The 57,671-nt window shown below is 71.4% G+C and carries 39 protein-coding genes, 1 tRNA gene and 1 pseudogene (1 of these 41 running past the window's edge); 20 read left to right on the top strand and 21 right to left on the bottom strand.

What is annotated here, in order from left to right:
• Window positions 1-790 carry the beginning of a peptidase gene (locus FJ309_07880; GenBank protein ID MBM3954518.1) on the bottom strand. The gene continues 1,625 nt to the left of window position 1, outside the view, so only the first 790 of its 2,415 coding nucleotides appear in the window; the start codon lies at window positions 788-790; its stop codon lies beyond the left edge, outside the window.
• Between the two features lie 329 nt (window positions 791-1,119).
• Between FJ309_07880 and FJ309_07875 the strand changes: the two genes are divergently transcribed.
• Together FJ309_07875 and FJ309_07870 are read left to right on the top strand one after the other, a co-directional pair.
• Window positions 1,120-1,374 carry a hypothetical protein gene (locus FJ309_07875; protein MBM3954517.1) on the top strand — a complete coding sequence of 85 codons (255 nt, stop codon included), beginning with the start codon at window positions 1,120-1,122 and terminating at the stop codon, window positions 1,372-1,374.
• A 513-nt stretch (window positions 1,375-1,887) separates the two neighbouring features.
• Entirely contained in the window at window positions 1,888-3,813 is a 1,926-nt protein-coding gene (locus FJ309_07870; GenBank protein ID MBM3954516.1) for a hypothetical protein, read from the top strand.
• 381 nt (window positions 3,814-4,194) lie between these two features.
• Here FJ309_07870 and FJ309_07865 read toward each other — a convergent pair whose 3' ends face one another.
• From FJ309_07865 to FJ309_07855, 3 genes are all read right to left on the bottom strand, one after another.
• On the bottom strand, window positions 4,195-5,307 hold the full coding sequence (locus FJ309_07865) for a DUF4912 domain-containing protein (protein MBM3954515.1): 1,113 nt from the start codon (window positions 5,305-5,307) through the stop codon (window positions 4,195-4,197).
• A gap of 220 nt (window positions 5,308-5,527) precedes the next feature.
• Window positions 5,528-6,877: a tetratricopeptide repeat protein gene (locus tag FJ309_07860; GenBank protein MBM3954514.1), complete on the bottom strand. Its 1,350-nt coding sequence runs from the start codon at window positions 6,875-6,877 to the stop codon at window positions 5,528-5,530.
• A gap of 221 nt (window positions 6,878-7,098) precedes the next feature.
• Window positions 7,099-7,172 (bottom strand) — tRNA-Thr (locus FJ309_07855).
• Window positions 7,173-7,930: 758 nt separating this feature from the next.
• Between FJ309_07855 and FJ309_07850 the strand changes: the two genes are divergently transcribed.
• The 6 genes from FJ309_07850 (at window position 7,931) to FJ309_07825 (ending at window position 15,795) form a co-directional block, all read left to right on the top strand.
• Window positions 7,931-8,782: a 3-deoxy-8-phosphooctulonate synthase gene (locus FJ309_07850; GenBank protein MBM3954513.1), complete on the top strand. Its 852-nt coding sequence runs from the start codon at window positions 7,931-7,933 to the stop codon at window positions 8,780-8,782.
• Window positions 8,783-8,814: 32 nt separating this feature from the next.
• Window positions 8,815-10,437, top strand: a complete 1,623-nt coding sequence (locus FJ309_07845) for a hypothetical protein (protein ID MBM3954512.1) — start codon at window positions 8,815-8,817, stop codon at window positions 10,435-10,437.
• Between the two features lie 89 nt (window positions 10,438-10,526).
• Window positions 10,527-10,796, top strand: a complete 270-nt coding sequence (gene rpmE, locus FJ309_07840) for a 50S ribosomal protein L31 (GenBank protein ID MBM3954511.1) — start codon at window positions 10,527-10,529, stop codon at window positions 10,794-10,796.
• A 105-nt stretch (window positions 10,797-10,901) separates the two neighbouring features.
• Window positions 10,902-11,987 (top strand): peptide chain release factor 1, encoded by a 1,086-nt coding sequence (prfA, locus tag FJ309_07835; protein ID MBM3954510.1) that lies wholly within the window; start codon window positions 10,902-10,904, stop codon window positions 11,985-11,987.
• Window positions 11,988-12,015: 28 nt separating this feature from the next.
• The gene (gene prmC / locus FJ309_07830; protein MBM3954509.1) at window positions 12,016-12,870 is read left to right on the top strand and encodes a peptide chain release factor N(5)-glutamine methyltransferase; all 855 of its coding nucleotides are present in this window, start codon (window positions 12,016-12,018) and stop codon (window positions 12,868-12,870) included.
• 111 nt (window positions 12,871-12,981) lie between these two features.
• A complete protein-coding gene (locus tag FJ309_07825; protein ID MBM3954508.1) occupies window positions 12,982-15,795 on the top strand; it encodes a DUF4131 domain-containing protein in 2,814 nt (937 codons plus the stop codon).
• On the opposite strand, the gene FJ309_07820 is transcribed toward FJ309_07825, so the two are convergent.
• The 4 genes from FJ309_07820 to FJ309_07805 all read right to left on the bottom strand — a co-directional run bounded on the left by FJ309_07820 (window position 15,704) and on the right by FJ309_07805 (window position 22,440).
• Complete coding sequence (locus FJ309_07820) at window positions 15,704-17,386, bottom strand: hypothetical protein (protein ID MBM3954507.1); 1,683 nt, start codon at window positions 17,384-17,386, stop codon at window positions 15,704-15,706. The genes FJ309_07825 and FJ309_07820 overlap by 92 nt on opposite strands.
• A 1,025-nt stretch (window positions 17,387-18,411) precedes the next feature.
• Window positions 18,412-20,478: a hypothetical protein gene (locus FJ309_07815; GenBank protein MBM3954506.1), complete on the bottom strand. Its 2,067-nt coding sequence runs from the start codon at window positions 20,476-20,478 to the stop codon at window positions 18,412-18,414.
• Between the two features lie 231 nt (window positions 20,479-20,709).
• The gene (locus tag FJ309_07810) at window positions 20,710-21,870 is read right to left on the bottom strand and encodes a helix-turn-helix domain-containing protein (GenBank protein MBM3954505.1); all 1,161 of its coding nucleotides are present in this window, start codon (window positions 21,868-21,870) and stop codon (window positions 20,710-20,712) included.
• Between the two features lie 144 nt (window positions 21,871-22,014).
• The gene (locus FJ309_07805; GenBank protein ID MBM3954504.1) at window positions 22,015-22,440 is read right to left on the bottom strand and encodes a hypothetical protein; all 426 of its coding nucleotides are present in this window, start codon (window positions 22,438-22,440) and stop codon (window positions 22,015-22,017) included.
• A 273-nt stretch (window positions 22,441-22,713) separates the two neighbouring features.
• On the opposite strand from FJ309_07805, the gene FJ309_07800 reads away from it, so the two are divergent.
• The 3 genes from FJ309_07800 to FJ309_07790 are packed head-to-tail and all read left to right on the top strand — an operon-like array spanning window position 22,714 to window position 27,059.
• Complete coding sequence (locus FJ309_07800; GenBank protein MBM3954503.1) at window positions 22,714-24,003, top strand: MotA/TolQ/ExbB proton channel family protein; 1,290 nt, start codon at window positions 22,714-22,716, stop codon at window positions 24,001-24,003.
• Window positions 24,000-26,051, top strand: a complete 2,052-nt coding sequence (locus tag FJ309_07795) for a hypothetical protein (protein ID MBM3954502.1) — start codon at window positions 24,000-24,002, stop codon at window positions 26,049-26,051. The genes FJ309_07800 and FJ309_07795 overlap by 4 nt, the downstream gene beginning before the upstream one ends.
• A 15-nt stretch (window positions 26,052-26,066) precedes the next feature.
• Window positions 26,067-27,059: a hypothetical protein gene (locus FJ309_07790; GenBank protein MBM3954501.1), complete on the top strand. Its 993-nt coding sequence runs from the start codon at window positions 26,067-26,069 to the stop codon at window positions 27,057-27,059.
• 16 nt (window positions 27,060-27,075) lie between these two features.
• Here FJ309_07790 and bioA read toward each other — a convergent pair whose 3' ends face one another.
• The 9 genes from bioA to FJ309_07745 form a co-directional block, all read right to left on the bottom strand.
• Entirely contained in the window at window positions 27,076-28,464 is a 1,389-nt protein-coding gene (gene bioA / locus FJ309_07785; protein MBM3954500.1) for an adenosylmethionine--8-amino-7-oxononanoate transaminase, read from the bottom strand.
• A gap of 172 nt (window positions 28,465-28,636) precedes the next feature.
• Window positions 28,637-29,428 carry an SAM-dependent chlorinase/fluorinase gene (locus FJ309_07780; GenBank protein MBM3954499.1) on the bottom strand — a complete coding sequence of 264 codons (792 nt, stop codon included), beginning with the start codon at window positions 29,426-29,428 and terminating at the stop codon, window positions 28,637-28,639.
• A gap of 55 nt (window positions 29,429-29,483) precedes the next feature.
• Entirely contained in the window at window positions 29,484-30,977 is a 1,494-nt protein-coding gene (gatB, locus tag FJ309_07775) for an Asp-tRNA(Asn)/Glu-tRNA(Gln) amidotransferase subunit GatB (GenBank protein ID MBM3954498.1), read from the bottom strand.
• A 49-nt stretch (window positions 30,978-31,026) separates the two neighbouring features.
• Entirely contained in the window at window positions 31,027-32,511 is a 1,485-nt protein-coding gene (gene gatA / locus FJ309_07770; protein ID MBM3954497.1) for an Asp-tRNA(Asn)/Glu-tRNA(Gln) amidotransferase subunit GatA, read from the bottom strand.
• A 92-nt stretch (window positions 32,512-32,603) separates the two neighbouring features.
• Complete coding sequence (gene gatC / locus FJ309_07765; GenBank protein ID MBM3954496.1) at window positions 32,604-32,906, bottom strand: Asp-tRNA(Asn)/Glu-tRNA(Gln) amidotransferase subunit GatC; 303 nt, start codon at window positions 32,904-32,906, stop codon at window positions 32,604-32,606.
• 178 nt (window positions 32,907-33,084) lie between these two features.
• Complete coding sequence (gene rpmB, locus FJ309_07760) at window positions 33,085-33,564, bottom strand: 50S ribosomal protein L28 (GenBank protein ID MBM3954495.1); 480 nt, start codon at window positions 33,562-33,564, stop codon at window positions 33,085-33,087.
• Window positions 33,565-33,593: 29 nt separating this feature from the next.
• The gene (locus FJ309_07755; GenBank protein MBM3954494.1) at window positions 33,594-34,472 is read right to left on the bottom strand and encodes an inositol monophosphatase; all 879 of its coding nucleotides are present in this window, start codon (window positions 34,470-34,472) and stop codon (window positions 33,594-33,596) included.
• Window positions 34,469-35,113 (bottom strand): signal peptidase II, encoded by a 645-nt coding sequence (locus FJ309_07750; protein MBM3954493.1) that lies wholly within the window; start codon window positions 35,111-35,113, stop codon window positions 34,469-34,471. Before FJ309_07750 ends, FJ309_07755 begins: the two co-directional genes overlap by 4 nt.
• 367 nt (window positions 35,114-35,480) lie before the next feature.
• Window positions 35,481-35,873: a TraR/DksA family transcriptional regulator gene (locus FJ309_07745; GenBank protein ID MBM3954492.1), complete on the bottom strand. Its 393-nt coding sequence runs from the start codon at window positions 35,871-35,873 to the stop codon at window positions 35,481-35,483.
• A 250-nt stretch (window positions 35,874-36,123) separates the two neighbouring features.
• Here FJ309_07745 and thrC point away from each other — a divergent pair, with 250 nt between their 5' ends.
• Complete coding sequence (gene thrC / locus FJ309_07740; protein MBM3954491.1) at window positions 36,124-37,533, top strand: threonine synthase; 1,410 nt, start codon at window positions 36,124-36,126, stop codon at window positions 37,531-37,533.
• Window positions 37,534-37,541: 8 nt separating this feature from the next.
• Window positions 37,542-38,387: a 4-hydroxy-tetrahydrodipicolinate reductase gene (gene dapB, locus FJ309_07735; GenBank protein MBM3954490.1), complete on the top strand. Its 846-nt coding sequence runs from the start codon at window positions 37,542-37,544 to the stop codon at window positions 38,385-38,387.
• A 63-nt stretch (window positions 38,388-38,450) separates the two neighbouring features.
• Here dapB and FJ309_07730 read toward each other — a convergent pair whose 3' ends face one another.
• The gene (locus tag FJ309_07730; protein ID MBM3954489.1) at window positions 38,451-39,386 is read right to left on the bottom strand and encodes a hypothetical protein; all 936 of its coding nucleotides are present in this window, start codon (window positions 39,384-39,386) and stop codon (window positions 38,451-38,453) included.
• Between the two features lie 113 nt (window positions 39,387-39,499).
• Here FJ309_07730 and FJ309_07725 point away from each other — a divergent pair, with 113 nt between their 5' ends.
• The 6 genes from FJ309_07725 to FJ309_07700 all read left to right on the top strand — a co-directional run bounded on the left by FJ309_07725 (window position 39,500) and on the right by FJ309_07700 (window position 53,683).
• A complete protein-coding gene (locus FJ309_07725) occupies window positions 39,500-42,664 on the top strand; it encodes a DUF1553 domain-containing protein (GenBank protein ID MBM3954488.1) in 3,165 nt (1,054 codons plus the stop codon).
• Window positions 42,665-42,686: 22 nt separating this feature from the next.
• Entirely contained in the window at window positions 42,687-44,123 is a 1,437-nt protein-coding gene (locus FJ309_07720; protein MBM3954487.1) for a DUF1501 domain-containing protein, read from the top strand.
• 102 nt (window positions 44,124-44,225) lie between these two features.
• Window positions 44,226-46,331, top strand: coding sequence for a cyanophycin synthetase (locus tag FJ309_07715; GenBank protein MBM3954486.1), 2,106 nt, complete (start codon window positions 44,226-44,228; stop codon window positions 46,329-46,331).
• Window positions 46,216-47,499: an exonuclease SbcCD subunit D gene (locus FJ309_07710; protein ID MBM3954485.1), complete on the top strand. Its 1,284-nt coding sequence runs from the start codon at window positions 46,216-46,218 to the stop codon at window positions 47,497-47,499. Before FJ309_07715 ends, FJ309_07710 begins: the two co-directional genes overlap by 116 nt.
• Entirely contained in the window at window positions 47,496-50,186 is a 2,691-nt protein-coding gene (locus tag FJ309_07705; GenBank protein MBM3954484.1) for an SMC family ATPase, read from the top strand. The genes FJ309_07710 and FJ309_07705 overlap by 4 nt, the downstream gene beginning before the upstream one ends.
• A 218-nt stretch (window positions 50,187-50,404) precedes the next feature.
• Window positions 50,405-53,683 carry a DEAD/DEAH box helicase gene (locus FJ309_07700; GenBank protein ID MBM3954483.1) on the top strand — a complete coding sequence of 1,093 codons (3,279 nt, stop codon included), beginning with the start codon at window positions 50,405-50,407 and terminating at the stop codon, window positions 53,681-53,683.
• A gap of 211 nt (window positions 53,684-53,894) precedes the next feature.
• On the opposite strand, the gene FJ309_07695 is transcribed toward FJ309_07700, so the two are convergent.
• The 3 genes and pseudogenes from FJ309_07695 to FJ309_07685 form a co-directional block, all read right to left on the bottom strand.
• A complete protein-coding gene (locus FJ309_07695) occupies window positions 53,895-54,743 on the bottom strand; it encodes a DUF3800 domain-containing protein (GenBank protein MBM3954482.1) in 849 nt (282 codons plus the stop codon).
• Between the two features lie 296 nt (window positions 54,744-55,039).
• Window positions 55,040-55,126, bottom strand: a pseudogene (locus FJ309_07690) (type II toxin-antitoxin system PemK/MazF family toxin).
• Window positions 55,113-55,310 carry a hypothetical protein gene (locus tag FJ309_07685; protein MBM3954481.1) on the bottom strand — a complete coding sequence of 66 codons (198 nt, stop codon included), beginning with the start codon at window positions 55,308-55,310 and terminating at the stop codon, window positions 55,113-55,115. The pseudogene FJ309_07690 and the gene FJ309_07685 overlap by 14 nt, the downstream one beginning before the upstream one ends.
• Before the next feature lie 83 nt (window positions 55,311-55,393).
• On the opposite strand from FJ309_07685, the gene FJ309_07680 reads away from it, so the two are divergent.
• Window positions 55,394-57,671 (top strand): class I SAM-dependent DNA methyltransferase (locus FJ309_07680; GenBank protein ID MBM3954480.1); only part of this gene is annotated, 2,278 nt, incomplete at its 3' end.

Below are 57,671 nucleotides of genomic sequence, written 5' to 3'. Positions count from 1 at the left end.
TCTCCTCGAACAGGGCCACCGCCGCCAATTCACCCAATTCGCGTCGCTCGGTGGCGAGGTCGGCGAGGGCGGGGAAGTCACGAATCACGAGGTCGAGTTCGCTGCGCGCGTCTTCGTAGCGACCGGCCTGCAGCCAGAGGCGAACGAGCTTGAGGCGCTCGTCCGGATCGGAGCCGTCGATCGCACCGTTGACCACCTGGCGGACGACGTCACGCGGCAGCGACGAGGTCGCGATACGCATGTCGAGCAGGATCGGTTTCTCCGTCTGGAGCCCTTCGATCCGGGTCCACCGGGGCGTGATCTGCGTGATCCCCTGGACCACGTCCACGCGCCCTGCTCCGGTGGCCAGGGAGAGGATCCGCCGGCCACGGTCGTCGAACGGCGTCGTGCCGACGATGCCCCCCACGGCCGCCACGCGCCGGCCGTTTTCCGGCACGCGCTGCTCGATCTCGATCCGTTCGGTCCCGACGTCGAACGGCCCCTCCTCGACCTTGGTGACACGCCGTTTCGGGACCATCGTCCGCGTCAGTTCGTCGTCGCAGGCGAGCACCGGCGTGCCTGCCCCTCCCCCCGTCTCGGTGAGTGGGTTCACCACGATCCCGGGCAGGAGGGCGAAGCGCCCCTCGAGAACACGCCCGTCGTCGAGGGCGACGACATCGGCCTCCGCCGGACCCGCCGGGGTGAGGACCACGGCCACGAGCGCCGCGATCAGCCCGACCCTCGCCCGCCAACGCCACGGCAGCGTCTGGACGAGGGGGGGCGACATCACCACTGCGTCGAATTGTTCCATGGCAGCAGTCTAGCTGTCCGTGGACAAAGCCCTCTGAGGCCAGTGTCCACTCTGGCGACCGCGGGAAACGCCGAGGGTTTCCCGGGTCGCCGTCGGCCGCATCCGGCGGCCGATCACTTTTTCCACGGTCTGCTGGCGCGCGAAGCGCGCGGCCGACCACGCCGGTTCGTCGCTTGACCCCCGCCGGATGGCGTCGGAAAATCGCGGCTCGACGGCAGGCGGCGGAGGTGACCTTCGGCTGGCCAGCCGATGGTCTGGTGGAGTGCGACGTGGGAAGACGGGTGCGACAGGGCCAGCAGCGAGGGATCCGCCGCTGGCTGGCGAGGACGGTGGCCGCCGTCGTCATCATTCCGGTAGCGCTGGTCGTGCTCGTCGGGCTCGGGGCACTTTTGCACGCGTTGGGGGATCGGGGTGGGGCGATGGCGTGTGCGCGCCTCGTGCTTGTCGGTGGCGTGGTCTGGGCGACGAGTTTGGTCGCGATGGGCCTGGTGACCGCACTGGCGGTCGCCGGCGACGGAGGACATCGCCATTCGGGGGGGCGACGGAGGCGCGACCTCCCACCCGGTGGCGGCGGCACGCCATGAGGATGTGGTCGGGTGCCGGAGCGTAAGGGGGACCGGGGCGATGGCGATCAAGTTCCGTTGTCCCGGGTGCCGTGCCAAGCTCTACGTCCCCTCGCGCTGGCAGGGGAACACGATCGCCTGCCCACGCTGCGAGGCGCCGGCCGTCGTTCCCGCTTCCGGAGCCGAGGCACCGGCTCGACCGCCAAGGCACTTCGACTCTCCAGCGGTGGAGGCATCGCTGGCAGCGCTCGACGGGAACAGCCACGAAGATCCGTTCGGCGACGCGCCTGTCACGCTGCCGCGGCCGGGGCGATCGGGCCGAGCCTCATCCCCGCCGGTTCCCGACCGAGCGGCCTCCGCCGCTCCCGTGGTGGTCGTGTCCAAGGACCACGCAGAACCCCGCCCACGTGGTTTGCGCACGCCGGTGACGTTGCCGTGGTGGGCCGTCTATGCTTATCTGGGGACGCTCACCCTGAGCATCGTGGCGGCGTTCTTCGCCGGGTTCTGGTGGGCGTCCGTCGGAGCGCCGGGCCCATGACGATGGCGTGTCGCATGCCGCGCCCGAACCGCTCGACGCGCGTCGTCGCGGCCTTGGTGATCGTCGGCGCCTGCGGTTGGATCACGCGCCCCGCCCCCCTCCGTGCGGCCGATCAGGCGCCTACTGCCGGGGCGGTGAAACGGCTCCTCGACGAAGCCGAAGTGCTCCTCGCCGACGGCAAGCCCGGGCGTGCGAAGGACCGCCTCGGTGAAGCGGCGGGGATGCTCACCGCGCTCGCCGAGGAGAGTCGCCCGCCGACCGGATTCCGCGCGCTGTGCACGCGTGCCGGTGATCTGCGTGAGCGGCTCGATCTCGAGGGGGTCGACGTGTCGGCTCTCCTCGTCCCCTCGGGCATGGCGGCCAAAGCGACCCGTCCGGCGCCGGCCGATCGGCCCGCCCCCGCAGCCCAGCCGGGGCCGAGCTTCACCAAGGAGATCGCTCCGCTGCTCGTCAGGCATTGCGGGGGGTGCCATGTCAGTGGCCGCCGCGGCGATTTCCAGATGACCAGCTACGACGGCCTGATGCGCACCGGGATGGTGCAGAAGGGCGCCGGGGCCGCCAGCCGGCTGGTGGAAGTGATTCTCTCCGGCGACATGCCGCGCGGTGGAGGGAAGGTGCCGGCGGCCGATCTGGCTACGCTGGTGTCGTGGATCGACCGCGGGGCGGCCTACGACGGCACCGACCAGGCCCTGCCGCTCACCGGTCCGCCGGCTGGCCCTCCGGCCGCGACGGCCGCTGCGCCACCGCAGCTCCGCGGTGCGGTGGCGCTCCAACCGGGGGACGTGTCGTTCGCGTTCGAGGTGGCGCCGGTCCTGCTCCAGCACTGCGCCGGCTGTCACGACGCCGACGATCCCGAAGGAGGGCTGCGGATGGTGTCGCTCGAATCCCTCGTCCGCGGCGGTCAGACGGGGCCCGCGGTCGTGCCGGGCAAATCGGCCGACAGCCTCCTGGTGAAGAAGCTCCGCGGCACGGGGATCGAGGGCCAGCAGATGCCCCTCGGCAAGCCCCCGCTGGCCACCGACACCATCGACCTCATCGCCCGGTGGATCGATCAGGGGCTGAAGCTCGACCTGCTCTCGCCGAAGGCGGCGCTGGCCGACGTCGCTGCGGCTGGTCGTGCCCGCAGCCTGTCGCACGAAAACCTCGCCCGGGCACGGTTCGCCGCCACCGACGGGCTGTGGCGGCGTGCGATCGCCGACGAGGAACCGGTGGTGATCGCGCGGGGGTCGAGCCTCTGCGTGGTTGGCAACCTGCCCGCGTCGCGCCTGGAGGAGGTGGCGGAGGCTGCCGGGCGGATCGAGGCGGAGGTGGCTGGGGCGCTGGTGGCCGATGGGCAGCCGTTGATCAAGGGGGGGATCGTGCTGATGGCGTTCGCCAAGCCGTTCGACTACTCCGATTTCTGGGTCAACGTCCTCGGCGCCGAGCGCCCCAAGGGGCTCCTCGGCGGGGCGGGGATCTCGGGCGACGTCGTCTATGGGGCGCTGGTGGTGCCGGAGGCTGGCCAGCCTGCGACCGAACTCGACTTCCGCCTCGCGGAACAGATCACGGCTGCCGCCCTGGCAGGGCGCGGTGTCCCCGCCTGGTTCGCCAACGGCGCCGCCAGGGTGACGGCCGCGAAGCTCGTGCCGAAGGCGGCGCTGGCAAAATCGTGGCGCGCCGAAGCCGCCGACCGGGTCAGCGCGGTTCGCTCGGCGGCCGACCTCGTGGCCGGCCGCGCCGATCCCGCCGACGCGACGCCTGTCGCCGCGGCATTCTTCGGTGCCAGTGGTGGAGCGGCCAAACTGCCTCTGCTCGTCGCGCAACTCGACGAGGGAAAGAGCTTCGATCTGGCGTTCCAGCAGGCCTTCCGTGGGCCGCCGGCCGCGGTCGTCGACGGCTGGCTGGCCCGCGAATCACGGAAGCCCTCACGCCGTTCGCCCTGAACCGATTCGACGGTCCCATCATCTCGGGCGCCGGCGTCTCCGTGGGGAGGGCGACCCGGCGGGAAGGATCGGCGGCGATACGTTTTCCACCGCGATGCCGTGGTGTCGCGGATGCGGAGAGCTCGTTCATACAAAAGGAGGGTGCCTCGGCCCCGGGCACGGGATCCGGCGACCGTGAGGCAGCCGGCGTGCCGCGCTGACGAGACCTGACGGCACCCGACGAGCCTCGGTAAGAGCTCACCGGCATGGTGTCGACAGCAGCACGAACATGGCAGAAAACGTATCGCCGCAGACCCGAACCACCGCGGCGATTTCACTCTACCAGATGCCGGCCACGGTCACACGGTCCGCGCTCACGGAACGCGCACGAAGCGCAGCGGCTCAGAACTCGCCGTTGTCGCGCGAGTGCGGTTCCATCGACTTCGTGTTGCGCTCCACGGCGACGACGACCGTCTGACGCTCCAGACCGTTGGGGGTGCTGGAGACGATCGGGATCACCTGCCGTTTGTTGGGGAGATCGACGCGGACGCGGAACGTGCCGTCGGGCTGAACCTTGACCGGCTCTCCCTGCAGCGTCACGTAGCAGCCGGCCTCGGTGACGCCGTAGATGATCATCTCGGCGTCGACCTCGAGCTGCAGGCCCCCGGCCTGTTCCCCCTCGCCGTCGGCGTCACCGCTCGACCGGCGGCCGACCGGCGGGCCCATCGGCCGGCGCAGCCGTTCTTCAAACAGTTCCTGCAGTTCGGTGCAGTTGTTCTCCGGCGAATAGCCGCCGCTCATCGAGTAGATCTTGTCGCAATCGGCGGCGATGTCGCCCCAATGGACGTCGAGGGTGTCGGCCTGCGAGGTCGCCGGCATCGAGACGCCGTTGCTCCGGGCCAGGACATGGAACCGGCCGGACGGCGTCGCGTAGCCGATTTCAACCCGGCAGCGGATCGGCTCGCGGATGTCGATGAACCAGTTCTTCACGCCGCCATGGACGTCGAACGTGCGGATCACCTGCTCCGAGGGGGAGCCCTGGAGGCCGTTCTCCAATTGCAGCAGGCGGAGCGTGGGCCGGGCGGCGTGCCACTCAGGACCGAGCGCGGCTTCAGCCCGGACGACGCTGGCGGGGGTGATTTCCCAGAAGGCGTGCAGCCAATGGGGGCCGCGGACCATGACCACGAGCCGATCCTTCATCGCCCGCGCGGGCCGCCCTTGTTCCGGACGGGTGGCGAGGTTTTTCGCCCGGGCAAGCCGCTCTCGCGCCTCCTGGATCCGCTGCGTGACCGCCGCGTCCCGGGTGGCGTTCTTGGAGGGCGCGACGTCGCGGGCCACCGTCACCGGACGAGGGCGGAGCGCCGCGGCCGCCACGGGGCGGGCGGCACGGGCTTTGCGGATCAGGGCCCGGATCAACTGATCCTTCCGCATCGAGTGCCAGCCCGACACGCCATGCTGCTTCGCCATCCGGGCGAGATCCCGGACCGGCTTCTCGTTGAGACTGGATGCTGTCACGATGGCCCTCGGCCAACCCCGGGATCGATCACCAGAACTTCACTTGAACCGTATCCAGGAGCCCCTGGAAACGCAAATAAGACACCCCCTGTAGGAGGGTGGTGGGCATGAAACCGGCCGAAAAACGCGGTTCAGCGCCGAGCGGTCGGCGGACATTCGACCGGCTGCAAGGCCCAAGTCGGCGCCGATTCAGGGCCGGTTCGGCCGCGGCGGGCGGGGCTCAGTCGCCGCGCAGCTTCAAGCCGCGCTCGGCGAGTTTTTCACGGACCTCGTTGAGGCTCGTGACGCCGAAATTCTTGCACTCCATGAGATCCTCGGCGGTCCGGCGGACCAACTCGCCGATGGTCGTGATCCCGAGACGTGTCGTGCATTTCCGTGCCCGGACGGAGAGAGCCAGTTCGGTGATCGACTGGGAGAGGATCTCCATGTCGTCGCCGCTGACCGGCAGTTCCTCGACGACCGGGCTCTCACCGGCACCGACCACGGTGAACTGGCCGAGAGACAGCCCCTTGCTGGCGAGCATGTCCTTGATCTCGACGAGACTGGTCTCACCGAAATTCTTGCTTTCGAGCAGTTCGGCCTCGCTGGTCCTGGCGAGGTCGCCGAGCGTCATGATCCCCATCTTCTGGAGGCAGTTTCGGCTCCGCACCGAAAGTTCGAAGTCCGTGACCGGCAGCGAGAGGACATGGTCATAGCGGTCGCGCTGGCGCCCGTCCTGCTCGTCGAGGCGCAAATCACCGGTGGCGGATGAATCCTTGAGAAACAGCCGGGCCCGGGGATGATCGGGAAAGGCCTGGAGCACGCGGCGATAGCACTGCTGGGCGTGGTGGTAGTTCTCGCGGTCCTCGTGAAGGATCCCGAGATTGACCAGTGCCCCGACCGACGCGGGAAACCGGCGGGTCGCCCGCTCGTAGCAGGCGATCGCCTCGTCGTCGTTCCCGGCCCGATCGTTGAGCAACCCGAGGGCGAACAGCGCACCTGGGTGGCCCGGGTCGCGCTCCAGCGCCTTCTCGAAGGCTGCGGCCGCCTCGGCGAGAGCGCCCCCCGACTCGGTCAGCAGCGCCCCGCGCAACGCCCAGTAACCGGCGGGAGCCACCGCGGCATCGAGATTGGCGATCAGCCGGCGAGCTTCATCGTGATCGCCTGCGGCGCTGGCCGCTTCGGCGGCCGCAACAAGGCACTCACCGTCGTCGTAGCCGGCCTTGCGGGCGGCGAGAAACGATTCCTGTGCCTTGGCAAAGTGGTCGGACGCGTCCGCCCCCCCCTGCTCGGCCAGTGCCAGGTGGCCGCGTCCCTGCACGAAAATAGCCAGCGCGCTGCCGTCGGCACTGCGCAGCGTCGCCAGCGCGTCCCGGTGGCGTCCGAGCAGGTGCTGGGCGACCCCGAGACGGACCGACGAGGCGGGGCTCCGTTCGCCGTTGCGCTCCATGTCGGCGACCGCGAGTTTGAGATCGCGGTGGGCCGCGGGGTCATCGCCGAGCAGATCGACAAGCCGCGCGATCTCCGCAGGACCGAAGGGCCCGGTGCCAGTGATCAGGTCACGAACGTCGAGAGTGACCGCCGCAGTCATGAAGCCCCCCAATGAAAACCACCTGTAAGCCTGTCGGTGCGTTCCTGACGACACCGGTCACCGTGGACCAACCAGTCGGTGCCAACCGCGCACGAGCCACAGCCAGGGATTTACCCGGCCCGGACCTGGAACGCGATCGAATCCCGACCGAATCGAGCCGTCTCCGGATCCAAACGCTTCCAAGCTGCGTGCACCACGGTTTCCCGCGATGGCGGCCCGAGAGCCAGCGGTGGGAATCGAACCCACAACCCCCGCATTACGAATGCGGTGCTCTGCCAATTGAAGCTACGCTGGCGTTCCTCCGCGAGCCGGACGCTTGGCCGGCTGCCGATCCGCGAAGAGCCCTGCGGAGGGAATCCCTAAAACTAGCGCAGCGAGACTCGCAGCGTCAAGGGTCGGCGGTTTCGTCCCGGCAGCGAGCCGGCCCGCCCCGCTATGCGGACGTCGCGACGCGGTTCCCCATTCAGGGGGTGTCGTGAGGGAAAAAAGGTGGGGCCTTTGACCCGGCAGGAGCATCCTGCCATGGCCGTGAGAGTCAGGGGCAAGGCGACCGCACGACCGAAAAAGCCAAAGGCCCCACCTTGGGGAAGTTTGTCGGGAGGCTCGCGTTTCGAGAGGCTTTTAACGCCCGCTCGTGTCGCTCGCCGCCGGTAAAGAGACGCTGCACGTCGTGTGCCAATTCCCCGCCGGCGCCGTTATCCTCGTCGGTCCGCCCTCCAGGTGCGTCGAAACCACCGCTTTCGGCCTCGACAGCCAAGTAGAGGTGTCCATGCGGGCACGAATCGGCTGTCTCAATGTGAGAAGGTCTGGCGAGGTGGCCACTGCCGCTGTTCGATCCTGCGTCACAGCGCGGCAATCCGCAGCGGTGCGAAGTGAGGCGTTTCAGGTCGCAACTCTGGAATCGGTGCGACCAACTCGGGGCCCTGGCGTGGCAGTCATCGCTATGATGCGAAGGGTTGCTGTTTCGGGCCGGTCCGCCTCCCGAACAGCTGCCAAGGAACCGGTTTCCCGCAGCATTTCGGCCACTGGCTCCCATCCGAGGACGGTCACCCCTTGAATCCTCGCCTCCCGGCGCATGTCGGCACTTTTCGAGTCGGCCCCGGCCATCCCCTGCTGGTGATCGCGGGGCCATGTGTCATCGAGTCTGAGGCGCTGTGCCTGCGCATCGCGGAACGATTGGCGCTGGTGTCCGTCGAGCTCCGCCTACCGGTGGTGTTCAAGGCGTCGTTCGACAAGGCCAACCGGACCAGCGGGAGTGCCTTCCGCGGACCGGGAACCGACGAGGGCCTCGCGATCCTCGCGCGTGTCCGGCAGAAAACCGGCCTCCCGGTGACGACCGACATCCATCTCCCCGAGCAGGCCGGTCCGGCGGCGGAGGTGTGCGACCTCATCCAGATCCCGGCTTTTCTCTGCCGGCAGACCGACCTCCTCCTCGCCGCCGCCGCGACCGGCAAGGCGGTCAACGTGAAAAAGGGGCAATTCCTGGCGCCTGGCGACATGCGGCACGCCGTCGCCAAGTTGCTCGCCGGCGGCTGCCGAGACATCTGTCTGTGCGAGCGCGGCACCTTCTTCGGCTACGGACGGCTGGTCAACGACTTCGGTGGCTTGGCCGAGATGCGGGCCCTCGGTGTGCCGGTGATCTTCGACGGGACGCACTCCGTCCAGCGCCCCGCCAGCCTCGGCGACAAGACGGGAGGCGAGCGCGGCCTCGTCGAACCGCTGTGCCGCGCGGCGGCGGCGGTCGGGATCGACGGGCTGTTTCTCGAGACCCATCCCGATCCCGACTCGAGTCCCAGCGACGGACCGAACATGGTCCCCCTCGATGCCATCGGTGGCCTGCTCGAACGGGTGCTGCGGTTCCATGCCGCCCGGCTCGCCGCCGACGCGGAGGCTGCCGCATGCTGACGCGCGGGCCGTCGCAGCCGATCGATCGTCACATGCGTTCGCGCAGGGACCGCGGTGTCGTCTTCGTCCTGGCACTGGTCGTGGCAGGGTGCGGTCGCGCTCCGGCGACCCCTGGCCGCGCCGCCACCGCGCCGGCGGCCCCGCGGGTCGGCGCGACGATGTCGGAGGAAATCCGGACGCAACTGCTCTCCGGTGCGATCGACGTTCTCGGCAAACTCGACGACTACGACGAGGGGGCGGCGACGGCGCAGGTCTTCGACCGTCTCAATCAGTGGAGCCACGCGGTGGGGCTCGATGCGGCGCCGCCAGACTGGCGTCCCGACGCGTTGGTCGGCACGATTTCCGCCCCGCTCGCCGACGAGACCACGCTCCGCGGCCTCGGGAGCGGGACCTTCGACGCCGGCACCGACATCGTCACGCTGCGCGACCAACGCTGGCTGGCGGATGTTGCCGCCACCGCGCGGCGCGACGCGGTCGGTGATCTCGAGGTCGCCCGCAACCTGTTCGACTGGACATGCCGGACCCTGGCGATCACCACCGACCCGCCGGCGGTCCCCACCGAGGCCACGCCGGGCAGCCGCTGGTTCCTTCCCGGCGAGATCCTTCTCGCCGGTCGTGCCAGCGCCCCGCAGCGCATGTGGGTGTTCCTCGAATTGCTCCGTCACGCCGCGCTCGACGGCGTCGTGCTCGCCACCGGGGATGCGTCCACGGGCCAGCTGCGGCCGTGGGCCGTCGCGGTGATCGCCGGCGGCGAGGCCTACGTGTTCGATCCGCTGTACGGGCTGGCGGTGCCCGGCCCGGGAGGAACGGGTGTCGCGACCGCCCGTCAGGCCGCGGCCGATCCCTCGATCCTCGCGTCCTTGTCGCTACCCGATCGACCATACCCGGTTCAAGCCGACGACATCGGGCGGCTCACCGTCCTCGTTCCCGCCGCGCCGTGGAACCTCGCCCGGCGGATGGCCCGGATCGACGCCGAATTGGTCGGGACTCGTCGCTTGAACCTCTCGATCGACGCCAGCGCCCTCGCCCAGCGGGCTTCGGCGGCGCTCCCGGGCGGCGCCGCGACGCCGGGGGGCCGGCTCTGGGAGTTTCCCTGGGTGTCGATCGCCAGACGCCGCGGTGCGACCGGCCAGGCGGTCATGGCCGCCCTCGGCACCGAGCTCGGACCGCTGTCGATGGCGTTGACGCAGTCCGGTGGCCCGGGAGCGACCGACAAACTGGTGCGACCTCTGTTCAACGCCCGCCTGCGGGAGTTCCGCGGCGACATCGAGGGCCCCGACGGGGCGAAAAGCGCCTACCTTCTCGCCCGGCCGTCGACGGCGACGATCAACGCCGGCGTCGCCGGCCTGCCTCCGGAGCAGGCCGACGTCGTGAAGCGATCCTATGAACGGCTCAAGGAAGCGGCCACGTATTTCCTCGGCGTGTTGACGCTCGGTGAGCGCGACTACGAGACCGCCGTCGATTACCTCGGACGGATGACTCTCGAGGAGCACCCCGACGGCATCTGGGCCGATCCCGCCCGGATCAATCTCGCCCGCGCCAAGCAGGCCCTGGGGCAACCCGCCGAAGCGGCTGCCCTGCTCCGTGCCGATACGTCGCCGCAGCGGTTCGGCAGCCGGATCGTCGCCGATCGGATCGTCCGTCTCCAGCCCTGAGCTGCGGCCCGGCCCGGCGGCGTTGCCGCCCCGGATGGCCGGCGATATGCTCTGTGGTTTCCCCCCGAAGCCCCCGTGATGCGATTGCCATGAAAGACGGAATCCACCCCCGTTACGTCGAGACGGTCGTCCGCTGCGGTTGCGGCAATTCCTTCACCACCCGCAGCACCGTACCGGAGTTGAAGGTCGACATCTGCAACGCCTGCCATCCGTTCTTCACGGGCAAGCTGAAGTTCGTCGACACCGCCGGGCGAATCGAGAAGTTCAAGTCCAAGTTCGCCGGTGCCGGATATGCCAGCCTGAAGAAGGGCGCCGGTGCGAAAAAGGGCGCCGCCGCGGCCGAGCAGCCGGCCTCCTGATCGGCCGCTTGCCGCTCCGGGCCGCGTCCGTGATCCAGTCCGTCAGGGCGTCTGCGGCCCGGCGCGGAGCGCCCGATCCGGTGCCCCCGAGCGACCGCCACGCCGATGCGCGACCAACTCGACGCCACGCTGGCCCGCTTCGAGGTCCTCGAACGCGAGCTGGTCGATCCGGCGGTCCTCGCCGTTCCCCAACGCCTGGCCGCCGTCGTCCGAGAGCACGGCACCCTCGCCCGGCTCGCCCGGCGCTACCGGGCGTTCCTCGAGCTCGAGCGGCAACTCGTCGATCTCGAGTCGATGCGCCGCGACGCCGATCCCGACGTCCGCGCTCTCGCCGAGGCGGAGCACCCCGACCTGCTCGCCCGCCGCCATGCGGAATGGGAAGAATTGGTCGACCTGTGCAGCGACGACGACGATGCCGATCGCGGTCGCTGCATCGTCGAACTCCGCGCCGGCACAGGCGGCGACGAGGCGGCGCTGTTCGTCCGCGATCTCTACGAGATGTACCGGCGCCACGGCGTCGAACGCGGGTGGGACTTCGAGGTCCTCGACGCCAGCCCGACCGAGCTCGGCGGCTTCAAGGAACTGATCCTCGGTGTCAGCGGCCCGGAGGTCTACCGGCGGCTCCGCCACGAGAGCGGCGGCCACCGCGTGCAGCGCGTCCCCGACACCGAAACCAAGGGCCGGATCCACACCTCGGCCGCGACCGTCGCCGTCCTCCCCGAGCCGGAGGACGTCGAGGTTTCGATCGGCCCCGACGAGTACCGCAAGGACCTGTTCTGTGCCAGCGGCCCCGGCGGGCAGCACGTCAACAAGACGGCGTCGGCAGTCCGGCTCACGCACCTCGAGACCGGCCTGGTGGTCCAGTGCCAGGACGAGAAGAGCCAGCACAAGAACCTGGCCCGCGCCCTGCGGGTGCTCAAGACGCGGCTCTACGAACTGCGCCGGCGCGAGGAGCACGAGCGCCGGGCGAGCGAGCGGAAGACGCTCGTCGGCTCCGGTGACAGGAGCCAGCGGATCCGCACGTACAATTTCCCGCAGAACCGGCTGACCGATCACCGTATCAACGAGAGTTTCACGCTCGACCAGGTGCTCGCCGGTCGGCTCGGCCTGGTACTCGACGCCATCGAGGCCCACGCCCGCAGCGCCCGGCGCGCCGAGATTGAACGCTCCGCCACACCGGCGGCGGACTGACGGACGCGCTCGATCGCAGGGAGGCCCCATGGCCGAAGAGGTGTGGACGGTCGGTCGGCTGCTGGGCTGGACGACCGACTGGCTGGCGACGCGCGGGAGCGAGTCTCCCCGCCTCGACGCCGAGGTGCTCCTCGCCCACATCCGCGGCTGTCCGCGGATCGCCCTCTACACGGCCTTCGACGAGCCGGTCGCCGACGCCCATCGGGCCCGCTTCCGGGAGTTGGTCAAACGCCGCGGAGCCGGTGCGCCCGTCGCCTACCTGGTGGGGATGCGCGAATTCTTCTCGCTGCCGATGGCGGTCTCCCCGGCCGTCCTCGTGCCGCGGCCCGAGACCGAGGGGCTCGTCGTCCGTGTGATCGACCTGTGCCGCACGTTGCCCGAGGCGCGGATCGCCGACGTCGGCACCGGCTCCGGGGCGATCGCGGTGGCCCTCGCCCGTCACCTCCCGCGGGCGACGATCACGGCCACCGACACCTCCGCCGCCGCGCTCGACGTGGCGCGGGCCAACGTCGCCCGCCACGGCGTCGCCGAGCGCGTCGCGCTGCTCGAGCGCGATCTGCTCGCCGACCTGCCGGGGCCCTTCGACGTGATCGTCAGCAATCCCCCTTACGTGCGCGACGATGAATTCGCGGCCTTGCCCCCCGACGTGCGCCTCCACGAGCCGCGCACGGCGCTGGTCGCCGGTCCCACGGGGGTGGAGGTCATCGCGCGGTTGGCGGCGCAGGCCGTCGACCGCCTCGTCGAGGGGGGCTGGCTGGTGGTCGAGGTCGGTCCCGCGGAGGCGGCCAACGACGTGCTGGCCGCGATCCCGGGCCTGGTCGTCGGGCCGACGATCGCCGACCTTGCGGGGCGCCCGCGGATCGTGCAGGCACGGCGCGCGTGACCGGGCGACCGGACCGGCCGATTGCCAGCGCGGGCTCCCGGGGGGTAGAACATCACTGGGGCATGCAGCGGGTCGGCGTCGGCCGCCCGACCGCTGGCTGGCGCGCGGCCGATGGACCCAAGCACCGTGCGCCCTGGCCCCTCGGGTCGCCCCGACCCGCATCCCCTGCTCCTCGAGGTCATCGCGTGGAGTGTCCGCACCAGGCGGGCACTGGCCAACGCTGCCAGTGAGTCGGCGGCTGCCGTCGCCGACCTGCTCCACCTGACGGGCCACGCGGTGGCCCGGGCGGCCGCGCGAGCACGGGGCTGGGTCGGCGAGACCGCTCGGACCGCTCCGCTGCCGGTCCGGCCGGCGGTGGCCGCGGCCCTGGCCGTCGTGATCGGCTGTTGGCTCGCCGCAGCCCTGCCCGGCACGGCCTTCGTCTGGGGAGCGGTTGCCGCTGCGGCGCTCGTGTGCTGGGGCTTCGCCTCGTGGGTGGGCCGGGGGGCGCTGGCGGCGGCGGCCCTCATGATGGCCGTCGTGGCCGCGATGGCCTCCTGGACGACGGCGCGGCTCGACCTGTTTCCCGCGGATGATCTCGCCTGGAGCCTCACCGACGACGCCCGGCCGGTCGCGGTCGAGGCCACCGTCGTCGAAGCGTCGCGCCCCGTACCCGGTGGTGATCCCGGCCGCGGCGCTGGGAGCGTGCCGGGCGCGGCCGCGATCGTCACCGTGACCGCGGTCCGGTCCGGTGACACCTGGCGACCGGCGTCGGGCCGGGCCCGGGTCGTGGTCGGCGGCGCCGCCCCGGATCTCGTGGCGGGCGCCGTCGTCCGGATCCACGGCCGTGCCTTGCGTCCTCCGCCGTCGCTCAATCCCGGCGAGTTCGACCAGCGCCGGCGTGCACGGCTGACGCGGACGCTGTCGCTGATCCGCGTCCGTCCGGAGGGGATCGTGCTGCTCTCCGCGCCGGCCCCTTGGCAGCCGCTCCCGGTGCTGTCGCGACTCCGCGATCATGGCGCCCGGGCCCTCGCCGCCCACCTGCCGCCGCCACGGGCCGCGCTGGCCGCGGCGCTGCTGCTCGGGGAGCGGGACGCGCTCGACCCGGCGATCGCCGACGACTTCCTCGTCACCGGCACCGTCCACATCCTGTCGATCTCAGGCCTCCATGTCGGGATCCTTGCGATGTTCGCGGCGGCGCTGTTCCGCGCGGTCGGCCTCCCCCGGGGAGTCGGGCTGGCGCTGGTGGCACTGTCCACGGGCGCCTACGCGGTGATGGTCGGTGGCGATACGCCGGTGGTCCGCGCCATGCTCGTCGTCTGGCTGACCTGTGCCGGGGCCGCGTGCGGCCGGCCCGGCGGCGGGATCAACGCCCTGGCGGTGGCCGCACTGGTCGTGGCGCTGGCGACCCCGGGGGAAACGCTGGCCGTGGGGACGCAGCTGTCGTTCCTCTCGACCGCCGCCCTGCTGGCGGTCGTCGGTCGGCCGCCGCGCTCCGCTCCCGATCCGGTCGAACGGCTCCTCGATGCCAGCGCCAGCCCGGGATGGCGCTGGCTGCGGCGCCGGTTGGCCGACGCGCGCACGGCGCTGGTGGCGGGGACGGCGGTCTGGCTGGTGACGGCGCCGCTCGTGGCGGCCCGGTTCCATCTCGTCAGTCCGGTCGCGCTGGTCCTCAATCCCCTGCTCTCGCCGCTGGTGGCACTGGCGATGGGGTGGGGCTTCCTGTGCGTCGTCACCGCGCCGCTCGCTTCGGCAGTCGCCGCCCCGTGCGGGGCGCTGTGCAACGGCTCGCTGGCGGCCGTCGAGTGGGCCGTGCGGCTTGCAGCCCGACTGCCCGGTGGCCATGCCTGGGTCGCCGCGCCGCCGGACTGGTGGGTGATCGGGGCCTACGGCGCGGCGCTCTTGCTCCTGCTGTGGTTACCGGCCGCCCGGCTGCGCTCCGTCGGCACCTGGGCGCTGGCGGCAGCCGCCTGGTGTGCCGTGGGGTTGGTCGTGGCCGGTGCGGCGGGGCGCGGCCACACGGGGCCGGCCCTGGTCGAGGTGGTCGTCGCGGCGATGGGGCATGGCTGCGGGATCGTCGTCCGGGGCCCGACCGGCCGGTGCCTCGTCTTCGACGCGGGACGCCTCGGAGCGCCACTGGCGGCGGAGCGTGGGCTGGCGGCCGTGCTCTGGGACCGGGGAGTGACCCGGATCGACACGCTCGTCATCTCCCATGCCGACACCGACCATTTCAACGCGGTGCCGGGGATCCTCGAGCGCTTCACAGTCGCTGCGGTGGCTGTTCCCGCGGCCTTCGCCGCCAGCGACGCTCCGGCGGTGCGGAGCCTCCGCGACCGGCTGGCGGCCGCCGCCGTCCCGCTCCAGGTCCTCGCCGCCGGCGACGACCTCCCCTTCGAGCCGCTGTGCCGTGTCCGCGTGCTCCATCCGGTCGCCGGTGCCGACGAGTCACCGGCCGACGACAACCAATCGAGCCTCGTCCTCGCCGTCGAGGCGGCCGGACGGCGCCTGCTCCTCACCGGCGATCTCGACGGCGAGGCGCTGGAGCGATTCGTGGACCTCGCGCCCGGGGCGTGCGACGCCGTCGTCGCGCCGCACCACGGCAGTCTGGCGGCGGCGGGAACCGGAATCATCGCGGCCACCGCCCCGCGCTGGGTGCTGGTGAGTGGGACCGGAGGCGACCGTTGGCCCGACGTCCTTGCCGCCTACACCGAAGCCGCCGGTCCCGGCACGGCGGTGCTCCGCAGCGGTGGCGCGGGGGCGATCCTCCTCGAGTTCGCCGCGACGGAGATCGTCGTCCGGCAGCACCGTGGCGGCCGGTGGCGCCAGATCGCCGCTCCCGCAGAGGCCCCTGTCGTCAGGCCAGGGCCGTCGCCCGGCGCTGCGTTTCGCGCTGCCGGCGCAGCCCCGCCGCCACGAGGAGAAGCACGTTGGCTCCGAGGAACGTGAAGAACTCGGTCTGGCCCCCCTGTCCGAAGCCGTAGGAGTGGAGCCCGGCGCCGAGCAGGAAGTTGACGCCGTACCAACTCATGCCGATCACCGCCGCACCGAGCACGCTCCCGGCGGCGAGGCCGAAATTGCCGATCCACCCTGCATACCGGCCGTGGAGGACGATCAGGTAGGCCAGTAGCGACACCAGCGCCCAGACCTCCTTCGGGTCCCAGCCCCAGAAGCGTCCCCAGGAAACGTCGGCCCACAGCCCGCCGAGGATCGTGCCGGCCGCGAGCAACAGCACCGCCACCTGCATCGCCTTGTAGATGAAGCCGGCGAGCGTCGCGCAGGCTGCCGGGGCCTGGCGTCCGCCGCGACCGTCGTCGTGGTACTGGCCGAGGAGGTAGTGCCCGAGCGACAGGATCCCCAGCCCCCACGCCAGCCCGCCCGCCGCGTAGCTCGAGACGATCGTGAGGACATGGATCGTCAGCCAGAAATTGTCCCGCAGCACCGGCTGCAGCGGGCTGAACTGCTTGCCCGGGATCGGGAAGAACCAGGCGATGAACGTCCCGGCGAACGCTACAGCCGTGACCACCAGCCCGAACGAGCGGCGCGCGTAGACGTCGGGAAGGACGCGGCCGAGGTAACCGCGCCCCCACGACAGCGGCACGGTCAGCAGCGCCGTCACGGCCGCGAGCACGACCCGCGGCAGATACCAGGCGGCAGGGAGGAGCATCGACAGCCCGACGAGCCAGACGACGAGGTTGTTGACGTTGGGGAGCGACCGGTCGACGTCGGTCTGCGGGAGCAGGTTGATGATCGTCCGTCCGCCGGCGGCATACGGGGCCATCGCCAGCACCCAGACCACCGCCGCCGAGAGGGCGATCCGCGGAAGGAGGAGGAACCAGTTGGCGAGATTCCAGGCCGACGGGGCGGCGACGCCCTGCTGCCGGGCGTCGAGCGCGGTGGCCTCGCCCGGGATCCACCGGCCGACCGGGGGCGGCACGGCCGTCATCCGCCAGGCATCGCTCAGGCCGCGGGCGCAGGCCGGCGCCACGAGGAAGCAGAGCCCGAGGAGCGACAGGAAGAAGGGAACGTAGATCACCGTCTCGTACATGTTGGTCACCGGCGCCCAGCCGGTGATCGCGACGCGGTTGGCGAAGCCCCATGCCGTCCAGGCGAGCTCCGCCACGAGGAGGATCGTGCCGAGCCAGAACATCGGTCCCCGCACCGCCCCGAAGGCGAGTGCGAATCCGGCCAGCGCTGCGAGGCTCAGCACCCACGACATCCGGAACGGGTCAGACGTGTTGTAGTTCACTTCGCGCGCGGTGCTTCCCACGGGCGGGTAGGCGGTGTGGGCGAGGACGTCACGGTCGACGCGCTCGACGACGAGGTCGCGCCGGGCGGGATCGACCTCCTCGCCGAGCCTCCGCAGCGCGGTCGCCAGATCGGCTGCCGCGTCCGGGCTCGGTTTCCCGGCCGGGTCGCGGACCGATGCGGCCAACCGCACGAATGCTTCGCGGGCCGAGGTGACCGCCGCCGACGGGTAGCCCGTGAGCACGCTCGGCGGCGCGTCGAGCAACGTCGCCAGGCCGAGCCACGGCGGCATGTCTTCGTCGGCGTCGCGCTCGGCGTCGAGCGCCGAGGCATGGAGTGCCGGCACGACCGCCGGACTCCCGCCGTTGTCGTAGAGCGATTCCCCGAGGACGGCGACGCGGTCGGCGAACCGCTGCACGGCACGGCGTTGCGCCGGCGCGGCGGTTGCGACGGCCTTCACCAGCGCGCCGGTCGCCCGGGAGAGACGCTCCCACGGGGCGAGCGCGTCGGCGGTCGGGAACCGCGGTGACTGCCCCGCCGCGGACGCGACGTCGATCAGCGCCCGTTCCACCTCCCCGGCCGCGTCCCGCGCGTCGCCGGCGCGGAGCTGGGGGCCGAGCGGCCGCCATGCGGCGGCGAGGGCGTCGAGTTGGCGGAGAAAACGCGTCCGGCCGATCGCGTCGCTGCTCGACCGGAAGGTGAGTTGCCGCCACGTGACGTACGACTGCCAGAGCTGCTCGACCTTGGCATCGAGCCCCTCGGCGCGAAACGGCGTGCCGGCCGCGGATGCGGCGCGCCGGGCGTCGTCGAGCTTCATGAGGCGCTCGCGGAGCGGCCCGCTTTCAGCGACGTCCGACGGGGCCGCGTGCTTGAGCCGTTGCGTGCTACCACCCTGATCCGAGAACACCGGCAGGTCGAGGAGGGCACGGAGCTCCTCGTGCTCGGCATGGAGGAACGGCAGATCCTCCCACGCCTCGGGCCGCACGAGCCAGTCGAGGAGCAGTTCGTCGGCCGGCCACTTCACCGCCGATCCCCCCGGACCGGTCGGCAGCCGCGGGGTCTGGGCGTTGCAGATCGTCTCGACCTGCCGTCGCGCGAACGTGTCGAGCGGCATCAGCCGCCCGTCCTCGAGCACCGGAATCGCCCGCCACGGCGAGAGCGCGTCGCCGAGCCGGGGCGACGGTGCAGCGGTGGTGGCGGCAGCCCGGGCGTGACCGCCGCCGGCGGCGACGAGCGCCGCGATCGCCAGCACCAGGCGAAGCCCGGCCATCGACGTGCTCTGGGAACGGACCATGGGATCCTCCGAAACCGGACGGCTCAGGCGGGAAGCGGTCCCCCGGACTGGCGCCGGGGGCCGAAAAAATAGGCGCGCATGTAGAACATCGCGAAGATCCCGATGACGACCAACCCGCTGCCGAGATACTTCACGCCACGCCCGGGGTCGTAGTTCACGGTCAACACCGAGGCCTCGAGGCGGTCGGGTTTTTCGCCGGTCCGGCCGGGCCGCGTTGTGAAGCGCTCGTAGAGCGGATCGCCCGGGAGCCAGGGGCCCATGAAGCTCTCCTGGAACAGCCGGTAGCTCCTCCCCGATGCGGGATCGGAGAAATCGACCGGTGCGTTCATCGTGATCGTCACCGGCGCGGCGGTCAGCCGCTGGCCGTCGCGTCCGACGAAGTCCACCTGACTGGTGAAGTGGGACGCTTGGCTGGTCCCCGGATCGAGCCGCCGCTCGAAGTTGTCGAGCGCGACGTCGAATCCGATGTCGACGGCGTCGGGTACGAGCATCACCGTCGCGCTCCGCCCGCTCCCGGCGACCGTGCGGCGCTCCGCCGGCCCCGGCGGCTCGTCGATCGGCTGGATCGGAAGTCCTGCCAACCAGAACTCCTCGCTCCGGCCGTCGATCGACAGCCGTACCTTCGCGGCGCGCCGTTTCGCCGACGGCGGCTTGTCCTTCGAGAACGGGACCGGCAGCGTGGCGATCTCGAGCGTGTCGGCGGGGAGGAAGCGCTCGACGCGCATCTGCAGTTTGGCCCGCGGCATCTCGAAGGCGGCGACGGGGCGCCCGTCGGCGGGAAGTTCCCCGGCCAGCGCCTGCGGAGCCTGCCAGCGGCGGTAGAGGAGCCGGTGGCCGCCCCCGGGGACAGGTGCCTGGACGACGTCGATCCGGCTCTTCGCCTTGCCCTGCATCCGTTCCGCGGCATCGGCGACCTTGGGCTCGATCCACAGCGTGCCGTAGACGCCCGCCGCCGGTGCGTGGCGGGTGACTTCGGGAAGATCGGCGAGGATCACCATCTCCTCCTCGGGTCCGTCGGCACCCCGGCGGACCGAGATCCGGACCGCGGAAAACTGCGGCTGGAAATCGGTCACCGCGACGACCAGATCGGTGCCGGGCAGTGCCGCGGCGGGCTGATCGATTCGCTCGTCGACGAGCAGCCGATGCGGCTTCCCGTCGGCGACGAGCACGACCTGCCCGCGCTCGCCGTAGCCCAACGCCGGATCGGGGATACCGGCAACGAACGCCGTCGCCTCGGTGGGGCTGGCGACCTTCCAGAACACGACCACCCCGCCGCCGACCGTCTGCCGGTGCCGGAGTTGGTCGGGCGAGGCACGGAGCGGATCCGGTTGCCAGGCGAGCGATACCGGTTGCCACATCCCGCCGGCCGCCGCGCCGGGCATGTCGTCGCTGCCGATCCGCAGCTGGACGGAAGGCGCCAGGGCGGCGGTCGAGTCGGCGAAGTAGTCGAGCACTTCGAGGCGCACGCCCTCGGCATCGTGGACCACGCCGGTATCGCGGGGCGCCAGGCCCCACGGGAGGAACGGCCGGCTGACCACCGAACGGGCCGTGCCCTGGGAGTTGCCGCCGTTGGCCTGCCACCCATACTCCGACCAATTGAAAGGACCGGCGCGGAACGGCACGGCGAGCGTCCGCGGCGCGCCGCCGCGCCCGGTGGGGGAAACCGCGATCGAGAAGTGGTGCGAATCCTCAAACGCCTGTCCACCCCGCTCCCCTTCCAGCAGCGGGATCTGGGCGTCGACGCCACCGCGCTGCGACATCAGGCATCCGGCAAGGAGCACCAGCAGGCCGACATGCGTGATCACGAATCCGGTCTGGTAACGCTTCCACGGGTAGCGGATCGCCGCCGCACAGAACACGCTCACGCCGAGCAGGGCGTTGAGGAGGGTGAACCACCAGGTGTTCCAGACCCCGAACTTGACCGCTTCGGTGCCGTAGGCACTTTCCACGAACGTCCCGACGCCGAGGACGATCGCCAGGAGCGTGATGATCACGACGGCGAACCCGAGCGAGGCGAGGAACTCGTACGCCCGCAGCACCCAGCGGACCGGGGCCGATTGATCCGGGCGGGAAAGGCGTCGGGCAGCCATCATGGTCACCGCAGGGGGGGGCCGGGGATCGGCGCATCCGTCGGGGCGGGGGGAAACGCGGGGCGAGTCTCTGCACGACCGATCTCGTGCCCGTCCGGGGAGCGGGGCCCGGGCGGGGCGACGGGCCGTTCCACCGGCTCCCCCGCGCACCGGGGGCAGCCGTCCGTCGCATCCCGATTATAGGCCGACCGGTCAGCGACGCGGAGCCCGCGCGTCGCGGGACCCTGCCGCTCAGCTGCGCCAGCCGAACAACTGGGCGAGGCCGTCGAGGAGCGGATTGGCCATCCGGGTGCTTTCCGGACTGCCGATCGTCCGCACCAGGTCGTAGGCGATGAAGCTTCCCAGGAGCAGCAGCAGCGAGCAGCAGATCAGCCCCACCACCTGCCAGACGCTGAACGCCATCTCCTCGACCACGGTGCCCGGGAAGGCGAGCAGGTCCGACGAGCCGGCGCTGGGGATCGCGCTGTCCTCGGTGAACCCCGAACTGGAGCTCTGACCGCCGATCGTCTGGCCGAAGAAGCTCGACTCCCCCGCCTCCGAGTCGGAGGCGATCACCACCGAAGCGCTTTCCTCCTCGGTGCCGGTGACGCCGCCGAGTTCGAAGTCGTCGCCACTCGATCCGGCCGAGCTGCCCGGCTCGTCGAGCAGGCCCCCGCCGACCTCGAGCGAGACGCCGCTGTCGAGCGGTCCGGACGCCGGTGCTTTGGGCCTCCCGCCTTGCGACGCTCCCGAACCGAGGCTCGGGCTCGATCCGAGCCCGACTCCCGAGCCGAGATCGACCCCCGACCCGAGTGCGATTCCCGAACCCGCGCCGGCAGCCGGGCCGATTCCGGAGCCCCCGGCCAGATCGATCCCCGAACCGAGTTCGATTCCCGATCCGCCGCCGAGGCGCCCCGAGCCCGGGCCGTCGAGCGACGGAGACGACGTCGCCCCGACGATCGCCTCGAGTTGCAGGTCGTCGCTCTCGGCCGCTTCCTGCCCGAGGTCGGGCCCGAGCACCAGGTCACCACCCCCGAGAAGATCGTCGTCCAGTGACAATCCACCGGCGGTGCCGGCCGCGGATCCGAGGCCACCCGTCGCCGATGGCGACTTCGGATTCGGTTGCTGCCCTTCGAAGATCGAGTCGAGCTCCAATCCGTCGTCGAGGACCAGTGGCTCATCCGCCGCCGGACCCTCGGCCGGCAGGTCGAGGTCGAGACTCAGGTCGTCGGAGCCTTCGCTGCCATCGGCGAGGTCGGCCAGGGCACGCTCGATCTCCTCGAGCTTGAACTTCAGCGTCGCGCCGTCCCGCATCGGGAACAGCACCTTGCGGTCGACGAGACGGTTGACCTCGTCGATGGTCTTGCCCAGCATCCGGGCGGCTTCTTCGAGCGACAGGAATTTGCCGGCCATGGGGCGACCTGCGGCGCGGGGAGGAATGGGGCTTTCTGGTGGGATCGTCGAATCCCTGCCTCCGATTCTACGCCCCCGCCGCAGCCGCCGCGCGACCGCCACCGTCATCACAACCGGTACCCGCCGCGATGATCGGCGCGTTCGTCAGCGGGGGGGGGCGTCCTGCTCCACCATCCGCCTGACGGCCGATGGCCGCGGCTCGCCGGCGTTGAATTCGCCAACCAGCAGGTCCCAGGTGAGATTGCGGGTGCTCTTCAGCGTCAAGGCTCCGGTCGCGGCCTCGACGTGGTACACCGCCGCGGCTCGGGCCGAGGCGTCGACCACGAGGAGCATCTGGCGGCCGTCGTCGAGCGGGGTCGTCGAGATCCAGAGCGTCCCGGCCGCCGACTCGCTCGCCGGCCCGACGGGGCGCCCCGGGCGCTGGGCCAGTGCCAGGCCGGCCAAGCCACCTCCCACCAGGGCGGTGGCGATCAACGTCGCCCGTGAACCATGCCACCGGCGGCGGAGCGCGTGGCGGCCGTCGCCGGAGCAACAGTCCGATCGGGGGGGTAGGCCAAGGTGGCTGGTCATCGGTTTGCTCCGCGGGGGGCACGCCGTGTCGATGCGGCGGCAGGGGTGAGCGGATACGTGGTGGCGGCGACGAAGGTCAAGGCGACCTCGCGCACCTGCCGGGCCGACGCCCATCGCCATGCTTGCCTGGTCGACGCAGGGCCCCGGCGCTCGCATGCTCCACTGCCGTTCCCCCGCCGGCGCCGTTTCGATTCAATCGCCCGCGCAAGCGCTACCGATGGTAGTGATCGTGCCGACGGTGCGTTCGGCCCCGACGTTCCGGGAGAGGAAGCCGTGCCGTTCGTCGCCCGCCTGACCACGCTGCTCGTCCGCTCGCCGCTCGTCTGGGGCGGAGCAGGTGCGTTCGCGTTCTTCGCCCTGATCCGTGCCGGCGTCGTCACCCATCCGGGCACGATCCGCTACCTCGCCGGCCACTGGGTCGAGTACGTCGAGACGACGATGTTCTGCGTCGGCCTCGCGGCGCTGGTCATCAAGATGATCGACGTGGCGACGCAGCGGTCGCATGTCGAAGAGACGTGGCTTGACGCACCGGCGGACGGCGGCGACGAGCCCGGGACGGCGGTGTCGCTCCGCGATTCGATCGACGAAGACGCCGAGGGTTGGCTCCCGCGCCGGCTCCGCGAGGCCCTCGACATGGTGGCTCGGACGGGGTCGCCGGAGGGGCTCGAGGACCACCTCAAATACCTCTCCGACCTCGACGCCGCGCGCGCCGCGAGTGGACATGGCCTGGTGCGGTTCATCGTCTGGGCGATCCCGATCATGGGCTTCCTCGGCACGGTGATCGGGATCACCGAGGCGATCGCCAATCTGTCGCCGACACAGCTGGAGAACATCACGCTCGTCGTCGCCGGCCTCGGCGTGGCCTTCGACACCACGGCGACGGCGCTCGCGCTGTCGATGGTGCTGATGTTCGTGCAATTCATCCTCGATCGGCAGGAGCAGCAGCTCCTCGCCGCGGTCGACGAGACCGCCTGGGCGACGCTCGCCGGCCGGTTCCAGACCCCCGCCGGCGGCGACGTGACGGCGCTGGCGGTGGCCCGTCTCGGAGAGGCCGTGACGCGAAGCACCCGGGAGCTCATCGAAGCCCAGGCCAAGGCCTGGCAGGGGCTGGAGCAGACCGCCGGGGCCGGCGTCGAGAGGATGCTGGCGGAGTCGGGCGTGGCCCTGCGGACCGCGGTGACCACGTCGCTCGAGGAGACGCTCGGGCGCTGGCATTCGAGCCTGGCCGAGGCCCACGCCCACCTCACCGGGGCCCACGAGGACCGCTGGGCGAAGGCCGCCGGGGCGCTCTCCGAGGCCGTGGCCGGGCTCGGGCGCCACCAGCAGGCGATCGCCGGCCAGACCGAGCTCCTCGCCCGCGTCGTCGACGCGACCCGCGACATCGCCACGCTCGAACGGGCCCTCGAGGGCAACCTCGCCACGCTCGGGTCCGCCGGACGCTTCGAGGAGACGCTCACCGCCCTGTCGGCCGCCGTGCAGCTCCTCGCCGCCCGCGCCGCCGACGTCGCCGAGCCGCGGCGCGTCGACCTCGCGGTCGTGCGCCGGGTCGGACACGCCGCATGACCAGACTCCGCCGCACCGTCGGGCCGACGATCTCGTTGTTCCCGTTTCTCGCCGTGCTCATCTGCATGATGGGCGGGCTGCTGGTCCTGCTCGTGATCTTCAGCCGGGCCGCCGGCGACGCCGGCCGCGCCGCGGTGCAGGCGGCCCTGGCCGACGTCGAACTGGAGCGGGAGTCGGCCACGTGGCGGGTCGACCAGCTGCGCGGCGTTCGCGACCGTACCGCCGCCGACCTGGCCACGGCCCGTCTCCAGCTCGCCGGCGCGGAGGAGAACGCCCGGGCCCTGGCCGACGAGCTCGACCGGCTGGTGGCGACCGTGAAGGCGCTGGGGGCGCCGAGCGCGCAGCCGGGTGACGACGACCTCACGAGCCTCGAAGGCCAGCTCCGCTCGGCCCGCGAGTCGCTCGAGAAAAAGCGTGCCGAGTCGGCCGACCGTCCTCCCGCGTATGCGGTGATCCCCTACCAGGGCACGCACGGCACCCACCGCCGTCCGCTGTACGTGGAGTGCTGCATCGACGGCGTGTTCCTCCAACCGGAGGGGATCCGGCTCGGGCCGGCCGACTTCGAGGGGCCCCCGGGGCCCGGCAACCCGCTCGCCAGCGCCCTCCGCGCCGCCCGCGAGCACATGGCCCGGACGGCGCGCGATCCCGCCGATCCGGCGCAGCAGCCCTACCCGCTGCTCCTCGTCCGGCCGTCGGGGATCATGGCGTACTACGCCGCGCGGGAGGCGATCGCCTCGTGGGGCAGCGAATTCGGCTACCAGCTCGTCGACGAAGACTGGACGCTCGCCTTTCCCCCGGCCGATCCCCTCCTCCGCGACGTCCAGGTCCGCGCGGTCGAGGAATCGCGGCGCCGGCTGCAATGGCTGGCGGAGGTTCGCCCGGCGAAGCCGGCGGCGCGTCAGCCGCTGTACCGCGCCGCCACGACGCGCGGCGGGATCGTCTCCGAGGGGGGGCCGAGCGTCCTCGGCGACCAGTCGCGTTGGGAGTGGACCGAGCAGCAGGCCAGCGCCGGACCCCGCGACGGTCGATCGGCGCTGGGGACCGGCGCCGGTCCCGGTGGCGGTGGGACTGGCTCCGGGACGTCCGGCGACGGCAGCGGCGGCGACGCGCCGGAAGGTCCCGGCCGACCGCTCGTCGCCGGCGGCGACGACACGGCGGCGCACGGAAATGGTCCTGTGCTCGGCGGCCAAGGGGGCGCCGGCGGCCAAGGCACGACGGGAGGTGCCTTTTCCCGGGCGACGGCCGCGTCGCGCTCCGGGGAGGGTCCCGCTGGCCGGATCGCGGCCGGTGGCGGCGGACCGGGCGGCGATTCCTCGCGCGGTGCCGCGCCGGGCCCGGGGGGCCAGGTCGGTGATCGGTATGCGTCGGCCGCGGCCTCGGCCTTCGCCGGTGGTGGAGCGACCGACGGAACCCCAACGGCCGGGGACGTGGCGCGAGGTGGCGGAGCCGGCGATGCGGCAGCTGGAGCAGCCGGCGGAGCAGCGGCACGCGCGGGCGCCACCGGTGCAGCGACCGCCGGAGGGAGCGCCGGTGGCATGGCCGGAGGCTCCGGGGGCCAACCGATGCCCGGGATGCTCAGTCCCCCGGCGGGCAGTGCCGGGCAGCCCGGTGCCGCAGCGGGGGGCGCGACGGTCTCCCTGTCGACGCAGCGCGGCAGCAACTGGGCGAGTTTCGCGACACAAGACCGACCGATCCCGATCACGCGTCCGGTGCGGATCGAGTGCGCCGCCGACGAGCTCCGGATCTTGGCCGATGGCAGCCGACGGGTCGAGACGCGCGTGGCGGTGCCCGGCGCGACGGTCGAATCGGTCGACGCGCTGGTCGAGGCCCTCCGCGAGAAGGTCGGCCGCTGGGGGCTCGCCGGCGACCGGATGTATTGGAAACCGCAGCTCGTCCTCTCGGCCGCGGCGGGGGGCGCGGGGCGGCGCGACGACCTCTGCCGCCTGCTCGCCGATTCCGGCCTCGAGACCACCACCGACACGCGCGGCGACGAGATCCGCAGCCTGCCCCCGGTGGGCCGCCTTGGCTACGCCGCCATCCAGCCCTGAGAGGAGTCCACCGCGATGGCCCGACCGCGGTCCGGCGAGATCGAGACGGCAGGACAGGACTCGTTCCTCGACGTCGTCACCAACATCGTCGGCATCCTCGTGATCCTCGTGATGCTCGTCGGCGGGCGGGTGCACCAGCTCGTCGGCGGTGCCGCGGCGACCGACACGCAGGCGGCCGAGGTTCGGCGCGCCGTCGGCGAGCTCGCCGTCACCGCACGGAGCCTGGAAAGCGAGGTCGCGGAACTGTCGGCGCAGACGGACGTCGTCGCGGCGGCGGCCGAGGAGGCCGGACGGGCACGGCTCCAACTCGCCACCGCGATCGCCGCGGTGAAGGTCGACCTGGCGGCGGCGCGGCAGGCGACCGACGAAGCGACGGCCCGCGCCGCCGAGGCGGCCGCCAAGCGGACGATCCTCGAGGAGGATATCGAGCGGACGCAGCTCGAGGCCGAGGGGCTCTCGCATGCCGCCGCCACGACCCGTGAGGTGCTCGCCTACCCGACGCCGATCGGCCGCACGGTCAATGGCGAGGAGCTCCACTTCCGGCTCGCCGCCGGCCGGATCGCCTACATCCCGCTCACCGAGCTGTTCGAGCAGGCCAAGGCGCAGACGAGGCGCGCCGGCGCCAATCTCGCGTCGCTCGCCACGCGCATCGAGTCGGTCGGGCCGGTGCAGCAGTTCGGGCTCGACTACGTCATCGAGGCACGCGTCGATCAGGCCCGTGGGCAGGTGCTGATCCGTTCGCGCGAATGGGTGATCAGGCCGGTCGGCGAGACGATCGGCGAGACCGAGGAGGAGGCCCTCGCCGCGGCATCGCGCTTCCGGCGTGTGCTCGCCGGGATCGCGCCCGACACCACGATCACGCTCTGGACCTACCCCGACAGCTTCGAGTTGTTTCGCGCCGTCCGCGCCGAGCTCCACCGCCTCGGCCTCCAGACCGCCTGCCGGCCACTTCCCGAGGGAGCGCCGATCGGCGGCTCCGCCGAGGGGAGCAAGTCGGTCGCCCACTGACGGCCCGCGGCCTCGCTCATGCCGTCGCCGCGACGATCCCCGCCTCGACCGCGGTCGCGAGCAGATCGAGCTCGTCGGCGGAGATGCACAGCGGCGGCACGATCGCGACGACGTCGCCGAGGGGGCGGAGGAGCACGCCGTGGCGCCGCGCCTCGAGGCACGCCCGCGCTCCGCGGCGCTCCTCCCAGGGATACGCCGTGAGCGGGTCCCGGTCGGCGACCAACTCGATGCCGGCGAGCAACCCGCACTGCCGCACGGCCCCGACATGCTCGAGCCGCGCGATCCGCGCGAGGTGGTCGGCGAGCCGACCGGCGATCTCCGTGACGTGCTTGAGCACGTGCCGGTCGTCGAAGATCGCCAGGCTCTCGAGGGCCACCGCGGCGGCCAGCGGGTTGCCACCGTAGGTGTGGCCGTGGAAGAACGTTCGCCGGTCACCGTGGCTGCCGAGAAACGCGTTCCAGACCCGCTGGGTCGTGAGCGTCGCCGCCATCGGCAGGTAGCCGGCGGTGAGCCCCTTGGCGAGGCAGAGAAAATCGGGCACGACCCCCTCGTGGTCGCAGGCGAACATGCGACCGGTGCGGCCAAAGCCGGTCGCCACTTCGTCGAGGATCAGCAACACGCCGTGGGCCGCGGTCACCCGGCGCACGGCGGCGAGGAATCCCGGCGGGTGGACGAGAATCCCGCCGGCCGCCTGGACGAGCGGCTCCATCACGACCGCGGCGATCGAGTCCCCCTCGGCGGCCAGCAGTGCCTCGAGGCGCGCCAGGCAGGCGGCGGCGTCGACGGCCCGGACCATGGTGCTGCCGCGCTCCATCGGCACCGGCAGCCGGATCGCCTCGAACGTCAGCGGTGCGAACAGATCGGTGAACCGGTCGACTCCGCCGACGCCGACGGCCCCGAGCGTGTCGCCGTGGTAGGCGTCGTCGAGGGCGACGAACCGGCGCCGCGCCGGCCGTGGCGGGTCGGCCTGGAGCCAGAACTGGAACGCCATCTTCAGGGCCGCCTCGATCGCGGTCGAGCCGTCGTCGGAAAAAAACACCTTCTCGAGGCCGGCCGGCGCGACCTCGACGAGCCGCCGCGCCAGCGCCACCGTCGTCGGGTTGGAGAGGCCGAGATTGGTGGTATGGGCGACGCGGCCGGCCTGCTCGACCAGCGCCCTGTCGAGGCGCGGGTGGCGGTGGCCGTGGACCACGCACCACATGCTCGCGGAGCCGTCGATGTAGCGCCGGCCGGCCGTGTCGACCAACCACGCCCCGCTGCCGCGCTCGATGAGGAGCGGTTCGTACTCCTGCATCTGCGTGAACGCGTGCCAGACGTGCTCGCGGTCCCAGCGCGCCAGTTGTTCCGCCGTCGGTGCGGAGGGGGGCGCCTCGCGCGGCGGCGCGGGGGTTGTGGTGGTGATCATGACCGCAGTGTAGCGGTCGGCACGCACCGGCCCGGCGGCCTCCCCGAACGGGCAACTGTCACTCAGGCGTTCCGGTCGGGCAATCGCCCACGGTGCCCGCCGGCAGTCCGCGGCGGACACTTGTGGCTCGCCCCGAGGGCAGCCCCTTGATGCCCGGGGCGTCGGCCCCGCCTCACGCCTGCGGCGGAGCGGGAATCGTGACGGCGCTGCCGACGCCGGCGCCGAATCGCGACGCCGCACTCCCCTGGACGACCGCCACTTCGATCACGTCCTGGGAGCCGACGAGGGTCACAGCCGTCCCGGGGTTGGCATCGCCGTAGGTGCGGACGAGCGACCGCACGTGGTGGGGGCCGAGGTCGATCGCCCCGGCGGCCACGACCGCCGGCCAGAGGTCCGCCGGGAGGTTGGTGACCAGGTTGCCGAACGTGTCGACGTCGACCACCACCCCGTGCCACGCCTTGTCGCGCTGGAACGGCCGCGGCAGTGGCAGCGTCACCAGGTCGGCCACCGCCGCGCCGAGGGCGCCCGGGTCGGTGCCCTCGAGGAGCCGCACCGCCGCCGGTGCGAGGACGTCGCGGCCGTGGAACGTGCTCGACGCCTCGGCGGGTACGGCGAGGCGGTGACAGCCGACGAGGCCGTGGCGGGCGATCGCCAGCGACAGGACGCCGTTGTCAGGGGCGAGGAATTGCTGGCGACCGACGCGGGCCCACACCAGCCGGCGGCCGGTGCCGACCCCCGGATCGACGACCACGACGTGCAGCGAGTCGTCGGGGAAGGCGAAGCAGCCGCGGGCCACCATCCACGCTCCGGCGCTGACGTCGTGGGGCGGAAGCGTGTGGGTGATGTCGACCAGCGTCACCGGCACGGCCGCCGACAACAGCCGCCCCTTCACTTCGGCGACGTAGATGCTCCCGGCGCCGAAGTCGGTCGTCAGCGTCACGACGCGCGGGCGGAGGAGCGGCATGGAAAGGCCGATGGGGAGAGGTGCAGGCGGCCGGTGAGGCCCGTGCGCAGGGGCGTCAGGACCCGCGGATCAACGCAATCGCGGTCTCGCGGACCTTGGCAGGGTTGACGTTGGGGTTTTTCTTGCGGGCCTGGCCGATGAGGCCCGCGGCGGCCTGCTCCTTGCCCCCCTTCACGTCGGCCACGATCTTCGGGTTGGCGGCGAGCAGGTCGCGGACCAACTCCACCAGGTCGTCGTCGCTCACCGCGGTGATCCCCAGCGCGGCGACGGCCGTGCCGACGTCGGCTGGCGTCGCCGGACGCCCGAGGGTGAGCAGACCGGCGAAGATCTCCCGGCCGCGCGCCGTGTCGAACTCACCGCGCGCCACCCGGCCGACGAGGTCCGCCAGCGCCTCCGGCCCGACGGGAAACTCGGCGATCGTGCCGCCGCGGTCGTTGAGCGTGCGGAGCACGTCCTGCTGGAGCCAATTGCTCGCCGGCTTGCCGGCTCCCACCATGCCGGCCACCGTTTCGTAGTAGGCGACGACGTCGCGCCCCTGGTTGACGATCACGTCGGCGTCGTAGGCGGAGATGCCCCAACGCGCCTCGAGCGCCCGGCGGAGCGCCGTCGGCGGCTCCCCCATCGCCCCCCGCGCCGCGGCGACGTCGGCGTCGCTGACGGTCACCGGCACGAGATCGGGGTCGGGAAAGTAGCGGTAGTCGCTCGACTCCTCCTTGTGGCGTTGGGCTCGGGTCACGCCGGCGGCGTCGTCCCACCCACGCGTTTGCTTGGGCGCCTTGCCGATCTCGATCCCCGTCTCCTGCCACTCCTCCCACTGCCGCGCGGCCTCGTAGGCGAGGGCCCGCTCCACCGAGCGGAAGCTGTTCATGTTCTTGATCTCGACGATCGGCGTCTTGGCGATCCCGTCGCCGCGGGGGACGTGGAGATTGACGTTGGCGTCGACGCGCAGGCTCCCCTCCTGCATGTTGCAGTCGCTGACGCCGAGGTAGACCAGCAGCAGCCGCAACTCGGTCAGCCAGGCGCGGGCCTCCTGCGGGCTGCGGAGGTCGGGCTGGCTGACGATCTCCACCAGCGGCGTGCCGGCGCGGTTGAGGTCGATGCGGCTGTCGCCGGTGCCGGCGGCCTCGTCGTGCATGCTCTTGCCGGCGTCCTCCTCGAGGTGGACGCGGATGATGCCGACGCGCCGCGGCGGGAAGGCCCCGCGCGGATCGACGACCTCGAGGCTGCCGTCGGTGGCGAACGGGAGGTCGAACTGGCTGATCTGATAGCCCTTGGGCAGGTCGGGATAGAAGTAGTTCTTCCGGTCCCATTTCGTGAACGGCGCGATCCGGCACTCGAGCGCCAGCCCGGCACGGAGCGCGAGTTCGAAGGCCCGTCGGTTGAGGACAGGAAGCGAGCCCGGCAGGCCGAGGCACACCGGGCAGACCTGGGTGTTGGGGGGTGCGCCGAAGTCGGTCGGGCAGCCACAGAACAGCTTCGTGTGGGTGAGGAGCTGGACGTGCACCTCCAGCCCGATGACGGTCGTGTACGGGGCGGCGGCGGTTGGCATGGGCCCGGTTCCGGGTCGAGACGGGGGGAGGAGTGCGGACCGCGGCCGGTCACGCGGGGAGCGCGGCGGTGCGGCGTTGGTGCCAGTCGGTGAGGTGTTGGAAGCGGTCGGCGACACGGAGCAGGAGCGCCTCGGAGAGCGCGGGCCCCTGGAGCTGGAAGCCGATCGGCAGTCCGCCGCGCGTGAAGCCGCAGGGAAACGAGATCCCCGCCATGCCGGCGAGGTTCGTCGCCACCGTGTACAGGTCGACGAGGTACATCGCCAGCGGGTCGCCGGTCTTCTCGCCGAGGCGAAAGGCCGCCGTCGCCGACACCGGCCCGCCGATGACGTCGACCTTCTCGAAGGCGTCGAGGTAGTCCTGGCGGATCAGCCGGCGGACGCGGAGGGCACGGGCGTAGTAGGCGTCGTAATACCCGGCCGACAGCGCATAGGTGCCGAGCATGATCCGGCGCTTGACCTCGGAACCGAAACCCTCGGCGCGGCTGCGGCAGTACATCTCCACCAGCGGCGAATCGAAACCCCCGGCGGTGACCGTGCTCCGATGGCCGTAGTGGGCCCCGTCATACCGGGCGAGATTGCTGGCGGCCTCGCAGGGAGCGACGAGGTAGTAGGTCGGCACGCCGTACCGGGCGTGGGGCAGTTCGACATCGTGGATCGTCGCCCCCGCCGCCTTGAAAACGGCGAACGCCTCTTCCACGCCGCGGGCCACCTCGGGTTCCAGTCCGGCACCGAAATGGTCGGCCACGCGGCCGATCCGCAGGCCGGTGAGCGGCTGCTCGAGGAGCTGCGAGTACGCCGGCACCGGAGCGGACAGTGCCGTCGAGTCGCCCGGGTCGTGCCCCGCGATCGTCTCCATCACCAGGGCGCAATCGGCCGCGGAGCGGCACATCGGCCCGACCTGGTCGAGGCTCGAGGCGAAGGCGATCAGGCCGCGCCGGCTGACGCGCCCGTAGGTCGGCTTGAGACCGGTGATGCCACACAGGCCGGCGGGCTGGCGGATCGAACCACCCGTGTCGGACCCGAGCGCGGCGGGGGCCATGTCGGCCGCGATCGCCGCTGCCGAACCCCCGCTCGAGCCCCCCGGGGCGCGGTCGAGGTCCCAGGGGTTGTGGACGGCGCCGAACGCCGAGTTTTCGTTCGATCCCCCCATCGCGAACTCGTCCATGTTCGTCTTGCCGAGGATCACGGCGTCGGCACGGCGCAGCCGGGCGACGACTTCGGCGTCGTACGGCGGCCGGAAGCCGGCGAGCATCTTCGAGGCGCAGGTGGTCGGCAGGTCGCGGGTGCAGAGCACGTCTTTGACGGCGACCGGCAGTCCGGCGAGTGGCCCGAGCGGTTCGCCCGCCCGCCGGCGGCGGTCGATCGCCGCCGCCGTCGCCAGCGCACCCTCACGATCGACCGCAAGGAACGCGTTGATCGAACCGTCGACCCTCGCGATCCGGTCGAGAAACGCCGTCGCCACCCGTTCGGCCGACACCTCACCCCGCCGGACGGCGGCGACGATGTCGGTGCTTGACAGTTCGCAGGGTTGCATCGGGGAAGGCCGTGTCTCGGGGCGGGAAGGGGAACGGGCGGCGTTGGTCCGCCCGCGACATGGATCGGCGCCCGACGGCGCGGGAGGCCGTGTCAGGCGGATCCCGACTCGCCGAGCACCGCCGGAACGAGAAAACACTCACCGTCATGCCGGGGAGCCGACTGGAGGGCTTCGGCCGTCGACAGGCAGTCGTGGACAGTGTCGGCCCGCAGCACGTTGCGGGTCTCGAGCGGGTGGGCGAGCGGCTCGACGCTCGCGACGTCGAGGTCACCGAGCTGCGACACGAAGCCGACGATCGACGACAGTTCGCGCGCCATTCCCTCGAGCTCGGCGGGCGACAGAGCCAGCCGGGCGAGCAGTCCGACCTTCGCGACTTCGGCGGGGGACAGGCTCATCGACGGTGGATCTCCTCGGCGGGAATACTCGCTCGCGTAGCAGACGCCGCCCCTGGCGGAATCAGCACGATCACCTTGGCCAATCGACCCCCGGAACCGCACCGAGCCGCCGGCACGGGAACGGCACCCTGCGGGGCCCGGTGGTCACCGCCGACCGTCGCCCAACCCCGTCAGCGGCTCAGGGCCGTGCGCGGGGACCCGACGGAACGACGTCCTCCGCCACGGTCTTGGGCGTCTCGACGGTGGGCAGGCGAAACGGCTTGTGGCGAACGAGCTTCGTCACCCGGCCCGAGCGGATGCACTGCGTGCACGCGAGGACCGACGTGCTCGTCCCCTGCCCGACCGTGACCCGGAGCCGCTGGAGGTTGGGCTTGAATTTGCGGCGCGAAATCCCGGTCACCTTCGTACCCACCCCGCCCAGGTACTTCGCCTTGCCGCGGATCGTGACGGTGTTCCCCATCGAGAACCCCTTGCCGCAGACTTCGCAGGAACGTGCCACGGTGACCCAGCCTGTTCGAAACGGGTACGGAACCGGAAAACCAGCCAAAAAGCATAGTGAATCGGCCGATTTCCGCAAGCCGAGTCGCCCGGGGGCCAGGCGTCGGAGGGGATCGGCCCGTCTGTCCCGCCGGAAGGGTTGCGCGGGGGCTGGCGCCATCGCAACCCGCGCGCCGCGGCGGCCGGTCGTCAGCGGCCCGGGCCCGGCCGGTCGGCAAGCAGGGCGAGGACTGCATCGTGGACGAGGCCGTTGGTGGCTACGCCATCGCCTCCGTCGATGCGGGGCTCGCCCAACCAGTCGGTGAACCGCCCCCCGGCCTCGGCAATCACCGGTTCAACGGCCGCCGCATCCCAGGGGTTCATCACCGGATCGACCATCACCTCCGCGCGGCCCGTGGCGACCAAGAGGTAGCCGTAGCCATCGCCCCAGGTGCGCGCCACCTGGCAGGCCTGTTCGAGGGCCCCGCGGGAAGCCCGACCGGCAGCCTCGTCCCGGCGCTTCCCGAACGAGGTGAAGTCGCTGGTGGTGACCAGCGCCGTCGCCAGCACGCCGCGCCGTGACACCCGGGCGGGGGTCGCGACGCCGCCGCGCTCGACATGCCAGGCTCCGCCGCCACGGGCCGCATAGACCGCTTCGTCGAGGGCCGGGATCGCGATCACCCCCAGCACCCCCTGCCCTCCGCGCCGGCAGCCGACCAGCGTCGCCCACAGCGGCACGCCGCGGATGAACGACTTCGTGCCGTCGATCGGGTCGACGATCCACTCGAAGCCGCTGCGGCCGACCGCCGCGCCCGACTCTTCGCCGAGGAATCCGTCGTCGGGCCACGCCCGCAGCAGGTGCCCACGGAGCACCTCCTCGGCGGCGCGATCGGCGATCGTCACCGGCGAGTTGTCCGCCTTGACCTCGACGCCGAGATCGGGATTACGGAACCAGGCGAGCGTCGCTGCCGTGCTCGCCCGGACCGCATCGAGGGCGGTGTCGAGGCGCGCCGCCACGTCGGGATCCGACGCCCGTGCTGCGGAACGGCCATCTCCGGCCCGGGCGCTGCGCTCGTCGGCTATCGTCATTGCGTTCCGCCGGCGGTCGCCGCAGACGCCCGCGTCGCCTCCTGCACGGGGCGGCCGTCCTCGGGATCTTCCGCCCGATTTTCGTCGGTCGTCGGATCGAGGCGCGGGCCCCGCGCGGGCCGCAGCGAGATCGCGATCAGCGCGGTGGCACCGATCACCAGCCACGCATCGGCGAGGTTGAACACCGGCCAGTCGATCACGCCGTCGAGTCGAAAGTGGATCCAATCCCGGACGGCGATCACCGGGGTTCCCGCGCGCGAGGCAGGCTCTTCCCAGGAAAGTCCCGCCAGCCCGAGCCGATCGTACAGGTTGCCGATGATGCCGCCGGTGATCAGCCCGAGGGCGCCGAGGAGGCGCGGATCGCCGCGCGTCGCGGGGCGCGACACCATCGTCACGATCCCGCCGATCGCGACGACCGAGATCGCCGCGAACACCATGCCGAACCCCTGACCGATGCCGAACAATGCCCCTTCGTTGAGATTCATCTCGAGCGAGAGGATTCCAGGAACGACGACGATGCCGGGATGTTTTCCCGGCATCCCCAGGACGGAAAACAGCCACTGCTTGGTGATCAGATCGAGTGCGGCGGCCCCAAGCGCCAGCAGCATGAACACCAGCCACATTTTTCGATGACTTGCCATCAGCCTTGCCCTTCCCTGCTCGCAGGCGTGATCGGGATTCCGCCTTGCCACGGAGTGTCTCCCGCGAGCATCCCCCCTCGATCGCCCGTAGGCCGGAGGCCTCACAACCCCCGCGCCCGGATCTACGGAAAGACAGCGGCAGGTGTGCGGCCGGCGCGGGTCGTGGCCACGGATTCAACGCCCGCGGCGCCGAACAATTACTTTTCAGACAAGGTACAGTGTCGCTGCAGAATACCTGAACCCACGATGCCTTGCTGTTTGGACAGCAGGGGCCGCCAGGCTGCCGAGGACCGGATTCAGGCTGCACGGTCGAGCGCAACCTGCCGCGCGGCCGGAGGCGATGGTGTGCGTCACCCGAACCGGTCGGTCACCGCGGCAGCCGCGGACTCCCGCCCGACTCGAGCCGTTCCGCGCAGCGGATGCACGTCGGCGCGAATGGGAGGGCTTCAAGGCGTTTCTTGGCGATCACGCCCCCGCACTCCTCACACTGGCCGTATGTCTTGGCCCGGATCCGCTCGAGCGCGGCTTCGACCAATTCGAGGGTGTCTTCCTCCGACGCCATCAAGCTGAGCGTGAACTCCTGCTCGTACGCGTCGCTTCCCAGATCCGCCATGTGGATCGGCATCGTCGACAGGTCGCCGCTGGCCTCGGCGCGATTCTTCCGCAACGCGGCATCGGCCATCGTGTTGACATCCCCCCGAAGGCGGGCCCGAATCGCCTCGAGCGACTGGCGAAACGGCTTCATTTCGGCCGCTTTCATCGTCCGCATCCCTCGTCTCCCCTGTCAGAGGTCCAGGGCCCCTCGGGCTGAACCGCGCACTCTTTTGTACTCGATTCCTCGAGGCTGTCAAACTGGCAGGCTGTTCGGGGCACTTGTCTTTGCCGTCGCCCGGGGTGTGACCTAGTCTCCCACCAGGTGGCCGGTCCGGCCCAGAACCCTGGTCGATTCTGCCGACAACACCCAGTGGCGTCATCCCGCGGCCCACCGGCGGGTCGCCGGAGACCTGCCCGTGTCCGTTCTCGCCCGCACCGACCTCGCCTTCCAGCGGTGCATCGATCCCGCCTGCGCCGCGACGTATTCCGTCGACGAGGTGCTCACGGCTTGCCCGGCGTGCGGCAACCTCCTCGACGTCGCCTACGACTGGGATCGCCTCCGGCCGCCGGGGTCGTTCGAGGTCTTCGAACGGAAGTGGCTGCAGCGCGGCGACCCACTGGCGGTGAGCGGCGTGTGGCGGTTTCACGAACTGCTGCCGTTCGCCCCGCGCGAAACGCTGGTCACGGTCGGCGAGGGCCAGACGCTGCTTTCGGTGTCCGACCCGGTCGGGGCGTTCGTCGGGCTCCGGCCCGGCCGCCTCCATCTGCAGTACGAGGGCCTCAATCCGTCGGGGTCGTTCAAGGACAACGGCATGGCGGCGGCCTTTTCCCATGCCCGGCTGATCGGCGCCCGCCGCGCCGCCTGTGCCTCGACCGGCAACACCAGCGCGTCGCTGGCGCTGTATTGCGCCGTGACCCGGCTGATGCGCGGGATCATCTTCATCGGCTCGGGGAAGATCTCCTACGGCAAGCTCTCGCAGGCGCTCGACTACGGCGCGCTGACGATCCAGATCGCCGGCGACTTCGACGACGCCATGGCACGCGTCAAGGAGGTGGCGGGGAAGCTGGGGATCTACCTGGTCAACAGCGTCAACCCGTTCCGGCTCGAGGGCCAGAAGACGATCATGTTCCGCGTCCTCGAGTCGCTCGGCTGGGACGTGCCGGAGTGGATCGTCGTGCCCGGGGGCAACCTCGGCAACTCCAGCGCCTTCGGCAAGGCGTTCGCCGAGCTGCACGCCCTCGGCCTCATCGACCGGATCCCGCGGCTGGCGGTGATCAACGCCGCCGGCGCCAATACGCTCTACGAGCTCTACGAGCGGCGCGGGCTGCGCTGGCTCGGGGGGCGTGCCGACCTCGCCCCCGCCTGCCACTACTACGACGAGCTCGACCGCGACAAGAAGCGCGCCGACACCATCGCCAGCGCGATCGAGATCAACCGCCCCGTCAACCTCAACAAGTGCCTCCGGGCGCTCGAGACCTGCGACGGCGTCGTCCGTCAGGTGAGCGAACAGGAGATTCTCGACGCCAAGGCGCAGGTCGGCGCCGGGGGCTTCGGCTGCGAGCCGGCCAGCGCTGCCAGCGTCGCCGGGGCCCGGCAACTCGTCGCGGAGGGGGTGATCGGCCGCGACGAGCGCGTGGTCTGCATCCTCACCGGCCACCAGCTCAAGGACCCGACGGCCACGGTCGCCTACCACACCACCGACCAGAAACTGTTCAACGACACGCTCGGCAGCCGCGGCGTCAGCCGGGCCAGCTTCGCCAACCGGTCGGTGAGCGTGGGCAATCGGATCGACGAGATCGTCCAGGCGATCGACCTCTACGGCTGAACCACCCGATGACCGACGCACGCGCCCCGCAGGCCGGTTCCTCTTCGTCCCCCGTTCCACGCCGCCTCGTGGTCCACGGCGCCGCCGGCCGGATGGGGCGGCGGATCGTCGCCTGCGCGGCCGGAGAGCCGTCCGCCTGGAGGATCGTCGGGGCCCTCGAAGCCGCGGGGCATCCGCGGACGGGGGACGACGCCGGAACGCTCGCCGGCGTGCCGGCCCTCGGCGTGGCCGTCAGCGACTCGTGGTCCGGCGACGCCGATGTCGTGATCGACTTCTCGCTTCCCGGGGCGGTCGCCGCGATCGCGGCGCACAGCGCCGAGCGGGGTATTCCGCTGGTGGTCGCGACGACCGGCCTCGAGCCGGCCGACCAGGCCGCGATCATGGCTGCCTCGCGGCGCATCGCCGTCCTTCAGGCCCCGAGCATGAGCCTGGCGGTCAACGTGGCGATGGACCTCGTGGCCCGTGCCGGTGCACTCCTGCGGAGCGCGGGCGAGCGCGTCGACGTCGAGATCGTCGAGTGCCACCACCGCCACAAGGAAGACGCCCCGAGCGGCACGGCGCTGCGGTTCGGAAGCCTGGTCCACGAGGCCCTGGGGGGCGGCGGCGTCACCCATGGCCGCGAAGGACGGCCGGGCCCCCGGCCGGCGGGTGAGATCGGCTATCACGCCGTCCGCGCCGGCGACAATCCGGGGGAGCACACGATCCTGTTCGGACTCGACGGCGAATCGCTCGCAGTCAACGTCCGGGCCACGGGCCGCGACTGCTACGCCCGCGGGGCGCTGGCGGCTGCTGCCTTCCTGGTCGGCCGGCCGGCCGGGCTCTATTCGATGGCCGACGTCCTCGGGTTGGGCTGATCCGGCCGTTGGTCACGCGGCCCCACCGACACAGTGAGGCCTCCCCGATTCGGTGACCGTTTCTCACCATCTCGGTGAAGGCGGTGGCGTCCTTGCCCCTGGTCCGGCGGTCTGGCCCCTCCGCCGCCGTTCACAGACCGCTAGCGCCCCGACAACCAGCGAAAACACGGCTGAAAACGACGACGGATCGATCTCGGGGATGACCGTCGAAGGCGTCTCGTAATACGCGCCGGTGATCGCCACGTGGACCCCGGTCGGGTTGAAGAAATCGGACTTTTCCGCCGTATCGAACAAGTTTCGCACTCGGAACGTCAGCGTATTGACTCCGGTGGTGAACAGGCTGCTCAGAGGCGTCGTTGTCTCGTAGCTGAACGGACCGCCGCCCGCGGCCCCTGGGATCGCGGTGCCGTTGAGAAACGCGTTGGGCGTCACGTTATCCCCGGCAAATGAGCCGGAAATGAAGATCTTCAACACGTCCGTGAACGACGACGGCAGCGTGAACGTCGTCTGGTAGACGTACAGCCCGACGGGGGCGATGACGTTTTGGTCGGTCGGGGTAAACGGCGTGCCGGTAGACGTGAACGAGCTCGGTGGTGTGACCCATTGCGAAACCCGCGGTCCCGAGGTGATGTTGGGGCTGTAGTCCCAGGCGGAAATCTTGTAGGCCCCCGGGGCGCCGAGGAAAATCGAGGGGTCTGCCGGGGGATAGTTGCCGTACGGGGCCTGCGACCCGCTGACGGTCGTATCGGGGGTGAACGCCGTGATCTGGTAGTGGGGATCGCTGGCCCCGTTGGCGACCAGCGATGTCTGGGTCGCGGCGCCAGTGCCAAAGAGGTCGGTGATTTCGACGACTGCGGCAGTCGCCGGGGCGACGCACGCGGCGGCGAGCGCCAGCCCGATTGCCGCGGAAACCAGCCGCTGCATGTCGCCGCACGACGAGATTGTGCCCGCGGTCATTCCGGTCACTGACTGCCTCGCAAAACCAGGTGCCACAGCCATCATTCCAGCTCCTTGCTGCCCATCCGCTGGCAGCCCCATTCGATACCTACAACCGGACTTATTTGCATATTCCATGCCGAATCGGCGGTTGCGGTCGGAAAAGAAAGTTTTTGATGCAGCGGTCGAGGACCCCCGTTGCATTCCGGTCTCTTTCTCACGGATTGGCGATGAATCATCGACGTCCGTGGGTCTTGTCGCGGTTCGAGCGCCGGTTGATCATGTGTTTCAGCGGGAGCTCGGGGAGGGGGATTTGGCTGATCACTGGGGCGTTTTGCTCCACACGTGGTCACTCGACCGGGGTGAAACGCTCCAGCTTCCAGCTGCGAGAGCATGTTGACAATTCGGCCCATCCGGGATCTTTGTGGGTGGACGACAAGAGACGACATCCCGGCATTCCCATGACAGGGCCGTCGAAGCCCCCTCCGCCGTCGCCCTCGCATCGGCCCGTCACCCCCTGGCTGCGGGTCGATGCGAGGGCAAAGGCGCGGGGGGCGTCCCCCTCTGCAGAGCCCGAGCGGAGGCTGCGCCTGCCGCGAGGACCCACGGAAATTCCGGATCGACCGAGAACTCCGCTCCCCAAACCTCCTGCGATCATGGGGATGCCGGCGATTGTTGGCGGTCTCGTCCTGCTTGTCCGCGTTTTCCTCGCGGGCTGCGGCGCAGCACCGGCCGCCGAGCCCGAGTCGAGGCAGCCTGACTCGACCCTCTCCGCTGGCGATGCTCTCGAGGTCTATCGCACGGCCATCCGGCCGCTTCTGGCGAAACGCTGCCAGCCGTGCCATGGGGCGCTTGGCCAAGAAGCCGGGCTTCGGCTCGACACGGCCGCGGCGCTGGTGGCCGGCGGACAGAGTGGCCCGGCCGTGGAACGGGGGGCACCGCAGCGGAGCCTGATCGTCGACCGCGTCTCCGCCGGCGATCCCGCGCTGCGGATGCCGCCGCCGGGAGAAGGGGAACCGTTCACGGCTGCCGAGATCGACGCCCTGCGCGCATGGATCCTCGCCGGCTGCCCGGCGCCCGAGATCGAGGCACCGGAGCCCGATCCCCGCGACCACTGGGCCTTCCGTCCCGTGGGCCGGCCGGTGCCGCCGCCCGGCCCCGCGCATCCGCTCGATGCGTTCCTCGACGCGGCGCGGCGGGCCCGCGGCATCGCGACGGTCGCCGCCGAGGCGCCGCGGAGCGTGCTGGTGCGACGTGTGTTCATCGATCTGGTCGGCGTGCCGCCGTCGGCCGAGGATCTCGCCACGCTCCTGGCCGATCCGGCCGACGACTGGTACGAGCGCCTCGTCGATCGCCTCCTGGCCGATCCCCGCCACGGCCAGCGCTGGGCGCGCCACTGGATGGACGTGTGGCGCTACTCCGACTGGTGGGGGCTCGGCGACCAGCTCCGCAACAGCGCGCCGCACATCTGGCACTGGCGCGATTGGATCGTCGAGTCGCTCGTCGCCGACGTCCCCTACGACGAAATGGTGCGGCTGTCGCTCGCCGCCGACGAGTTGGCCCCGCTCGATCCGGCCCGGCTGCGGGCGACCGGGTTCCTCGCCCGGAACTGGTTCCTGTTCAACCGCACGCCGTGGCTCGACGAGACGGTCGAGCATGTCGGCAAGGCGTTGCTTGGGATGTCGTTCAACTGCGCCAAGTGCCACGACCACAAATACGACCCGCTCCGGCAGCGCGATCATTACGCGCTTCGCGCCTTTTTCGCGCCGTACCACGTCCGGCTCGACGTCGTACCCGGCGAGCCCGATACCGAACGCGACGCGATCCCGCGCGTCTTCGACGGTGTTCCCGATGCCGCCACCTACCTGTTCGTCCGCGGCGACGACGCCCGGCCCGACCGCGATCACCCGGTGGCCCCCGGGGTGCCCGACCTGTTCGGCGTGCCGCTGCCGCCGATCGAGCCGGTCGTCCTCCCCGCTGCCGCGGCTGATCCGGCGCGGCAGCCGTGGGTGATCGACGCCCATCGCGCCGCCGCGGCGAAGCGCGTCGCCGCTGCCGATGAGGCCCACGCCAAGGCTTCCGAGGCCGACCGGCCGCTGGCCGAGGCCCGGCTCGCCGTCGAGCGCGAGGCGCTCGAGTCGGTCGTCGCCCGTGGTGCGGCGATGACGGCCGCCTGGGAAGGCGCCGACGCCGCCGCCGGCCAATCCACGGCCCGCGCCGCCGTCCGAGCCGAGCGGTCGCTCGCTGCGGCCCGGGCGGACCTCGCGGTCGTCGAGGCCGAGAGCCAGCATGCCGCCGCCGACGACGCGAAGAAGGGCGCCGCGGCCGAGAAGCTCGCGGCGGCCCGTACCGCCGCGGAACAGGCGCGCACCGCGATCGACGAGCCGGGAGACATGTTCACGCCGCTGGCCGGAGCGCGCTGGGTCCCGACGCGCTTCACCTACTCGGGCCACGACGACCCGCCGATCCCGTTTCCCGCCACGAGCACCGGCCGGCGGCGGGCGCTGGCCGCGTGGATCACCGACCCACGCCATCCGCTCACGCCCCGCGTCGCGGTCAATCACCTGTGGACGCGCCACATGGGAAGGCCCCTGGTAGCGACGATGACCGACTTCGGCCGCCGCGGCGCGCCTCCCACGCACCCCGAGCTGCTCGACTGGTTGGCGGCGGAATTCATGGCCGGTCCCCCGGGCGGCACGCCCTGGAGCATGCGGCATGTCCATCGGCTGATCGTCACGTCGGCCGCCTACCGGATGGCCTCGAGCCCGGTGGGGCTTCTCGACGCGGCCCGGCTCGATCCCGACAACGGCCTGGTGTGGCGGCGCGAGCCGGTGCGGCTCGATGCCCAGGTGGTGCGCGACTCGATCCTCGCCGTCGCCGGGCTGCTCGACGTCGCGCCCGGTGGGCCGCCGGTCGCCCCCGCCGCGCAGGGAGAGTCGCGGCGCCGCAGCCTGTACTTCACCCACTCGGAGATCAGCCGCAATCCGCTCCTCGCGGCGTTCGACGACGCCTCGGTGAAGGAGTGTTATCGGCGCGACGAGAGCGTCGTGCCGCAGCAGGGGCTGGCGCTGGCCCACGCGGCGCTCGTCCACGACGCCGCCGCCGCCGTCGCGACCCGGCTCGCCGCCGGCGGGGGAGGCGACGAGGCGTTCGTCGACCGGGCGTTCGTCACGGTCCTCGCCCGCCCGGCCGACGGCGCCGAGCGCGCCGCGTGCCTCGGCGCACTCGCGCGGTGGCGCGCCTTGCCCGCCGCCGACCTCGGCGGTAGCGCCCCCGACCCGGCCCGTGCGCACCTGGTGTGGGCGCTGTTCAACCACACCGACTTCGTCACCGTCCGCTGACCTTCCGCGAGGTGCTCGCCCGATGGTTCCTCACCCGTCACCGCAGGCCCGCCGCCGACTCCTCGGCACCGGGGCGGCGCTCCTGGCCGGTCTGCCCCGCCCGGGAGCAGCCAGCGACACGCCGGCCGCCGGCACGCGGCTCCCTGACGGCCGGGCCCACGCGCCGGCCAGGGCGCGGAGCGTGATCTGGCTGTTCATGAACGGCGGCGTGAGCCATCTGGAGAGCTTCGATCCCAAGCCCGAAATCACGCGCCACGCCGGCAAGACGATCGCCGAGACGCCGTTCGCCGCGGTCCAGGACCCGGCGAAGCTGGCGCTCGAGCGGGCGCCGGTGCCCGATGCCAACGGCCAGCAGCGCAACGTCCTGTTTCCGCTCCAGGTCGGCTTCCGCCGCCATGGCGAATCGGGGATCGAAGTCAGCGACTGGTTTCCCGGCATCGCCGCGGAGATCGACCGGATCGCCGTGGTCCGCTCGATGTACACCACCGATTCCAACCATGGGGCGCAGACGCAGTTTCACACCGGCCGGCACATGCTCGACCCCGCCTCGCCCACGCTCGGCGCCTGGGTCCACTACGGCCTTGGCTCGCTCAACCCGGCACTCCCGCAGTTCATCTCGATCGGCACGCGCGAGTATTGGAACAAGCGCGACGGCCACTACCTCGGCCCCGCCCACGACGCCGTCCCGCTGCGGATCGACCCGGCCAATCCGCTCGACTTCGGCCGCCCCGAGCGGCCGTTCCCCGCCCCGGCCGCGGCCGTCGGCCTCGACCTCGTGACCGAGCTCAATCGGCTCACGGCGCGCGGCTTTCCCGGCGATGCCGCTACCGTGGCGCGCACGGCGGCCTACGAGCTCGCATTCCGGATGCAATCGAGCGTGCCGGAGGTCGTCGACGTCGCCGCCGAGACCGCCGAGACGCACGCCCTCTACGGCCTCGATCGGCCCGAGTGCCGGGAATTCGCCCTGCAGCTCCTCGCCGCCCGGCGGTTCGTCGAGCGCGGCGTGCGCTTCGTGCAGATCCAGCACGGCGGCGGCGGCGCCGGCGCCTGGGATGCCCATGGCGGCCTGCGTGCCAACCACGAAAAGCTCGCCCGCGCGGTCGACCGGCCGATCGGCGGCCTGCTCGCCGACCTCCACCGCCGCGGCCTGCTCGACGAGACGATCGTCGTGTTCGCCACCGAGTTCGGCCGCACCCCTGGCACGCAGGGGAGCGACGGCCGCGACCACCATCCGTTCGCCTTCTCGGTGTGGCTCGCCGGCGGCGGGATCCGCGGCGGCTGCGTCCATGGCGCGACCGACGAGCTCGGCTTCCACGCCGTCGAGGACCGGCACTACGTCACCGACGTGCATGCCACGATCCTCGCCCTCCTCGGGCTCGACTCGCGCCGCCTCGAACTGCCGGGGCAGAAGCGGCTGGCGATCGACCATGGCGAACCGATCCGTGCGATCATGGCCTGAGTCGCCCGCGGGCCGCCGCGCCGGCGAACCGCTCTTGCCGCCGCGCCAGCCGCTGTTGCTACGATCCTTTCCTACACACGGCTTCGCGACCGAACCTCGGGGGTGGCACGGCTCATGGAATGGCGGCGGACGACTCGGTACGACGGCGCGAGCCGCTGGCATTCCCTCCCGGTGCTCGAAGTCGAGGTCGATCCGGGGGCGCTCTCGCGCTGGTCGCTCGCCGCCGACACGGCCGCGCGCGGCAGGCTGTCGGCCTGGCGCGGCGCGCTCGAATCGCGCCCCCACGAAATGGCGTTCGAGGGATCGCCGCCGGTCCCCGGCCCGGCGTTCGACGAGCTGCTCGGCGCCGGTGACGCCGCCGCCGTGCTGCGCTGGCTGTGGGGCACGTTTCTCGCCGCCGCCGGGACCGCGCCGACGGCGACCTGGACGGAGCTCCTCCCGGCGAGTCGTGCCGAGCCCGACCCGGCCGGATTCGTGATCGCGGCCACGTTCGAGGAGCCGCGGTTGGCACTGGCCTGCCTCGAAGCGGCGCGCGGCTGTCTCGTCGCTGCCGCCGACGGCCGGGCCTACGACGTCGCCGCGGCGGTCCGCGACGCGGTCGACGTCGCCGACACCCACCGCCTCGGGCCGAGCACGCGCGCCATCGTCCGCGCCGCCGAGGCCCGCGCGATCCCCACCCACCGGGTCACCACCGCGAGCCTCGTGCGCCTCGGCGAGGGGAGCCGGCAGCGGCGGATCTGGACGGCCGAGACCGACGCCACAGGCACGATCGCCGAGTCGATCGCCCAAGACAAGGAGCTGACCAAGCTCCTCCTCCGGCAGGTCGGCGTGCCGGTGCCGCTGGGGCGCGTCGCCGACACCCCCGAGGATGCCTGCCGCGCCGCCGACGAGCTCGGCTATCCGGTCGTCGTCAAGCCGCGCGACGCCAACCACGGCCGCGGGATCTCGTTCGGCCTCGTGCGCGCCGGGCAGGTGCGCGACGCCTTCGCGCTGGCGGTCCGCGAAAACCACGACCAATCGGCCGGCGTGATCATCGAGCAGTTCGCTCCCGGTGTCGCCCACCGGCTGCTGGTCGTCGGCGGGGCGGTGGTCGCCGCGTCGCGCGGCCAGCACGACGTGGTCGTCGGCGACGGCCGGCGCACGATCGCGGCGCTGGTCGACGAGGCCAACCGCGATCCGCTCCGCGGCGAGAACTACACCGATCTCCTCGGCGTGATGCGGATCGACGAGGTGGCCCTGGCGCTCCTCGAGCGCTCCGGCCTCGCCCCCGACAGCGTCCCCGAGGCCGGTCGGCGCGTGACGATCAAGGTCAACGGCGACCTGATCACCGACGAGACCGACGAGGTCTGCCCGGAGGTCGCGGCGCGGGCCGTGCTCGCCGCGAAGACGGTCGGCCTCGACGTCGCCGGGCTCGACGTCGTCGCCGAAGACATCGGCCGGCCGCTCGAGGCGCAGCGCGGGATGGTGATCGAGGTCAACGCCGGTCCGGGGATCTTCATGCACGTCGCCCCGCTCCATGGCCGGCCGCGCCCCGTCGGCGAGGCGATCGTCGCCACGCTGTTTCCCGCCGGCGCCGACGGCACGATGCTGCTCGTGGCCGTCGCCGAGGCGCCGGGGGCCGTGGCGGTGGCCCGCGCGGCCGCGACCCTGCTCGATGGCGCGGGGCTCCGCTGCGCCATCGCCGCCGGCGGCCACGTGGCGCGGGCGGGCCATCCCGATTGGAAAGTCGGTGCCGGCGACGGAGCCGCGTTCGAGGCCCTCAAGGCCCATCCCGATCTCGACGCCGGCGTGGCCGTCAGCCATGCCGCGGCCGCCGAGCGCGACGGCCTGGGCACGAGCCGGCTCGACGTCGCGGTGTTTCCCGCCGGGGCCGTGTCGGCGCCGCAGCGCGCCGCCCTGCTCCACGCCCTCGGCTCCCGCGGCATGGCCGTCGTGCCGGCCGACCATCCGGCCCTGGGCGCGATCGGGGAGGCGCTCGGCGCCGCGCGTGTCGTGGTCGTCGGTGGCGCGCGTTCCGGTGCCGGCCGCCAGGTGATCCTCAGCGGCGAACGGGTGGACGTGATCACCTGCGGCACGATCCGGTCGGTCCCGAATGCCGGCACCGGTGCCGAGCACCTGCTCGCGCTGGCCGCCGCCTGGGCCACCGGGGTCGATCCCGAGCGGCTCGGCGCCTCCGGCGCGGGATCGTCGGCCGCCCGGCAGCCCTGAAGCCCGTTGGGAATACGCAGCGATGCGGATCCTCCACACCGCCGACTGGCATCTCGGCCGGGTCCTCGGCGGCCTCGACCTGATCCCGGCGCAGCGCCACGCGATCGAGGCGATCGTCGCGATCGCGGCCGACGCGCGCCCCGACGTGATCGTCGTCGCCGGCGATCTCTACGACCGCGCCGTGCCCGGCGAGGAGGCGGTCGGCCTGCTCGACGAGGCCCTCCGCCGGCTCGGGGAGATCGCCCCGGTCATCGCGATCGCCGGCAACCATGATTCCGGCGCCCGGCTCGACTTCGGCACCGAGTTTTTCCGCCGGGCCGGCGTCCACCTCGCCGGCCGGCCGCGTGCCCGTCCGGCGCGCGTCGAGCTGGCCGATGCCCACGGGCCGGTCACGTTCCACCTGCTGCCGTTCGCCACGCCGGCCGACGCCCGGTTCCTGACGGGGCGCGACGACGTGGCGTCGCACGAGGCGGCGACGGCGGCGCTGCTCGCCGGTGCCGACACGTCGGCCGGCGGCCGCCACGTGCTCGTCGGCCATCTGTTCGCCCAGGGGGGCGAGTCGTCCGACTCGGAGCGCGACATCTCCGTCGGCGGCGTGGCCACCGTGCCCACGGCGCTGTTCGCCCCGTTCCACTACACGGCGCTCGGCCATCTCCACCGGCCCCACGCGCTGGCCGACGGCCGGATCCGCTATGCCGGGTCCCCCGCCCGCTACTCCTTCTCCGAGGAGCACCAGCGCAAGACCGTGGCGCTGGTCGCGCTCGATGCCGCCGGCGCCGTGACCGTCGAGGAGATCCCGCTTCCCGCGCTCCACGGGATGCGCACGCTCCGCGGCCGGTTCGACGACCTCGTCCGCGCCGCGGCCGACGACGCCGACAGGCAGCGCGACCTGATCCGCGTCGAAGTCGTCGACCCGATCGTGCCCCCCGGCGCCCGCGAGCGCCTCCGCACGCTCTACCCGCTGCTGCTCGAATTCCGCGTCGAGCCCCCCGCGCGCGGCCCGGCCGACGCCGCCCGCCCCGCGCTTGACGACCTCGCCCGGTCGAGCCCCCACGCCTTCGTCGAGCGGTTCCTCGGCGACCGCTATCCCGACGCCGCCTGCGACGCGGTCCGGGCGCTGGCGCGGGAGTGCATGGAGCAGGCGCTCGCCGCGGAGCGTGAGCGATGAGGTTCCAGCGCCTCGCGATCAGCGGGTTCGGGCCGTTCGCCGGCACCGAGACGATCGACTTCGACCGGCTCTCGGCCGCCGGCCTGTTTCTCCTCGCCGGGCCGACCGGCGCCGGCAAGACCACGCTCCTCGACGCGATCTGCTACGCCCTGTACGGCGAGACGACGGGCGAAGGCCTCGGCCAGGGGCCGATCGACGGCCGGAGCGGCGCCGACCTCCGCTCGGCCCGGGCCCGGCCCGACCAGCTCACCGAGGTCGAGCTCGAGTTCTCCGTGTCCGGCGCGCGCTACCGCGTCGTCCGCAACCCGCAGTACACGCGCGCCCCGCGCCGCGGCACGACCCCCGTCACCGAGCCGGCCCGCGCGGCGCTCCACCGCCACGACGCGGCGGGCGGGGGGCGCTGGGAGCCGCTGGCCGCCAAGGTCCGCGACGTCACGGCGCGCGTCGAGGAGATCACCGGGTTTACCGCCGGTCAGTTTCGCCGCGTCGTCGTCATCCCCCAGGGGCGGTTCCGCGACGTCCTGGTGAGCACGCCGGCCGTGCGCGAGGAGCTGCTCGAGCGGATCTTCGGCACCGCCGTCTACGAGGCGTTCGAGGAGCTCGTGGCCAAGCGCGCCAAGGAGGCGGGGCAGGCCCTCGAGGCCCTCGCCGCCGAGCGCGGCCGGCTGCTGGCCGACGCGGAAGGGCTCGGCGACCTCGACGATGCCGCCGTCGCCGTCCGCCTCGCCGCCGACCTCGATACCGGCCGCGCCGCCGCGGTGGCGGCGAAAGGGGCGCTCGACAAGGTGACGGCCGACCACGACGCCTCGGCGCGGGCGCTGGGCGCCGCCGGCGAAGTCGAGGCCCTGGTGCGTGGCGTCGCCGATGCAGAGCGGGCGCTTGTTGCGGCGACCGCGGCCCTCGACGACCTGCGCCCCGCGCGCGACGAGCTCGTGCGTGCCGAAGCGGCGGCGGAGCCCGAGCGGCTGCGGCAGGCGAGCGCCGAGCTCGACCGCGAGGTGGGAAGTGCGGCGAAGGAGGTCGAGACCGCCGACGTCCGGCTCGCCGCCGCGACCGACGTGGCAGCGGTCGCGCGTGGGCGGCTCGCCGCGGCCACGACGGCGCTCGAGGCGGTCGAGGGAATCGACCGCCGCCTCGGCGTGATCGCCGAGCAGCTCGCGGCGATCGCCACCCTCCGCGAGTCGCACGCCGCCGCCGGCCGGGCGCTTGCCGCCGCCGACACCGCAGTCGCGATCGAGCGCGAGGCCGAAGCCACGGCGGCGGCCGCCGCGACGCGAGCCAGTGCCACGGCCGACTCGGCCGCCGACGCCCTCCGCGAGGCGCGGCGCCTGCATGCGGCCGACGCCGCCGGCCGTCTGGCGGCGCTGCTCGCGGCCGACGCTCCCTGCCCGGTGTGCGGCAGCCGCCACCATCCGGCGCCGGCGCGCCCTCAGCCCGGCGCGCCAGACGACGCCGCGGTCGACACGCTCGACGAGGCGCTGGCCAAGGCGGTGCAGCGCCGCGACCAGCTCGTCAGCGCGGCGGCTGCGGCGGTGGCGGCGCGGGTCGAAGCCGAGGGGCGCGAGGGAGCGGCGCGGGCGTCGCGCGACGCGCTTCCCGCGCTCCCGGAGGGAGAGTCGCTCCAGCGCGAACGCGGCGACCTGGGAGCCTGGCGCGGTCGGCTCGTCGCCGACCAGAGCGCGGCCACGGCGGAGGTCGCCACAGCCGAGGGGGAGGTGCGGCTCCTCCGCGAGCGGCGCGCCGCCGCAGTCGAGCGCCAGCAGACACTCACCCGCCAGGCGGCCGATGCCGCGTGTGCCTTGGCCGCGGCGCTGGCCGCCTCGCCGTTTGCCACCGAGGGGGCGCTGGCCGAGGCGGTCCGGCCGGCGGCGGACGTGGCGGCGCTGCGGAAGCAGATCACGGGCGCCGAGCAGCAGGCAACGACGGCCCGCGAGGTGCTCGCCGATCGCCGCACGCGGCTCGGCGGGCGCACCGCGCCCGACCTGCCGGCCCTCCGCGCGGCCCATGACGCGCTGTCGGAAAAGCGGCAGGAAGCGCTCGTGGCCGACGAGCAGGCGCGGAGCACCGTGTCGTGGCTCGAGTCGCTCGTCGCCAGCCACGCCGATTTCGCCGCCCGCCAGGCGCGCGTGGGGCCGGCGGCGCTGGCGGCCCATCGGCTCCATCAGATGGTGACCGGCCAGGCGCACGCGGTCGAGCGGCTGAGCCTGCACCGCTGGGTGCTCGGCGCGGTCCTCGAGCAGGTCGTGGCCCACGCGACGGTGATCCTCCGGCAGATGACGCGCGGGCGCTATGAGCTGGTGCGGGCGGAGCCGGCGACGCGGAGCGTGGCGGCGGGGCTCGACATCGACGTCCTCGACCACTGGACGGGCACTTGCCGCGGCGCCCGTACGCTGTCGGGGGGCGAGACGTTCCTGGCGTCGCTGGCGCTGTCGCTGGCGCTGGCGAAGACGGCCGAGGAGCACCAGGGGGGGCGGCGCCTGGAGACGGTGTTCATCGACGAGGGGTTCGGGGCCCTCGATGCGGAGACGCTCGAATACGCGCTGGTCGCGCTCCAGGGCCTGCGGGCGGAGGGGCGCGTGGTCGGCGTGATCTCGCACGTCGAGGAGATGCAGCGTTCGATCCCGGTCCAGCTCCGCCTCGTTCGCCACGGCGACGACACCACGACCACGATCGTCGGCACGCCGTGATCGGGGGCTATCTGTCCGTGGACAAAGCCCTCCATGGCCTTTGTCCACTCAGGCGACCGCGGGAAACGCCGAGGGTTTCCCGGGTCGCCGTCGGCCGCATCCCGCGGCCGATCACGTGGTTCGCCCCCTGCTGTTCGCCACGCTGTTCCTCTGCCCCGCCGATGAGGTAGAAACCGTCCTGTTCTCCGGGGGCTTCACCTGTGACCGCTTCGACCAGCCTGCCGACCCGCTCCCCTGGCACGCTCCCCTGCCCCGGCCAGGTCGTGAAATGCCGCACCCGGGCCTGGCTCGTCGACGAGGTCGACGCCTCGCCCCACGGCACGAAGGTCGCGCTCTCCTGCCTCGAGGACGACGCCCAGGGGGAGGAGCTCGAAGTCATCTGGGAGCTCGAGCTCGACACCTGCATCGTGGACCGGGAGGCCTGGAAGAGCATCGGCTGCAAGGGTTTCGATGACCCCCGCCACTTCAGCGCCTTCGTCCGCACGCTCCGCTGGCACTGCGTCACGGCCACCGACCCGCGGCTCTTCCAATCCCCCTTCCGCGCTGGCATCCGCCTCGACGCCTACCAGCTCGAGCCCCTGCGAAAAGCCCTGCTGCTCCCGCGGGTGAATCTGTTCATCGCCGACGACGTCGGCCTCGGCAAGACGATCGAGGCGGGGCTGATCACCAGCGAGCTGCTCCTGCGGCGCCGCGTCAAAGACGTCGTCGTCGTCTGCCCCCCATCGATGGTGCCGCAGTGGCAGGGTGAGCTCGAGGCCCGCTTCGGCCTCGTGTTCAACGTCCTCGACCGGCTCGCGATGGAGCGGATCCGCCAGGAGCGCGGCTGGGCGGTGAACCCCTGGAGCGTCCACCCCCGCTGGCTCGTGTCGTCGAAGCTGCTGATCGACGAGACCTACGCCGGCCCCTTGCGCGACTGGCTCGGCACGCTCCGCCCCGGTTCGCTCCTGATCTTCGACGAGGCCCACCATGCCGCCCCGTCGAGCGACAATCGCTATGCCATCGACAGCCGGATCACGCGCGCGGTCCGCGACCTCGCCCCGCGCTTCGAGCACCGGCTGTTCCTCTCGGCCACTCCCCACAACGGCCACTCCAACAGCTTTTCCGCCCTCCTCGAGATCCTCGACCCGCAGCGGTTCACCCGTGGTGTGAAGGTCCGCGTCAAGGATCTCGATCCGGTGATGGTCCGAAGGCTCAAGGAAGACATCCGCACCCGTGTGGGCGGGTTTCCCGAGCGCGTCGTGAAGCGGCTCGACATCGATAGCCTTCCCCCCGACGCCCCCGAGCTCGAGCTCCCCCGGCTCCTCGCCGAATACCGCGACCTCCGCAAGACCCGCCTCTCCGCGAGGGCCACGCGCCGGCAGGCGGCCGAGGCGATGCTCGTGGTCGTCGGCCTCCAGACGCGGCTCCTCTCCAGCACCGAAGCTTTTTATAGGACGCTCCTCGTCCACCGCCGCTCGATGGAGAAGGTCTGGGCGGCTGAAGCGGCGCCGGCCCCGGACCAGCAACACCGCCTCACGATCGCCTCAGCCACGGCCGACGCCGCGGTCACGGCTCCGTCGTCCGACGACGACCGCGCCGACCTCGACCCGGCCGAACTGGCGACGATCGAAGACGACGCCATCGCCTCGCTCACCGCCGCCACGCCCACCGGCCCGGCGTCGCTCGCCACCCGCGAGCGCGACCTCCTCGACCGGATGGCCGCGATCGCCGACGACGCGCGCCATCGCCCCGACGCCCGCCTTCGAGCCCTCGTGACCTGGCTCCAGAAACACTGCTGCCCCGCCATCCGCCTCCCCGGTGGCTCGGCCTCCGGCGCGTCGACCGCCTGGTCCCCCATCCGCGTCCTCATCTTCACCGAATGGGAAGACACCGCCCGCTATCTCTGGCAGATGCTCTCGGCTGCGATCGAGGGCACCGACTTGGCCGACCGCCGGATCGCCGTCTTCCGCGGCTCGACCCCCGCCTTCGGCAGAGAAGAAATCAAAAAGGCGTTCAACGCCGATCCGGCGAAGGAGCCGCTCCGCATCTTGATCGCCACCGATGCCGCCCGCGAGGGTCTCAATCTCCAGGCCTGGTGCCACAACCTCTTTCATTTCGATCTTCCCTGGAATCCCGGTCGCCTCGAACAGCGCAACGGCCGCATCGACCGCAAGCTCCAGCCGTCGCCCGAAGTCTTCTGCCACTACTTCGTCCACACCCAGCGGCCCGAAGACCGCGTGCTCGAAGTGCTCGTCGAGAAGACCGACCGCATCGCCCGCGAGCTCGGCAGCCTGTCGCAGGTGCTCGAATCGAAGATCGACACGATCCTGAAATCAGGCATCGACCGCGCCACTGCCGCCGCCCAGGCGGCCGATCTTGGCGCCATCGACCTCGACGCCGCCGCAAAGGCCGCCGTCGACGAGGAGCTCGAGGCCACGCGCGCCCGGCTCACGAAGATCGACGACCAGATCGACTCGCTCCGCAACCGGATCAACGACGCCCGCCGCGCGATCGGCCTCGACGAAGAGCATCTCCGCGACGCCCTTTCCTGTGCGCTCGAGATGAATCGCGCCTCTCCGCTCGTCCCGCTCCCGGCCGCCGACCCCGCCGCGCCCGCGCGGTTCACCCTCCCCGACCTCGACACCCGCCTCGGCCGCGATTCCACCTGGAGCGACACGCTCGACACGCTCCGCGAGCCCCCCGACTCCGGCCCCCGCGACTTCCGCTGGCGCAAGGAAAAACCGATCCGCCCCGTCGTGTTCACCGCCCCGGCCGGCATCGACGACTCGGTCGTGCAGCTCCACCTCGAGCACCGGCTCGTAAAGCGGCTCCTCGGCCGGTTTCTCGCCCAGGGATTCGTCCACGACGACCTCTCCCGCGCCCTCCTCGGCCAGTCGGCCGACGCGATCCCCCGCGTGATCCTCCTCGGCCGACTCTCGCTCTATGGCTCGGGCGCCGTCCGGCTCCATCAGGAGATCCTCACGGTCACCGCCCAGTGGACCGACCCGGCAAACCGCAAGGGCACGCTCACGCCCTACAAACGGTCCGCCGAGCAGCACACGCTCACGCTCCTCGAAGACGTGATGAAGCCCGCCGCGGGCATGCGTGTCGCCGACGCGATCCGCACCAAGCTCCTCGCGGCGATGCCCCGCGACATCGAGGAGCTGCTCGTGCATCTCCAGACCCGCGGCGAGGAGCACCGCGCCGACGCCGTGGCCCTCCTCGACAAGCGGGCGGCTGCCGAAAGCGAAGCGCTCCGCACCGTGCTCGTGGATCAAAAAGCCCGCATCCAGAAGGAGCTCGCCACCGCCGACGACCCGCAAAAAACGTTCGGCGGCGATTTCAACGACGACGAAAAGCGGCAGCGCGACCTCGACCGCCGGGCCTGGCAGCGCTTCCTCGACCGCGTGGACGACGACATCGCCCGCGAGCCGGCGCGGATCGTCGATTTTTATCGCGTCGCGAGCTATCGGATCGAACCCGTCGGCATCGCCTACCTGTGGCCAGTCACGAATTGACCGCTCCCATGCCCAACCACCCCCGCACCGGCAACGAAACCTCGAATCCACTGCCGCGCGGGCTCGTCGTGTGGGCCACGACAGTCGCCAGCACCCGATCGTCTCAGATTTCGGAATGCCCTCGCTCCCGACAGACCAGACAATTGCACGAAGCGACCGGAACGTAATGCCGGAGGCCGTGCAACTTGCCGTATGTATCCCGATCGAATCGCTAAAAAATCTGCATGAACTGACGCTCTTCATGACTGCCGGCTGCGGCGCCTTTGTCGAGATAACGCCGCACGACATATGCCGCGACGTCTGCGAGCTGTAGCCCCCCGACCTTGTCACTGGAACCGAAAAACGGCACATCAATCACATGCTTGATCAGCCCGAAGGAGTGCCCCTTCTGCCGATATTTCCGAAACAAGGGCTCGACGACTGATTGCGTCGATGCGTCATGATCGTGCATCAACAACCCATGATCGACACGTCCACGGGGGCTATCTCGCCGTCGCCACGAGGCCTTCTTCTGGAGGAAGGTGTCAAACCGGGCTACCACCTGCGTGAATGCCTGCTCCCGCAGATCAGCAGTACCGGACAAAACGGCAGGATGACTCTTGTCGATAGCCTCGCCAAACAACCGAATCGAGTCGTAGCCCGCGATCACCTCGATCGCATCGTCGAGAAGCTGCGACCGTTCCTCACGAGACAAGTGAACGTACGGCGCGGAATTCCGGTAGCGATCCCTACGATTATTCCGCTTCGAGTTCGATTGTTCTGCGAGCAGCTTCTGTTTTCGAAGTTCGAGCACTCGAGCCCTTCGCTCCGCCCAGGCCATCTCCTGAAAATCAGGAATCTCGTCCTGTTCCTTGATCGTGCCCGCAAACTCCTTGACATGGATTTCGAACTGGTCCGGGTCTGTATCGGCAAGACAGTATCTCTGTTTCACTGCTCGAAGACGCCTGTCGAGCGCGAACCAACTGCCCTCGTGCATGCACAGCCCGACGAGCACGTAGTGCCTGGTATTTCGGTCCTGCAGCTCGGGAGTTCCGGAGGCATCGAGATAGAGGACGTACATAAAAAAAGGAGGCCCGGGTGGGGGTTAACCCCAACGTGCCGAAGCACTCCCAGGCCAAATATCGAGAACGAGTTTTTATCAACCCCAAGCACCTTGGAATGTAATGCCGGGCCTTCTGGGAGTCAACCGTGTTCGGCCGTCGGCGCGGCTGCCCCTGGCAACTCTGAAGACCCACGACAAGCCGGTCAGTGCCAGCACCTTCGCTGCCTGGGGAAAGGAGCAGTCGTGACCGGTCGGAAGCAGCGGAAAAATGTCGGCCTAGCGACTGGCGGCGTGTCGGCCGTCGGACGCCATGGTGGCACGCTGATCACGACGCAGGGGCGGATTTTGGCCACGAGCCCAAGATCGACGAGCCACACGTCGCCGCGGTCAGCCTGCTTCACCGGCGGCCTCACGACAGTCGAGCTCGGCGAAGAGGTCGTCGGCCGCCGCCGCGAGTGCCTCGTCCGACACGTCGCCAGCCTCGCCCGCGACGACTCGCGCGAGCAACAGCCGCGTGGCCTCCCGCTTCTCCTCCGCGGAGAGCGCGTCGAACGACTCGAGCAATTCCCTGACGGCTTCGGTCATGGTGGCACATCCGCGACGCAGCCCGATCCCGATTGCACCAGTGTACGCCGGAACACCATCCCTGCCAAGAAGGTTTTCCGGCCGTGACGGATTATCTGCACGAAAAAACCCTCGCCGACCACCGCGCCTGGCTCGGCACGCTCGCCCCCGAGGGGCTCGTCGTCTCCCCGGCCGTCCTCGCCGACGCGCAAGTCGTCCTCGGCACGCTCGACCCCGAGCGGCAGCGGCTCTTCACGTCGCACACCGCCCGCCGCGGCGATGTTCCCGAGGGCCGTGAGCTCACCCCCGAGCAGGCCGACAAGTGCTTTGTTGTTGACATCCCCCGGTTTCTCACCGACTTCCTCGGCTGGCCGGCCGACCTTCTGCTTGGCGTCTCGCCCGCCCACCCGATCCCCGATTCCCTCCGCATCCCGCTCCCCGAGCTCCACGAGGAGCTTGTCCCGACCTACGCCCTCCGCGATCCAAAACCGAAAAACGCCGACCGCCCCTGGCTGATCCTCGTGAAGGTGCTGCCGGTCGGCACCGACCTCGACAAGGAAACCACCGGCGACTCCGCTGCCTGGACAGCCTCGCCCACCCGCCGGTTCGAGCGGCTCCTCCGCGAAACGGGCGTGCCCATCGGCCTCCTCACCGCCGGCACGTCGCTCCGCCTCGTCTACGCGCCCCGCGGTGAGTCGGCGGGCGTCCTCACGTTTCCCGTCGGCTTCATGCGGGAGGTGGCCGGCCGCCGCGTGCTCGCCGCCCTTTCGATGCTCCTCGGGCCGTATTCCCTTCTCTCCGGCCCCACCGCCGCCCGCCTCCCCACGCTCCTCGCCAAGAGCCGCGACTTCCAGGCCACCGTCTCCACCGCCCTCGCCCAGCAGGTGATCGACGCCGCCTTCGAACTGGTCCGCGGCTTTCAATCCGCCAATGAAAAAACCGGTGGCACCCTGCTCGCCGATGTCCTCGCCACCCGGCCGAACGAGGTCTACGAGGGCCTGCTCACCGTCCTCATGCGGCTCGTCTTCACGCTCTACGCCGAAGACCGCGGCCTCCTGCCGTCGTCGAGCCTCTACCAACAGCACTACGGCGTCCACGGCCTTTTTGAACGGCTCCGCGGCGACGCCGCCAAGCACCCCGACACGATGGACCTCCGCTACGGCGGCTGGGCCCAGCTCGTCGCCCTCTTCCGGCTCATCTACTCCGGCTCCACACACCCCGACGTAAAACTCCCGCCGCGGTCGGGCTACCTCTTCGATCCCGACCGGTTTCCGTGGCTCGAAGGTGGCGTGGCAGCAACGCACGGCGGTCGCGCAGGAGTCGATCCCCCGGCCTCCGCCGCAGGCGGTGGCCGCCATCAAAAGGTGCCGGCAGTCCCCGACGGCACGCTCCACCGCGTCCTGGAAAAACTCTTGGTGCTGGAAGGTGAGCGGCTCTCGTATCGCACTCTCGACGTCGAGCAGATCGGCAGCGTCTACGAAGTGATGATGGGCTTTGGCTTGGGCCTCGCCGACGGCACGTCGATCGCGATCAAGCCCAAGAAGAAGCACGGCGCCCCCGTGCCGGTGAATCTCGAATCCTTGCTCGCACAAAAACCTGCCGACCGCGCCAAAGCCTTCGAGGCCGAGACCGACCACAAGCTCACCCCCAAGCAATCTGCTCCGCTCAAAGACGCCACCACAACCGACGACCTCCTCGCCGCTCTCGAGGCCGCCAAAAGAATAGCCCGCTCGGCCACGCCCCAGCCCCTCGCCGCCGGCGCGATGCTCCTTGTGCCGAGCGACGAACGTCGCCGCTCCGGCTCCAACTACACGCCCCGCAAACTCACCGAGCCGATCGTCCGCAAAACGCTCGAACCGATCCTTGCGAACCTCGGCGAGAAGCCCACGCCGGCCCAACTCCTCGACCTCAAGATCTGCGACCCGGCCATGGGCTCGGGCGCGTTCTTGGTCGAGGCCTGCCGCCAACTCGCCGAACATCTCGTCGTCGCCTGGCAACGCCATGGCGGCATGCCGCCCGTCCCCCCGGACGAAGACGAGCTCCTCCTCGCCAAGCGGCTCGTCGCCCAGAAGTGCCTCTACGGCGTTGACAAAAACCCGATGGCCGCCGACCTCGCCAAGCTCTCCCTCTGGCTGGCCACACTCGCCAAGGATCACCCCTTCACGTTTCTCGACCACTCGCTCCGCTCGGGCGATTCGCTCGTCGGCCTCACCCGCAAGCAGATTTCTTCATTGCACTGGGAGGAGACCAAGCAACTTCCATTGGTTGCCGACAAGCTCGCAAAAGATATCCGCCGCGCTGGTGAGTCACGCACAGCAATTCTGAACGGCGGCGACTTTCTCACCCCGGAATTCAAGCAGCAGAAACTCTCGCTCGCTGACG

Source organism: Planctomycetota bacterium (genome assembly GCA_016872555.1).
Taxonomy (GTDB): Bacteria; Planctomycetota; Planctomycetia; order Pirellulales; family UBA1268; genus F1-20-MAGs016.
The sequence above is the reverse complement of the archived record's forward strand: the minus strand, read 5'-3'. Positions and strand labels throughout refer to the sequence as shown.

Excerpts from the sequence above, each read along its gene's own strand:
- FJ309_07870 (MBM3954516.1), top strand. The coding sequence starts at position 1,888 with ATGACGATGGCGTGTCGCATGCCGCGCCCGAACCGCTCGACGCGCGTC.
- FJ309_07860 (MBM3954514.1), bottom strand. The coding sequence starts at position 6,877 with ATGACTGCGGCGGTCACTCTCGACGTTCGTGACCTGATCACTGGCACC.
- FJ309_07845 (MBM3954512.1), top strand. The coding sequence starts at position 8,815 with ATGCGTTCGCGCAGGGACCGCGGTGTCGTCTTCGTCCTGGCACTGGTC.
- rpmE (MBM3954511.1), top strand. The coding sequence starts at position 10,527 with ATGAAAGACGGAATCCACCCCCGTTACGTCGAGACGGTCGTCCGCTGC.
- prfA (MBM3954510.1), top strand. The coding sequence starts at position 10,902 with ATGCGCGACCAACTCGACGCCACGCTGGCCCGCTTCGAGGTCCTCGAA.
- prmC (MBM3954509.1), top strand. The coding sequence starts at position 12,016 with ATGGCCGAAGAGGTGTGGACGGTCGGTCGGCTGCTGGGCTGGACGACC.
- FJ309_07825 (MBM3954508.1), top strand. The coding sequence starts at position 12,982 with ATGGACCCAAGCACCGTGCGCCCTGGCCCCTCGGGTCGCCCCGACCCG.
- FJ309_07820 (MBM3954507.1), bottom strand. The coding sequence starts at position 17,386 with ATGCCGCCGTGGCTCGGCCTGGCGACGTTGCTCGACGCGCCGCCGAGC.
- FJ309_07815 (MBM3954506.1), bottom strand. The coding sequence starts at position 20,478 with ATGGCTGCCCGACGCCTTTCCCGCCCGGATCAATCGGCCCCGGTCCGC.
- FJ309_07810 (MBM3954505.1), bottom strand. The coding sequence starts at position 21,870 with ATGGCCGGCAAATTCCTGTCGCTCGAAGAAGCCGCCCGGATGCTGGGC.
- FJ309_07805 (MBM3954504.1), bottom strand. The coding sequence starts at position 22,440 with ATGACCAGCCACCTTGGCCTACCCCCCCGATCGGACTGTTGCTCCGGC.
- FJ309_07795 (MBM3954502.1), top strand. The coding sequence starts at position 24,000 with ATGACCAGACTCCGCCGCACCGTCGGGCCGACGATCTCGTTGTTCCCG.
- FJ309_07790 (MBM3954501.1), top strand. The coding sequence starts at position 26,067 with ATGGCCCGACCGCGGTCCGGCGAGATCGAGACGGCAGGACAGGACTCG.
- bioA (MBM3954500.1), bottom strand. The coding sequence starts at position 28,464 with ATGATCACCACCACAACCCCCGCGCCGCCGCGCGAGGCGCCCCCCTCC.
- FJ309_07780 (MBM3954499.1), bottom strand. The coding sequence starts at position 29,428 with ATGCCGCTCCTCCGCCCGCGCGTCGTGACGCTGACGACCGACTTCGGC.
- gatB (MBM3954498.1), bottom strand. The coding sequence starts at position 30,977 with ATGCCAACCGCCGCCGCCCCGTACACGACCGTCATCGGGCTGGAGGTG.
- gatA (MBM3954497.1), bottom strand. The coding sequence starts at position 32,511 with ATGCAACCCTGCGAACTGTCAAGCACCGACATCGTCGCCGCCGTCCGG.
- gatC (MBM3954496.1), bottom strand. The coding sequence starts at position 32,906 with ATGAGCCTGTCCCCCGCCGAAGTCGCGAAGGTCGGACTGCTCGCCCGG.
- rpmB (MBM3954495.1), bottom strand. The coding sequence starts at position 33,564 with ATGGCGCCAGCCCCCGCGCAACCCTTCCGGCGGGACAGACGGGCCGAT.
- FJ309_07755 (MBM3954494.1), bottom strand. The coding sequence starts at position 34,472 with ATGACGATAGCCGACGAGCGCAGCGCCCGGGCCGGAGATGGCCGTTCC.
- FJ309_07750 (MBM3954493.1), bottom strand. The coding sequence starts at position 35,113 with ATGGCAAGTCATCGAAAAATGTGGCTGGTGTTCATGCTGCTGGCGCTT.
- FJ309_07745 (MBM3954492.1), bottom strand. The coding sequence starts at position 35,873 with ATGAAAGCGGCCGAAATGAAGCCGTTTCGCCAGTCGCTCGAGGCGATT.
- dapB (MBM3954490.1), top strand. The coding sequence starts at position 37,542 with ATGACCGACGCACGCGCCCCGCAGGCCGGTTCCTCTTCGTCCCCCGTT.
- FJ309_07730 (MBM3954489.1), bottom strand. The coding sequence starts at position 39,386 with ATGGCTGTGGCACCTGGTTTTGCGAGGCAGTCAGTGACCGGAATGACC.
- FJ309_07725 (MBM3954488.1), top strand. The coding sequence starts at position 39,500 with ATGCAGCGGTCGAGGACCCCCGTTGCATTCCGGTCTCTTTCTCACGGA.
- FJ309_07720 (MBM3954487.1), top strand. The coding sequence starts at position 42,687 with ATGGTTCCTCACCCGTCACCGCAGGCCCGCCGCCGACTCCTCGGCACC.
- FJ309_07710 (MBM3954485.1), top strand. The coding sequence starts at position 46,216 with ATGCCGGCACCGGTGCCGAGCACCTGCTCGCGCTGGCCGCCGCCTGGG.
- FJ309_07705 (MBM3954484.1), top strand. The coding sequence starts at position 47,496 with ATGAGGTTCCAGCGCCTCGCGATCAGCGGGTTCGGGCCGTTCGCCGGC.
- FJ309_07695 (MBM3954482.1), bottom strand. The coding sequence starts at position 54,743 with ATGTACGTCCTCTATCTCGATGCCTCCGGAACTCCCGAGCTGCAGGAC.
- FJ309_07685 (MBM3954481.1), bottom strand. The coding sequence starts at position 55,310 with ATGACCGAAGCCGTCAGGGAATTGCTCGAGTCGTTCGACGCGCTCTCC.